The 57671-nt window shown below is 32.4% G+C and carries 57 protein-coding genes (1 of these 57 cut by a window edge); 37 read left to right on the top strand and 20 right to left on the bottom strand.

Annotation, left to right across the window (positions count from 1 at the left end; all coding sequences use genetic code 11):
- Positions 1-54 precede the first annotated feature (54 nt).
- The 14 genes from LL966_RS07260 to LL966_RS07195 all read left to right on the top strand — a co-directional run bounded on the left by LL966_RS07260 (position 55) and on the right by LL966_RS07195 (position 14329).
- Positions 55-849 (top strand): outer membrane protein assembly factor BamD, encoded by a 795-nt coding sequence (locus LL966_RS07260; RefSeq protein WP_229351748.1) that lies wholly within the window; start codon positions 55-57, stop codon positions 847-849.
- A 9-nt stretch (positions 850-858) separates the two neighbouring features.
- Positions 859-1176, top strand: a complete 318-nt coding sequence (locus LL966_RS07255; protein ID WP_209562297.1) for a DNA-directed RNA polymerase subunit omega — start codon at positions 859-861, stop codon at positions 1174-1176.
- 9 nt (positions 1177-1185) lie between these two features.
- Positions 1186-2400, top strand: coding sequence for a bifunctional phosphopantothenoylcysteine decarboxylase/phosphopantothenate--cysteine ligase CoaBC (gene coaBC / locus LL966_RS07250; protein WP_229351745.1), 1215 nt, complete (start codon positions 1186-1188; stop codon positions 2398-2400).
- A gap of 69 nt (positions 2401-2469) precedes the next feature.
- Positions 2470-3354 (top strand): type IX secretion system protein PorD, encoded by an 885-nt coding sequence (gene porD / locus LL966_RS07245; protein WP_229351742.1) that lies wholly within the window; start codon positions 2470-2472, stop codon positions 3352-3354.
- A 56-nt stretch (positions 3355-3410) separates the two neighbouring features.
- Positions 3411-5063 (top strand): DNA repair protein RecN, encoded by a 1653-nt coding sequence (gene recN, locus LL966_RS07240; RefSeq protein ID WP_229351740.1) that lies wholly within the window; start codon positions 3411-3413, stop codon positions 5061-5063.
- Positions 5064-5072: 9 nt separating this feature from the next.
- Positions 5073-5594, top strand: a complete 522-nt coding sequence (locus LL966_RS07235; protein WP_229351737.1) for a tetratricopeptide repeat protein — start codon at positions 5073-5075, stop codon at positions 5592-5594.
- 21 nt (positions 5595-5615) lie between these two features.
- Entirely contained in the window at positions 5616-6806 is a 1191-nt protein-coding gene (fabV, locus tag LL966_RS07230; RefSeq protein WP_229351735.1) for an enoyl-ACP reductase FabV, read from the top strand.
- A 126-nt stretch (positions 6807-6932) separates the two neighbouring features.
- The gene (locus LL966_RS07225) at positions 6933-7931 is read left to right on the top strand and encodes a glycosyltransferase (RefSeq protein ID WP_229351733.1); all 999 of its coding nucleotides are present in this window, start codon (positions 6933-6935) and stop codon (positions 7929-7931) included.
- Between the two features lie 2 nt (positions 7932-7933).
- Positions 7934-8530, top strand: a complete 597-nt coding sequence (gene coaE / locus LL966_RS07220; RefSeq protein WP_229351731.1) for a dephospho-CoA kinase — start codon at positions 7934-7936, stop codon at positions 8528-8530.
- Between the two features lie 59 nt (positions 8531-8589).
- Complete coding sequence (locus tag LL966_RS07215) at positions 8590-10176, top strand: sensor histidine kinase (RefSeq protein WP_229351729.1); 1587 nt, start codon at positions 8590-8592, stop codon at positions 10174-10176.
- A 3-nt stretch (positions 10177-10179) separates the two neighbouring features.
- Complete coding sequence (locus LL966_RS07210; protein ID WP_012025443.1) at positions 10180-10896, top strand: response regulator transcription factor; 717 nt, start codon at positions 10180-10182, stop codon at positions 10894-10896.
- A gap of 728 nt (positions 10897-11624) precedes the next feature.
- A complete protein-coding gene (locus LL966_RS07205) occupies positions 11625-13016 on the top strand; it encodes an RtcB family protein (RefSeq protein ID WP_229351727.1) in 1392 nt (463 codons plus the stop codon).
- A gap of 14 nt (positions 13017-13030) precedes the next feature.
- Entirely contained in the window at positions 13031-13720 is a 690-nt protein-coding gene (gene prfH / locus LL966_RS07200; protein WP_229351725.1) for a peptide chain release factor H, read from the top strand.
- Between the two features lie 75 nt (positions 13721-13795).
- Positions 13796-14329 carry a hypothetical protein gene (locus LL966_RS07195; protein WP_229351723.1) on the top strand — a complete coding sequence of 178 codons (534 nt, stop codon included), beginning with the start codon at positions 13796-13798 and terminating at the stop codon, positions 14327-14329.
- Positions 14330-14536: 207 nt separating this feature from the next.
- Here LL966_RS07195 and LL966_RS07190 read toward each other — a convergent pair whose 3' ends face one another.
- From LL966_RS07190 to LL966_RS07155, 8 genes are all read right to left on the bottom strand, one after another.
- On the bottom strand, positions 14537-15283 hold the full coding sequence (locus LL966_RS07190; RefSeq protein WP_229351720.1) for an acyl-[acyl-carrier-protein] thioesterase: 747 nt from the start codon (positions 15281-15283) through the stop codon (positions 14537-14539).
- A 281-nt stretch (positions 15284-15564) separates the two neighbouring features.
- Complete coding sequence (gene miaA / locus LL966_RS07185; protein ID WP_229351717.1) at positions 15565-16485, bottom strand: tRNA (adenosine(37)-N6)-dimethylallyltransferase MiaA; 921 nt, start codon at positions 16483-16485, stop codon at positions 15565-15567.
- A gap of 153 nt (positions 16486-16638) precedes the next feature.
- The gene (locus LL966_RS07180) at positions 16639-17478 is read right to left on the bottom strand and encodes an ion transporter (RefSeq protein WP_229351715.1); all 840 of its coding nucleotides are present in this window, start codon (positions 17476-17478) and stop codon (positions 16639-16641) included.
- 30 nt (positions 17479-17508) lie between these two features.
- Positions 17509-18870, bottom strand: a complete 1362-nt coding sequence (locus LL966_RS07175; protein WP_229351712.1) for an exonuclease domain-containing protein — start codon at positions 18868-18870, stop codon at positions 17509-17511.
- A gap of 88 nt (positions 18871-18958) precedes the next feature.
- Positions 18959-19618, bottom strand: a complete 660-nt coding sequence (locus tag LL966_RS07170; protein WP_229351709.1) for a YggS family pyridoxal phosphate-dependent enzyme — start codon at positions 19616-19618, stop codon at positions 18959-18961.
- A gap of 7 nt (positions 19619-19625) precedes the next feature.
- The gene (locus LL966_RS07165) at positions 19626-20120 is read right to left on the bottom strand and encodes a hypothetical protein (RefSeq protein ID WP_229351706.1); all 495 of its coding nucleotides are present in this window, start codon (positions 20118-20120) and stop codon (positions 19626-19628) included.
- A gap of 15 nt (positions 20121-20135) precedes the next feature.
- Positions 20136-21023 (bottom strand): 3-hydroxyacyl-CoA dehydrogenase family protein, encoded by an 888-nt coding sequence (locus tag LL966_RS07160; RefSeq protein WP_229351704.1) that lies wholly within the window; start codon positions 21021-21023, stop codon positions 20136-20138.
- An 86-nt stretch (positions 21024-21109) separates the two neighbouring features.
- The gene (locus LL966_RS07155; protein WP_229351701.1) at positions 21110-22078 is read right to left on the bottom strand and encodes a Gfo/Idh/MocA family protein; all 969 of its coding nucleotides are present in this window, start codon (positions 22076-22078) and stop codon (positions 21110-21112) included.
- A 190-nt stretch (positions 22079-22268) separates the two neighbouring features.
- Here LL966_RS07155 and LL966_RS07150 point away from each other — a divergent pair, with 190 nt between their 5' ends.
- Positions 22269-22910, top strand: a complete 642-nt coding sequence (locus LL966_RS07150) for a protein-L-isoaspartate(D-aspartate) O-methyltransferase (RefSeq protein ID WP_229351699.1) — start codon at positions 22269-22271, stop codon at positions 22908-22910.
- Positions 22911-22938: 28 nt separating this feature from the next.
- On the opposite strand, the gene LL966_RS07145 is transcribed toward LL966_RS07150, so the two are convergent.
- From LL966_RS07145 to smpB, 3 genes are all read right to left on the bottom strand, one after another.
- A complete protein-coding gene (locus LL966_RS07145; RefSeq protein WP_229351696.1) occupies positions 22939-23946 on the bottom strand; it encodes a helix-turn-helix domain-containing protein in 1008 nt (335 codons plus the stop codon).
- An 81-nt stretch (positions 23947-24027) separates the two neighbouring features.
- Positions 24028-24666, bottom strand: a complete 639-nt coding sequence (locus LL966_RS07140) for a hypothetical protein (protein ID WP_229351693.1) — start codon at positions 24664-24666, stop codon at positions 24028-24030.
- A gap of 85 nt (positions 24667-24751) precedes the next feature.
- Positions 24752-25207, bottom strand: a complete 456-nt coding sequence (gene smpB, locus LL966_RS07135; RefSeq protein ID WP_229351691.1) for an SsrA-binding protein SmpB — start codon at positions 25205-25207, stop codon at positions 24752-24754.
- A 139-nt stretch (positions 25208-25346) separates the two neighbouring features.
- Between smpB and LL966_RS07130 the strand changes: the two genes are divergently transcribed.
- Both LL966_RS07130 and LL966_RS07125 read left to right on the top strand, forming a co-directional pair.
- Positions 25347-26003: a porin family protein gene (locus LL966_RS07130; protein WP_229351689.1), complete on the top strand. Its 657-nt coding sequence runs from the start codon at positions 25347-25349 to the stop codon at positions 26001-26003.
- Between the two features lie 108 nt (positions 26004-26111).
- Positions 26112-26336, top strand: a complete 225-nt coding sequence (locus tag LL966_RS07125) for a VF530 family protein (protein WP_229351687.1) — start codon at positions 26112-26114, stop codon at positions 26334-26336.
- A 3-nt stretch (positions 26337-26339) separates the two neighbouring features.
- Here the strand turns inward: LL966_RS07125 and LL966_RS07120 are convergent, their stop codons facing one another.
- The 3 genes from LL966_RS07120 to LL966_RS07110 all read right to left on the bottom strand — a co-directional run bounded on the left by LL966_RS07120 (position 26340) and on the right by LL966_RS07110 (position 28420).
- Complete coding sequence (locus LL966_RS07120; protein ID WP_229351684.1) at positions 26340-26894, bottom strand: DUF3575 domain-containing protein; 555 nt, start codon at positions 26892-26894, stop codon at positions 26340-26342.
- Between the two features lie 115 nt (positions 26895-27009).
- The gene (locus tag LL966_RS07115; protein ID WP_229351682.1) at positions 27010-27558 is read right to left on the bottom strand and encodes a GNAT family N-acetyltransferase; all 549 of its coding nucleotides are present in this window, start codon (positions 27556-27558) and stop codon (positions 27010-27012) included.
- Positions 27559-27568: 10 nt separating this feature from the next.
- Positions 27569-28420 carry an aldose 1-epimerase family protein gene (locus LL966_RS07110; protein ID WP_229351679.1) on the bottom strand — a complete coding sequence of 284 codons (852 nt, stop codon included), beginning with the start codon at positions 28418-28420 and terminating at the stop codon, positions 27569-27571.
- A gap of 184 nt (positions 28421-28604) precedes the next feature.
- On the opposite strand from LL966_RS07110, the gene LL966_RS07105 reads away from it, so the two are divergent.
- Positions 28605-30869 (top strand): M1 family metallopeptidase, encoded by a 2265-nt coding sequence (locus LL966_RS07105; RefSeq protein ID WP_229351675.1) that lies wholly within the window; start codon positions 28605-28607, stop codon positions 30867-30869.
- Positions 30870-30968: 99 nt separating this feature from the next.
- Here LL966_RS07105 and LL966_RS07100 read toward each other — a convergent pair whose 3' ends face one another.
- Positions 30969-31136 (bottom strand): hypothetical protein, encoded by a 168-nt coding sequence (locus LL966_RS07100; protein WP_229351674.1) that lies wholly within the window; start codon positions 31134-31136, stop codon positions 30969-30971.
- A gap of 202 nt (positions 31137-31338) precedes the next feature.
- Between LL966_RS07100 and LL966_RS07095 the strand changes: the two genes are divergently transcribed.
- From LL966_RS07095 to argH, 10 genes are all read left to right on the top strand, one after another.
- The gene (locus LL966_RS07095) at positions 31339-31986 is read left to right on the top strand and encodes a GNAT family N-acetyltransferase (RefSeq protein WP_229351672.1); all 648 of its coding nucleotides are present in this window, start codon (positions 31339-31341) and stop codon (positions 31984-31986) included.
- Positions 31987-32040: 54 nt separating this feature from the next.
- Positions 32041-33234 (top strand): argininosuccinate synthase, encoded by a 1194-nt coding sequence (locus LL966_RS07090; protein WP_229351670.1) that lies wholly within the window; start codon positions 32041-32043, stop codon positions 33232-33234.
- Entirely contained in the window at positions 33227-34204 is a 978-nt protein-coding gene (gene argC, locus LL966_RS07085; RefSeq protein ID WP_229351668.1) for an N-acetyl-gamma-glutamyl-phosphate reductase, read from the top strand. Before LL966_RS07090 ends, argC begins: the two co-directional genes overlap by 8 nt.
- 160 nt (positions 34205-34364) lie before the next feature.
- The gene (locus tag LL966_RS07080) at positions 34365-35504 is read left to right on the top strand and encodes an aspartate aminotransferase family protein (RefSeq protein WP_229351666.1); all 1140 of its coding nucleotides are present in this window, start codon (positions 34365-34367) and stop codon (positions 35502-35504) included.
- Between the two features lie 85 nt (positions 35505-35589).
- Complete coding sequence (locus LL966_RS07075) at positions 35590-36783, top strand: glutamate-5-semialdehyde dehydrogenase (RefSeq protein ID WP_229351664.1); 1194 nt, start codon at positions 35590-35592, stop codon at positions 36781-36783.
- 98 nt (positions 36784-36881) lie between these two features.
- Positions 36882-37643 (top strand): glutamate 5-kinase, encoded by a 762-nt coding sequence (gene proB / locus LL966_RS07070; protein ID WP_229351661.1) that lies wholly within the window; start codon positions 36882-36884, stop codon positions 37641-37643.
- An 88-nt stretch (positions 37644-37731) separates the two neighbouring features.
- Positions 37732-38679 (top strand): N-acetylornithine carbamoyltransferase, encoded by a 948-nt coding sequence (locus tag LL966_RS07065; protein ID WP_229351659.1) that lies wholly within the window; start codon positions 37732-37734, stop codon positions 38677-38679.
- A gap of 100 nt (positions 38680-38779) precedes the next feature.
- On the top strand, positions 38780-39553 hold the full coding sequence (argB, locus tag LL966_RS07060) for an acetylglutamate kinase (RefSeq protein ID WP_229351656.1): 774 nt from the start codon (positions 38780-38782) through the stop codon (positions 39551-39553).
- A 281-nt stretch (positions 39554-39834) separates the two neighbouring features.
- On the top strand, positions 39835-40905 hold the full coding sequence (locus tag LL966_RS07055) for a M20 family metallo-hydrolase (RefSeq protein ID WP_229351654.1): 1071 nt from the start codon (positions 39835-39837) through the stop codon (positions 40903-40905).
- Positions 40906-41169: 264 nt separating this feature from the next.
- Entirely contained in the window at positions 41170-42450 is a 1281-nt protein-coding gene (argH, locus tag LL966_RS07050; RefSeq protein WP_229351652.1) for an argininosuccinate lyase, read from the top strand.
- 83 nt (positions 42451-42533) lie between these two features.
- On the opposite strand, the gene LL966_RS22755 is transcribed toward argH, so the two are convergent.
- A complete protein-coding gene (locus LL966_RS22755) occupies positions 42534-42647 on the bottom strand; it encodes a T9SS type A sorting domain-containing protein (protein WP_317207131.1) in 114 nt (37 codons plus the stop codon).
- A 24-nt stretch (positions 42648-42671) separates the two neighbouring features.
- Positions 42672-43850 (bottom strand): pectate lyase family protein, encoded by a 1179-nt coding sequence (locus LL966_RS07040; RefSeq protein ID WP_229351650.1) that lies wholly within the window; start codon positions 43848-43850, stop codon positions 42672-42674.
- A 257-nt stretch (positions 43851-44107) separates the two neighbouring features.
- Here LL966_RS07040 and LL966_RS07035 point away from each other — a divergent pair, with 257 nt between their 5' ends.
- Positions 44108-45109 carry a DUF2157 domain-containing protein gene (locus LL966_RS07035; protein ID WP_229351648.1) on the top strand — a complete coding sequence of 334 codons (1002 nt, stop codon included), beginning with the start codon at positions 44108-44110 and terminating at the stop codon, positions 45107-45109.
- Positions 45106-46269, top strand: a complete 1164-nt coding sequence (locus LL966_RS07030) for a hypothetical protein (RefSeq protein ID WP_229351646.1) — start codon at positions 45106-45108, stop codon at positions 46267-46269. The genes LL966_RS07035 and LL966_RS07030 overlap by 4 nt, the downstream gene beginning before the upstream one ends.
- 160 nt (positions 46270-46429) lie before the next feature.
- On the opposite strand, the gene ytxJ is transcribed toward LL966_RS07030, so the two are convergent.
- Positions 46430-46819: a bacillithiol system redox-active protein YtxJ gene (gene ytxJ, locus LL966_RS07025; RefSeq protein ID WP_229351644.1), complete on the bottom strand. Its 390-nt coding sequence runs from the start codon at positions 46817-46819 to the stop codon at positions 46430-46432.
- 206 nt (positions 46820-47025) lie between these two features.
- Here ytxJ and clpB point away from each other — a divergent pair, with 206 nt between their 5' ends.
- The 7 genes from clpB (at position 47026) to LL966_RS06990 (ending at position 55071) form a co-directional block, all read left to right on the top strand.
- Entirely contained in the window at positions 47026-49623 is a 2598-nt protein-coding gene (gene clpB / locus LL966_RS07020) for an ATP-dependent chaperone ClpB (RefSeq protein WP_229351641.1), read from the top strand.
- 141 nt (positions 49624-49764) lie between these two features.
- Entirely contained in the window at positions 49765-50256 is a 492-nt protein-coding gene (locus LL966_RS07015; protein ID WP_229351638.1) for a T9SS type A sorting domain-containing protein, read from the top strand.
- Positions 50257-50279: 23 nt separating this feature from the next.
- A complete protein-coding gene (locus LL966_RS07010) occupies positions 50280-51311 on the top strand; it encodes a hypothetical protein (protein ID WP_229351637.1) in 1032 nt (343 codons plus the stop codon).
- A gap of 396 nt (positions 51312-51707) precedes the next feature.
- The gene (locus LL966_RS07005) at positions 51708-52592 is read left to right on the top strand and encodes a DUF808 domain-containing protein (protein ID WP_229351635.1); all 885 of its coding nucleotides are present in this window, start codon (positions 51708-51710) and stop codon (positions 52590-52592) included.
- A 299-nt stretch (positions 52593-52891) separates the two neighbouring features.
- On the top strand, positions 52892-53305 hold the full coding sequence (locus tag LL966_RS07000; RefSeq protein WP_229351633.1) for a hypothetical protein: 414 nt from the start codon (positions 52892-52894) through the stop codon (positions 53303-53305).
- A gap of 320 nt (positions 53306-53625) precedes the next feature.
- Positions 53626-54099 carry a DUF6169 family protein gene (locus LL966_RS06995; protein WP_229351631.1) on the top strand — a complete coding sequence of 158 codons (474 nt, stop codon included), beginning with the start codon at positions 53626-53628 and terminating at the stop codon, positions 54097-54099.
- An 81-nt stretch (positions 54100-54180) separates the two neighbouring features.
- Complete coding sequence (locus LL966_RS06990) at positions 54181-55071, top strand: carbon-nitrogen hydrolase (protein WP_229351629.1); 891 nt, start codon at positions 54181-54183, stop codon at positions 55069-55071.
- 322 nt (positions 55072-55393) lie between these two features.
- On the opposite strand, the gene LL966_RS06985 is transcribed toward LL966_RS06990, so the two are convergent.
- Together LL966_RS06985 and LL966_RS06980 are read right to left on the bottom strand one after the other, a co-directional pair.
- A complete protein-coding gene (locus tag LL966_RS06985) occupies positions 55394-56653 on the bottom strand; it encodes an OmpA family protein (RefSeq protein ID WP_229351625.1) in 1260 nt (419 codons plus the stop codon).
- 204 nt (positions 56654-56857) lie between these two features.
- On the bottom strand, positions 56858-57671 hold the 3' portion of the coding sequence (locus tag LL966_RS06980) for a choice-of-anchor I family protein (RefSeq protein WP_229351622.1). Its footprint extends 701 nt past the window's final position; only the last 814 of its 1515 coding nucleotides appear in the window; its start codon lies beyond the right edge, outside the window; it ends in the stop codon at positions 56858-56860.

The following is a 57671-nucleotide window of genomic DNA, read 5'->3' as shown; positions in this document are numbered from 1 at the left end:
TCGGTGTTATTTTGCTTTGGCATAATTGTCTGAAATCGTAATAATAATTAGAAAATGAAAAAAATAGTATCGCTATTAATTGTTGTAACTCTTTTTTGTTCTTGTGGAGAATATCAAAAAGCGTTGAAAAATGAAGATGTTGCAGCAAAGTTTGAAATGGCAACAAAAATGTATGATGCCGGAAAATATTCAAAAGCGATTCGTCTTTTCGAGCAATTAGCTACATCCTACAGAGGAAAACCTCAAGCAGAAAAGCTATTTTACATGTTTTCTCAGTCTTATTACAAGACAAAACAATATTATCTTGCTGGTTATCAGTTTGAAGCTTTTGTTTCTGGTTATCCAAGAAGTGAAAAAGTACAGGAAGCAGCTTTCTTAGGGGCTTACAGTTATTCAAAACTAGCGCCAGTTTATAGTTTAGATCAGTCAGATACAGTAAAAGCTTTAGATAAATTACAAGCTTTTATCGATAATTATCCTAATTCAGAATACATTGCTCAAGCAAATGAGGCTGTGCAAAGACTGAATGGGAAAATAGAGAAAAAAGCATACGAAAATGCTAAAGGTTACAATACAATTTCAGATTATAAATCGGCTTTGATTGCTTTTGATAACTTTATAGCTGATTTTCCTGGAACACCTTTTAAAGAAGATGCCCTGTTCTACAAATATGATTCGGCATATCAATTGGCAATTAACAGTGTACCTTCTAAAATGCAAGAACGTTTAAATGTTGCCAAAGTAGCTTACAGTAACTTAATTAAGTTTAAAAGCGATACCAAATACAAAGTTAAAGCGGACGAAATGAACGCTAGAGTTGAAACAGATTTACAAAAATTTACTAAATAAAATAAAGTCATGGATTTAAAAAAGACGAATGCTCCTGTTAATACAGTAACTTACAACAAAACAGTTATTGAAGAGCCAACAGGAAATGTGTATGAGGCAATTACCATTATGGCTAAAAGAGCAAATCAAATTAATTCTGAGATTAAGAAAGAATTGACTGAAAAATTAGAAGAGTTTGCTACTTATAATGATAGTCTAGAGGAAGTTTTTGAAAATAAAGAGCAAATCGAAGTTTCTAAATTTTACGAAAAATTACCAAAACCACACGCTTTAGCTGTTCAAGAATGGTTAGACGGAAAAACTTACCACAGAGGTTCAAACAAATAATATAGTACAATGTCAGTTTTTAAAGGGAAGAATATTTTGCTGGGTGTTTCCGGTGGAATTGCAGCCTATAAAACAGCCACTTTAGTACGACTTTTTATAAAAGCAGGTGCACATGTCCAAGTGATAATGACACCTGCTTCTAAGGATTTTGTAACACCACTTACATTATCTACGTTATCTAAAAATCCTGTACATTCAAGTTTCTTCAGCCAAGATGATGAAGGTGAAGTTTGGAACAATCATGTTGAATTAGGTCTTTGGGCTGATTTAATGCTGATTGCGCCTGCGACTGCCAATACTTTATCTAAAATGGCCACGGGAAATTGTGATAATCTATTAATTGCGGCTTATTTATCTGCTAAATGTCCGGTCTATTTTGCACCAGCAATGGATTTGGATATGTATAAACATCCATCTACTTTATCTAGTTTTGCTGCTCTGAAACAATTTGGAAACGTAATGATTCCAGCTGAAAATGGAGAATTGGCTAGCGGTCTCTCAGGTGAAGGAAGAATGGCTGAACCAGAAAATATAGTTGCTTTTTTAGAAGCAGATCTAGAAAGTAAATTGCCTTTAAAAGGAAAAAAAATATTGGTTACGGCTGGCCCTACATACGAAGCGATAGATCCTGTACGTTTTATAGGAAATCATTCTTCTGGTAAAATGGGATTTGATATTGCAAATGAAGCTGCCAGTTTAGGAGCAGAAGTTTTTTTAATTGCGGGTCCAACACATTATAAGGCAAAAAATAATTTGGTAAAAGTGACAGATGTAGTTTCGGCACAAGAGATGTACGATGCTTGTCATTTGTATTTTGATGAAGTTGATGTAGCAATTGCTGCCGCAGCGGTAGCAGACTACAGACCTAAATTTGTTGCAGACCAGAAGATTAAGAAAAATGAAGCCGAATTTTCGATTGAACTTGAAAAGACAAAAGATATATTGTCTTCATTGGGTGCAATTAAGAAAAAACAGTTTTTAATCGGATTTGCGTTAGAAACTGAAAATGAAATTGAAAATGCTAAGTTGAAAATTCAGAAAAAAAACTTAGATTTGATTGTTTTAAATTCCTTACAAGATAAAGGTGCTGGTTTTAAAAAAGAAACGAATAAAGTAACTTTTATCGATAAAAATTTTGAAATTGAACCGATGGAATTAAAATCAAAAGAATCTGTTGCGGTGGATATTTTGAATAAAGTTGTAGAGCATTTTTCAAAATCATAAATTTAAAATATACGCCGAGAACATAAAATTGAAATATTTTGTGTTTATAAAATTAAATTTTAGATGATTATGAATAAGATAGTTACGCTATTGGTTTTTTTAAGCTTTGGTTTTGTGCAAGCGCAACAGCTAAACTGTACAGTAACTATTAATACGGAGCGACTTACAAATCCGAATAATCAGGTTTTTAAGACGCTTCAAACTTCTCTGTCGGAGTTTGTAAATAAAACAGACTGGACAGGTTCGGCGTTAAAACAAAACGAAAGAATAAACTGTTCGATGTATATAACGCTTTCATCTAATAGTTCAGATCAATTTACTGGCACTATTCAGGTGCAATCTTCAAGATTGATTTACAATTCTACTTATTCTTCTCCGATTTTAAATTACAACGACAAAGATTTTAATTTTAGATATACAGAATACGAACCATTGCTGTTCAATCCGACAACTTATGATTCGAATTTGGTTTCTGTGATTTCTTTCTATTGTTATATGATTCTAGGTATGGATGCTGATAGTTTTCAAATGGGAGCAGGAAATCCATATTTTCAAACGGCACAAAACATTGCCAATGTAGCACAGCAAGGCGGATTTAAAGGCTGGAGTCAGGCTGATGGACTACAAAATCGTTATTTTTTAATTAATGATATGATTGCGCCGACTTACAGTGATTTACGCCAGACGATGTATGCGTATCATGCTGGTTTAGATGCTATGACTTTAGATTTAAAAGCTTCAAAAGAAAAAATTAAATCTTCTTTGTTGCTAATTGGTAAATTAAATTCGGTTAAACCAAACGCTTTTATAACTCGAGTTTTCTTTGATGCCAAATCGGATGAAATAGTTTCTATTTTCTCGGGAGGACCAAATATAACAGTTTCTGATTTAACAGACGTTCTGAATAAAGTTTCGCCGTTAAATTCTACTAAATGGTCACAGATTAAATATTAATTTCTGTTTTCGTTTTATAAATCTTCTTTTAACTTTTATTATTACAAAATTGCCCTATGATTACTTCACTGTCAATTAAAAATTATGCACTTATTGAAAAACTAGCTATAGATTTTTCTAAAGGTTTTTCTATAATTACAGGTGAGACAGGAGCAGGTAAGTCAATTATTTTAGGTGCCATTGGTCTTGTTTTAGGAAAAAGAGCAGATTTAAGTTCTTTAAAAAATAAAGAAGAAAAATGTGTCATTGAAGCTCAATTTGAAATTTCAAAATATAATTTGAAAGAATTCTTTGAAGCTAATGATTTGGATTATGAAGATGAGACCATTATTAGACGTGAAATTCTTCCTTCAGGTAAATCTCGTGCATTTATAAATGATAGTCCAGTAAATCTTCAAGAACTGCAAGATTTGAGTTTGTATTTAATTGATATTCATTCACAACAGCAAACTCAAGAATTATCAGATGAAAGTGTGCAATTCAAAATTATTGACGCCATTGCAAATAATGGAGGTAGTATTGAACAGTATCAGAAATTGCTAAAATCTTATAAAACAGACAAATCAAAATTGAATGCTTTGCTTAAAAAACAAAGTGATTCAGGAAAAGAGCAGGAATACAATACGTTTTTATTGAATGAATTGGTTTCGGCTCAATTAAAATCTGGTGAGCAGGAAGAATTAGAAGCAGATTATGAGAAACTGAATAATGTTGAGATTATCAAAGAATCTTTAGATAAATCGCTGTCAATTGCAAATGAAGAACAATTTGGAGTTTTTCATAATTTAAATGAAATAAAAAATGCGTTGCAAAAAGTAGCGGCATTTTCGCCAGAATATCAAAATCTATTTGAAAGAATAACGAGTTTAGCAATTGAATTTGATGATATTTCTAAAGAATTAGAAAATTGTTCAGAGAAATTGTTAAATGATCCAGCCCAGTTAGAATTAATAAATCAGAAATTACAATTGATTTATAATCTTCAGAAAAAACATGCGGTAAGTTCTGTTGATGATTTATTGCAAATTCAGGCAGATTTAGGTAATACTTTGTTGGAACTTGATAATATGGACGAAGAAATTGCTTCTTTATCTAAAATTATCGAACAAAAAACAATCGAATTGGATAAATATGCTGATGAGATTCATCAAAATAGAGTAAATGCTATTCCGAAATTATCAGAGCAATTAATTTCGATTTTACAGACCTTAGGAATGCCAAATACTCGTTTCAAAATGGACCTTATTCCATCTGAAAATTATCTTCAGAACGGAAAAGAAGAATTGCAATTCCTGTTTTCTGCCAACAAAGGAACTGATTTTGGTTTGCTGAAAAAAGTTGCTTCAGGTGGAGAAATGTCTCGTATTATGCTTGCTGTAAAAGCAATTTTAGCAAAATATTCGAAACTGCCAACCTTGATTTTTGATGAAATTGATACGGGAGTTTCTGGAGAAATAGCGATTAGGATGGGAGAGATTATGAAAGAAATGAGTGCTACAATGCAGATATTTGCTATTACGCATTTACCGCAGATTGCTTCTAAAGGCGATTCTCATTTTAAGGTTTCAAAATCTACGGTGGGAGATGATACACAATCAGAATTGAAGCTTTTATCGCAAGAAGACCGAATTTTAGAAATTGCTCAAATGTTGTCTGGGGCAAATGTTTCTGATTCGGCATTAAACCATGCAAAACAATTATTGAACTAAAATATAGAAATGGAAAGTTTGAGTTTTTACGAAAATCAATTTATTAAAGCAGATGCATTAATTTCTGAAGGAAATTCTGCAGATGCGAAAGAATTACTAGAAGATATTTTGTCTCAATATCCTGATTTTGGAAAAGCCCATAATCATTTGGGATGGATTTACTATAATAAATTAAGTGACTACGAAAAAGGAGTGTATCATTATAAATTAGCAATGAAATTCGATTCAAAATATCCTGCTCCTTATCTTAATTATACTTACTTATTAATAGATCTTGGTCGATACGCTGAAGCAAAAGAGCATATAAATTTTACTTTAGCAAATTTAGAAAATGCAGATAACTCTACTTATAACAGTGAATTAGGTAGAATGGCAGAATATGAAGGTGAGTTTGCGGCAGCTTATGCTTATTATAAAGAAGCTACTAAAAATGCTTTAAACCCAAATTTTATTGACAATATGAACGCCAATATGAAAAGGGTTAAGGATAAAATGTCTATTTTTGAAAAATTAAAACTGAAATTCAAATAATACAAAAAAAATAATTACAAGATGATTATAGAACCTAGAATGAGAGGATTTATTTGTTTGACTGCCCACCCAACGGGAGCTGAGCAAAACGTAAAAAATCAAATTGAATATATTAAATCAAAAGGAGAAATTGCTGGAGCTAAAAAAGTTTTAGTAATCGGTGCTTCTACAGGTTTTGGGTTAGCTTCAAGAATTACTAGTGCTTTTGGTTCTGGTGCAGCAACTATTGGAGTGTTTTTTGAAAAACCGCCAGTTGAAGGAAAAACGGCTTCTCCAGGATGGTATAATTCTGCAGCATTTGAAAAAGAAGCTCATAAAGCAGGATTGTATGCAAAAAGTATTAATGGAGATGCTTTTTCAAATGAAATAAAAAGAGAAACTCTTGATTTGATTAAAGCTGATTTAGGAAAAGTTGATCTTGTGATTTATAGTTTAGCTTCGCCTGTGCGTACAAATCCTAATACAGGTGTTACGCATCGTTCAGTTTTAAAACCAATTGGACAAACTTTTACAAACAAAACAGTTGATTTTCATACAGGAAAAGTATCTGAAGTTTCTATCGCTCCAGCAAATGAAGAAGATATTGAAAATACAGTAGCTGTTATGGGAGGTGAAGACTGGGCAATGTGGATTGATGCTTTGAAAAATGAAGATTTATTGGCAGAAGGGGCTACAACAGTTGCTTATTCTTATATCGGACCATCTTTAACTGAAGCAGTTTATCGTAAAGGGACAATTGGTCGTGCAAAAGATCATTTAGAAGCTACAGCATTTACCATTAGTGATTCTTTAGAATCAATAGGAGGAAAAGCGTATGTTTCTGTAAATAAGGCTTTAGTAACTCAAGCAAGTTCTGCAATTCCTGTAATTCCATTATATATCTCTCTTTTGTATAAAATTATGAAAGAAGAAGGAATTCATGAAGGTTGTATCGAGCAGATTCAGCGTTTATTCCAAGATAGACTATACAATGGTTCTGAAGTTCCTGTTGATGAAAAAGGAAGAATCAGAATTGACGATTGGGAAATGCGTGAAGATGTTCAAGAAAAAGTGGCTAAACTTTGGTTAGAGGCAACTACAGAAACGTTACCAGAAATTGGAGATCTTGCAGGATACAGAAATGATTTCTTAAATTTATTCGGATTTGAATTTGCTGGTATTGATTACACTGCAGATACAAATGAAGTTGTTGAAATTGAAAGTATAAAATAATATCTTTTACTTAGTGTAAAACAAAAACCATCAATCAAAAGTTGATGGTTTTTTTGTTAATATACGTTATCTTTGTTAAAATTTTTAAACTAAAAAATATACTCTTTTAATACCGCACAGTCTGCTATGATTTTTTCTTTAATTATACCCGTGTATAATCGTCCTGATGAAGTTGATGAGCTTTTAGAAAGTCTCTCAAAATCAGATTATAATGAAGCTTTTGAAATTGTTCTCGTAGAAGATGGATCTACATTGCCATGTCGAGATGTGGTAATGAATTATCAAGGAAAATTAAATATATCCTATTATTTTAAAGAAAATTCAGGACCTGGAGATTCTAGAAATTATGGAATGCAGCGCGCTAGAGGAGATTATTTTATCATTTTTGACTCTGATTGTATTATTCCTTCACAATATTTGACAGAAGTTCGTAAAGAATTAGATGAAAAATATGTGGATTGTTTTGGAGGACCTGATAAGGCACTTGACAGTTTTTCTGATATTCAGAAAGCGATCAATTTTGCAATGACATCATTTTTGACTACAGGAGGAATTAGAGGCGGGTCTGAAAAGATAAATAAGTTCCAGCCGCGTAGCTTTAATATGGGAATTTCTAAAAAAGCTTTTGAAGCTTCAAATGGCTTTGGAAACATACATCCTGGAGAAGATCCTGATCTATCCATTCGTTTATGGAACTTAGGATTCGAAACAAGGCTTTTTAAAGAGGCTTATGTATACCATAAAAGAAGAATTGACTGGGAAAAATTCTCTATTCAAGTTAATAAATTTGGTGTTGCGAGACCTATTTTAAATAGCTGGTATCCAGAACATAATAAGCTAACATTCTTCTTTCCGACCCTATTTCTATTGGGTTTATTATTAGCTTTTTTATTGTTAATTTTCAATATTGATATTTTATTACAATTATATTTCGTATATTTCGTTATAATTTTTCTTACAGCAAGTATTCAAAATAAAAGTATCAAAATTGGATATTTATCTGTAATAGCAGTTTGGAAACAATTTTTTGGTTACGGAACAGGATTTTTAAAATCTTATATAAAAGTAATTTTATTGAAGAAGAAACCGCAAGAAGCATTTCCACGTATGTTTTTTAAATTATAATAATGACAAAAGTTATTGGCCTTACAGGAGGAATTGGCAGTGGTAAAACGACTATTGCAAATTATTTTAATGAATTGGGTGTTCCTGTTTATATTGCCGATGACGGTGCCAAAAGAGTAATGCAGTCTCAGGATATTCTTGAGGAAGTTAAGACTGTTTTTGGTCAAGACGTTTTTGATGATAGAGTTTTAAATAGAGCAAAATTAGCTCAGATAGTTTTTAATGATAAAGAACAATTAGCAAAATTAAATGCAATTGTACATCCAGGAGTAAAAAGAGATTTTGAAAAATGGATGCAAGATTATAAGAATTATGATTATGTAATTTATGAAGCTGCAATATTATTTGAAAGCGGCCGATATAAAGAATGTGATGTAATTATAACAGTTACAGCTCTTAAAGAAAAAAGGATTGAGCGAGTTATTGAACGAGATAAAACAACGAGAGAACAAGTTTTGAGCAGAATGAAAATGCAGTGGAATGATGAAAAACGAATTTCTAAGAGTAATTTCGTGATTAATAACGATAATCTTAAAATTGCTAAAGAAGAAGTTGTTAAAATTCTTAAAATTTTAAATATAAAACAAAATCAGTCTTAAATGTTAATATTTGGTTAATGTATTATTTAGTATATTGTTAAAATATTAATTTTGTTTCGATGAATAAATTATTTTTTAGAATACTTGTTTTATTAATGAGTTTGTCCTTAATCGGGATAATTCTGGTTCAAGTATTTTGGTTCAATTCTTCGTTCAAAAATAATGAAGAACAGTTTAAATACCACGTTACTCAAGTAATTGGAAATGTTGCAGACAAACTCGAGCAGCAAGAAGAGTACAGTTTCTACGACAAATACAACCGTATTAAAGACAGTACGGGGAAAATTCCAAAAAAAGAAGATCTGCTGGAAGTACTTTATGTACAAAGAAACCCGAAGACAAATAAAACAATTGTTTATTCGAGCACTTTGACATCAGAAGATTATGATATAAATGGATCAGTTTTTGATAAAAAATTCAGTAGTGAACGTTTTAAAAATTTCAGTTCAAAAAGAGTCACTGAAGTTTACAACAATAACAAGGGTATTGATAATAACAGTTTAGGACAAAGTATTTTTCCAGATGATAGAATAGAAAAATCTGGAAGTTTAGATATTTTAAATAAAGTTCAGCAGCAAATTCAATATAAAGACATTGCTTCTTTAACTCCAATTGAAGGAAGAGTAACAAAAGATAGGCTTTTCAAGTTATTAAAGAAAGAATTGGGAGAATATGAAGTTAAAACAAAATTTGAATTTGGAATTTACAGCAGTGGCGTTCCAACCAAAATAAAATCCGATGGATTTCATTATGATAAAGATGCTACTTATAATATTCCGATTTTTACTGATAATGAAGGGAATAGTAAATATGAGTTATCTGTTACTTTTCCGCATAAAAAGAAATTCTTGTTATCAGAATTATTAAGTATTACTATTTTATCAATAGTGTTTACATTGATTATTATAGTTGCTTATACAAGTGCTTTAAATCAATTACTGCGTCAGAAGCATATTTCTGAAATCAAGACCGATTTTATAAATAACATGACGCATGAGTTTAAAACTCCAATTGCGACTATAAATTTAGCTTTAGATGCTATTAAAAGCCCTAAAGTTATTGAAGATAAAGAAAAGGTTTATCGTTATCTCCAAATGATTAGGGATGAAAATAAGAGAATGCATGCTCAGGTTGAAAATGTATTACGAATTTCTAAACTTGAAAAAAGAGAACTTGATATTACAAAAGAACCTACTGTAGTTACCGATATAATTGACGATGCCATTGAACATGTAAATCTGATATTAGAAGACAGACAGGGGACGGTTGAAAGACATTATAATGCAGCGAGAACAACAGTTTTAATTAACGAAGTTCATTTCACAAACGTATTGGTTAATATTTTAGAAAATGCTATAAAATATTCTCCAGACATTCCGAAGATTGAAATTTTTACAGAAAATGTAAAAGACGTTATTTTAATTAAGGTGAAAGATCACGGGTTGGGAATGAGTAAGATAGCTCAAAAGCGAGTTTTTGAGAAATTTTACAGAGAACATACGGGAGATCTCCATAATGTAAAAGGTCATGGTTTAGGTCTGGCTTATGTAAAAAGAATTGTAGAAGACCATAACGGTCAAGTATATGTAGAAAGCGAAAAAGGAAAAGGTAGCACCTTTATAATAAAAATACCATTAATAAATTAAAATATGGAAAATACTAACAAAAGAATACTTTTAGTAGAAGATGACCTAAATTTTGGGGCGGTTCTTAAAGATTATCTAATGTTAAATGACTTTGAAGTTACTTTAGCTAAAAACGGTATGGAAGGTTTCGAAAAATTCAAGAAAGATGTATATGATTTATGTATTCTTGACGTAATGATGCCTTATAAAGATGGCTATACTTTGGCTAAAGAAATTAGAGAAAAGAACAGTGAAGTGCCAATTATCTTTTTAACTGCAAAATCAATGAAAGAGGATGTGTTAAAAGGTTACAAAGCTGGTGCTGACGATTATTTAAATAAACCTTTTGATTCAGAAGTGCTTTTAATGAAAATTAAAGCAATTATTCAAAGAAAATCTGCAGATACAAAAGCAGAACAAGTACAATTTGAATTTAATATTGGTAAATTCCACTTAAATTCAAAACTTAGATTTTTGACTTTCCAGGATGAAGAGCCAATTAAATTGTCTCCAAAAGAAAATGAATTGCTTAAAATGCTTATTCTTCATGAAAATGATTTAATGCCAAGAGAATTAGCATTGACAAAAATCTGGAGAGATGACAACTATTTTACTTCAAGAAGTATGGACGTTTATATCGCTAAATTGAGAAAATACCTGAAATCTGATGAAGATGTTGAAATTTTAAACATTCATGGAGAAGGTTTTAGACTTGTTGTAAAAAGCAAAGTTTCTGAATAATAAATTATTTACCTAAAAACAATATAAAAGCTCTGAGAAATCAGGGCTTTTTTTGTGTTTAAGAGAATTAAATGTCGCCAATCTTTGGTTAGATGCACTGCAGTGCATCTCTACATTAAAATTGTAATTGATTTATTGATAGCGTATATCGTAGAGATGCACAGCAGTGCGTCTACGCAAAGAGAATTACCAATCTTTGTAGATATACGTGTGTGATTTCTCTTTTAAGTCGAAATGACAAAAATTACATTAAATACTAGAATTTTTAATTTTATTTCTATTGATGTATTGTTCTCATTTTCAAAATAATAACTTCTTATTTATTGAGTAATTTGAGGGTAAAAATATTTTTTACACGACTTTTCTGAAAAATAAATTTGGAAAATCAAAAAACAATTCTGAATATTTGCAGACGAAAAAAATAATAACCCTTTAAAACGAAGAAAAATGTTTGTACTTACATTGACATCACAAAGCTTCACACCAAACGAATTTGGTGCAGCGCTTCTTCGTGGCTTATTTCAATCTTAGAAATACATTTTTAGATATATAAAAAAGCCCGAAGACATTTAGTTTCGGGCTTTTTTTATTCTAGACACTTCAAATTTTCCCGAAATACAACAATTTATTATTTATCCAAAAAGGATAAGATTTCGCATGTTTATTTCATTTTTAATCTATTGATTTAAAGTTGATTTGAACCTGCATAAAGTTTAATTAAATAATTTATGGGAAATAAATTAAGCGGAAAAGACCTGATTAAATTAGGTTTTCCAAAGAACAATTCAATAAACATTGCCTTAGGGCAGATAAACAGATATAGAAAAAGAGAAAAAAAAGAATCTATTCTAACAGAAGCAAAAGACGTTTTACTAAATCCTGAAAAGTATGAAGGAAACGGAACTTGGGGAAAAGTAGCTGAAGGTTTGATAAAACCAGTTCAGGTAAGAATGCATCAGTTGAAAATGACAAGAGTACCTTTCACTATTTTTGGTGAAAACGAAATCGATCAACAAGCAAAATTTCAATTGTACGATTCGTTGAAACTGCCAATTTCAGTGGCTGGAGCTTTAATGCCAGATGCACATTCAGGATATGGATTGCCAATTGGCGGAGTTTTAGCAACTGACAATGCTGTAATTCCATATGGAGTTGGGGTTGACATTGGATGCCGTATGAGTCTTTCTATTTTTGATTTACCCGAATCTCATTTTAAAGGAAGAGAACATCAGTTAGAAGCAATTTTAAAAGATAATACAAAGTTTGGAATGTATGAAACACACGCTTCAAGAGTAGATCATGAAGTTTTTTATAAAAGTGAATTTCAGGATATTCCATTGTTGAAGAATCTTTTACCAAAAGCGTACAAGCAATTAGGAAGTTCGGGCGGAGGAAACCATTTCGTAGAATTTGGAATTGCTAAAATCGAAAATCCAGAGAACGAATGGAAATTGGAAAAAGGCGAATATTTTGCAGTTCTTTCACATAGTGGTTCGCGTGGTTTAGGTGCAAACATTGCAAAGCATTATACTTATTTAGCAACAAAACAATGTCCGTTACCTAAAAATGTACAGCATTTGGCTTGGTTAGATCTAAACACTCATGATGGTCAAGAATATTGGCTGGCAATGAATTTAGCTGGAGAATATGCAAAAGCCTGTCATGATGATATTCACAGACGAATTGCCAAAGCGATAGGGAAAAGAGTAGTGGTTACAATTGAGAATCATCACAATTTTGCATGGAAAGAAATGGTAAACGGTCAAGAATGTATTGTGCATAGAAAAGGCGCAACTCCTGCAGCTAAAGGACAGTTGGGAATAATTCCAGGTTCGATGACGGCACCTGGTTACATAGTGAAAGGTAAAGGAAATACTGAGAGTTTAAATTCGGCATCGCATGGCGCAGGACGTTTGTTTTCAAGAGCGAAATGTAAAAGTACTTTTACGCAAAGCGAAATCAAAAAGGTTTTGAAAGCTAATGACGTAACCTTGATTGGAGGCAATATTGACGAGGCTCCTATGGCGTACAAAGACATTACCAAAGTGATGGCAAACCAAACTGATTTGGTTGAAGTTCTCGGAACTTTTATACCTAAAATTGTTAGAATGGATCGCTAAAAAGAGACATTAAAATGGAAAAAATAATTCAAATAACAGCAGGTCGCGGACCTGCGGAATGCACTTGGGTTGCTGCTCAAGTGCTTAAAAAAGTTTTGGAAGAAGCACAGAATCAAAATTTAGAAACTGTTTTACTTCAGCGTGAAGCAGGTCAGGAAAACGGAACGGTTGAAACTGCTTCTATTGCTGTAAAAGGAACAGATGCAGAGCAGTTTGTGAAATCTTGGGTTGGAACCATTCAATGGATTGGTCAAAATCAGTTTCGGAAAATGCACAAACGCAAAAATTGGTTCATTGGAATTTTTGAGATCGAACCGCAGAAAAATGCGTCAGTTTCAGAAAATGATATTCAATATCAGGCAATGAGAAGTTCAGGTGCAGGTGGCCAACACGTGAACAAAGTAAGTTCGGCGATTCGCGCAACGCATATTCCAACAGGAATTACAGTGGTTTCTATGGACAGCCGTTCGCAACACCAAAACAAAAAACTGGCAAAAGAAAGATTATTAAAAAAGATAGAAGACGAAAAACTTATCCAGCTTAAAAACCATATAGGAAAACAATGGGAAAATCAGCTTAACATTGAGCGTGGAAATCCTGTTAGGACTTTTACTGGAAGTGATTTTAAAAAGAACAAAGTGGAGAAAAGCTACAAAGGAACTCGTCAGAAATTAAAAACAGATTTAAGAAATGAGCATAATTAAAAACTTGGTCGCAAAACACAATGATGATATGCGAATTATATGTGACCAAAAAAACAATAAATATCAACACATAAAATGAAAACAACAGATAAATACCTTTTTCAGGCTTTGGATAATTATCCTTTTTGGCTCGAAGGAACAATAGAATCTTTGGATTATGCCTTTTCTTATGATGATAAAAACACGATGGTTTTGTGTTTGTACGGAAGAATTCAGGCAGAACAATTATTGAATTATGAAGAAGCAAAATCCTATTTTCAGCAAGCTTTGTCGATTAATATTGATGCTCTTGAAGTATATCCATACTATTTAAAAACATTGATTTTAAACGAAGATTATGAAGAAGCACAAAAGTTAATCGATTTTGCCTTAACAGTTAAAGGAATCAACAAATCAGAGATTTACATCAAGAAAGCAATTCTTTTGGAAGCGCAAAATGAGTTTAAAAAAGCATTAAAAGAGATTAAAAATGCGAAACTTCATTTATTGCAATTTAATTATGAATCTGATATTACAGATGTTGAGAAAAGAATTGAAAATAAAATTGATTTGCTTAAAAAGAAGAAAGAGAAAAGAACAAAGAAAAGTTCTAAAAAGAAATCTAAATGATTTTGAAAAAAAACGATGCAATTTGCATCGTTTTTTGTTTTTATCATGAGTTTATTCGCAAAGTTTGTCATTTCGACGTAAGGAGAAATCGCACTAGTATTTACACAAAGAGATTCGCCAATCTTTGTAGAGTTTCGAATGTGATTTCTCCTTACGTCGAAATGACAAGATTGTGGTAATTTTGTAGATTAAACAAAAATATTTCTTTTACTTCCAATGCAATTCTAACGCAAAACACGTCTTTTCGCCTTTTGTAATGCTGAATGTTGCTGTTGTATGATCATCGTCTTCACTTTCGTGGATTACAACATTATCTTTTAATGAAAGCTCTTTCATGAAATTCATTTCGAAGCTTTTTACTTCTTGTTTCATGATTCTTTTTGGATCAACGTGATCTAGACACCATTCCAGATATTTTACGTTATTTACGTGATTTACAATATCTAAATCAGATAAATAAACGGTTTTTTCAAAAACAGCTTCTTTTTCGTGATTGATGTTTATTTTAGAAAAGCCTTCTTCTGTGGCTCTGTTTTCTGGGAATAATTCGAAATGTTCATAAGGAAGTGCCAAAGCTTCCGGACGACGCGCTTGCGTATTAAAAACAGCCCAATACGTTTCGCAACCAACGATTTTTTCACCGTTTACATACATTTCCAGTGCACGAACTGAACGTGAATTTTCTAGACTATTAATCCATGTTTTTACGGTAACAACATCTTGCCATTTTGGTAAAGCGTGAACTTCTACTCGCATACGGCTTAAAACCCATGCTTGGTGAAATTCCTGCATGTCATAAAAACTAATTCCTCCAATTTCTGAATGTGCTGCCGCAGTTAATTGCAAAATATTACACAAATCGGTATATTTTAAGTAACCTGTTGGTGTGCATTGTGTGAAATTGATTTCCCAGTCTTTGCTTAAAACTGATGTGAAATTAGGAGATATTGGCATTTTATAATTTTAGATTTTAGATTGTTGATTTTAGATTTTTTCTGCGGGAAATAGAATAAAGAAAAAAGATTAACTATTAGATTTTTTGAAATACGATGAGACTATTTTAAAACTTATGAAAATAAGAGAAAATAATATTATTCCAAAAATTATAAATTCAGTTGTATTTAAATTTTTAAAATGTGGTTTTTTAATTTTTTCATTTAATGCTATAGAAAATGCTATTGTTAAAACTATAGTGCAAAAAATAAAAGAAATATTTCCTATCAGTTTTAAAAACTTCATTTTACTAGATTTTCTATGTACTTTATGATTTCTTTTCTATCTAAAGCATAATCAAACCACTTGGTATTTTCGTTTCGTTTGAACCACGTTAATTGTCTTTTAGAAAATCTTCGCGTGTTTTTTTTGATTTCTTCGACTGCAAAAGGTAAAGTGAATTCTCCGTCAAAATAACTAAATAATTCTCTATAACCGACCGTTTGAAGCGCATTTAACGCTTTATTAGGATATAAGGCTTTTGCTTCTTCGAGTAAACCTTCATTCATCATGATGTCAACACGCTGGTTGATTCGACTGTAAATAATTTCTCTATCAGCATCTAATCCGATTAATATAGGAGTGAAGTCTCTATTGTTTTTCTTTTGATTTAGAAATGAGGAATAGGGTTGTTGCGCTCCAATGCAAACTTCTACAAAACGCATCATTCGTTGTGGATTTTGTAAAGTCTGAGGATTTTCTAAAGTTATTTTTTGGTAATAATCTGGATCTAAATTTTTTAGCTGTTCCTGAAGATATTCAATTCCGAGTTTTTCGTAGTTTGAATTTACTCCTAAACGAACTTTTGGATCGATTTCTGGAAATTCGTCGAAACCTTTTAAAATAGCATCAACGTATAATCCTGAACCGCCAATGAAAATTGCAAAATCATTGGTTTTAAATAATTCTCCGATTTTTTCTAATGCTTCTTTTTCGTAATCGCCAACGGTATAATTCTCAAAAATAGATTTATTTTGAATGAAATGATGTTTGGCAGAGTTTAATTCTTGTTGATTAGGAACTGCAGTTCCAATTGTCATTTCTTTAAAAAACTGACGGCTGTCGCAAGAAACAATTTCGCATTTAAAATGTTGTGCCAAAGCAATACTCAAGGCTGTTTTGCCTATAGCTGTTGGTCCGACAATGGTAATTAGGTATTTCATATTTTTTAGCCCAGATGGAAATGGAAACCCCGGACTTATATTTGTTGAATTTTTTTGGTGTAAAAGAGCGACCAGCGGAAGCTCCTTTTAGGCCTTAAAAAATTACAAATATAAGGAGGAGTTGCAATGTACAGCTGGATTAGCTTCTAAAAATTAATTATTTGGCAGTTCAGTTCCGCATTCATAACAATATTTTGCATTGTCGAAATGAACCTGTGACTGACATTTTCTGCATGTTTTTTTTCCGCTCACAGAATTGTTTCTTAGACTGCTTTTGGCAAACTCAGCAGTTACAATTCCAGTTGGAACGGCAATGATTCCGTAACCTAAAATCATTACAAAAGCGGCTATAAATTGCCCAAGAGGCGTTTGTGGCGAAATGTCTCCGTAACCTACTGTTGTTAAAGTTACAATTGTCCAATAAATTCCCATTGGAATACTTGTAAAACCTGATTCTCGTCCTTCGACCAAATACATTATTGTACCAATTATTACGGTGCTGATTAGGACAAAATAGATGAAAACCAGAATTTTTTCTTTACTGGCTTCTATGGCTTCTTTTAATTGTAATGATTGATGGTTGATTTGCGGAATATGCAAAATTTTAAATAATCTAAGAAAACGCAATGCTCTTACGATTGATAAAATGCTTGCGCCAGGAAAAAAAATCGACAAATACATTGGTAAAACGGCAAGTAAATCGATGATTCCGTAAAAGCTGAAAATGTATTTTACGGGTTTTTGTATGGATATTATCCTTAAAATATATTCAATGGTAAAAAAGACCGTAATTATCCATTCGCAGACAAGCAATTGTTCGTGATATTTTGAGCTGATTCCTTGAACGGTATCTAGCATTATCAAAAGTACACTCAGTAAAATCAAACCTAACAATACTAAATCGAACATTCTGCCTAATATGGTGTTTGTGCCATATAGAATGATTTTGACTTTTTCTCTAAAGATTTCGTATTGTGATTTTTTGTGCTTCATATCTTTAAAGATAATGAAAGTTTTGATTGATTAAAAATGCATGATTTTAAGTGATTTGCTTTTTCGGATGTAGTTTTGAATAATATTCTTTACATCGCGATTATGCTGCATTGGAATTAGAATGTTTTTTAGGATTTCAATATTCGTAATTTGATAATTTAAATCGTAATAAGCGTAACCTTTGAATGTTCCGTTTTCTATTAAAATAGCGCTTCTTTCATTTACATTTCTGCCTCTGTCGATTAAGATCATGCTTTTATTTTCGAAACTGTTTTCTGAAATAAACTGCTGTACTCGCAAATTGTATGTTTCAGCAGGAAATTCGCCAATGCAAGCGCCGTCACATTCTTTTATTTTATATTGAAAACATTCTTTTTTACTTTGATATAATCCTGTCAGTTTTTGACACAAAAAATATTTTGCAGTAAATTTGAAAAGCGCATTTTTTCCTTCTTGCAATGAAGCAAATGATGTGATTTCTTTTTTACGACCATCTGCTTTTTCGAGTTTCAGATTGATGTAACCGTTAGCATCTTTTTCTGCATATAAAGCAAAAGGGAAAACTGATTTTTTCTGAGAACGATTGTATCTCGGACGATTTACTTTTACTTCCTGACTTTCCTTTAATAGTGCAATTAATTCGCTGCCAGTTTCTTCATAAGTAATCCTGAAAACTTGTGCTTGAATTCTTTTACTTTTAGTTGTAATTCCGGTAAAATGCTGGTTCATTCTTTTCTTGATATTTTGGCTTTTACCAATATAGATTAAAGTGCCAGCTTCATTATAAATATAATAAACACCCGTTTTAGCAGGCATTTGATTTATGAGATCTAAGAATTTTGGTGCAATTCCTTTTTCTAATTCTAATTTTATAAAATCTTTTACAATTGTTTTTTCGACATCTTTCTCTAAAAGCATTTTAAACAGTTTTGTAGTTGCCATCGCATCGCCGCTGGCACGATGTCTGTCTGCCATTGGGATTCCTAGTGCACGAACTAATTTTCCTAAACTGTAAGATGGCTGTTCTGGAATTAATTTTTTTGCTAATTCTACAGTACAAAGTGTTTTGGCTTCAAAATCGTAGCCCAAACGTCTAAATTCTGTTCGTAAAATTCTATAGTCAAAAGATGCATTGTGAGCAACAATAACACAGTCTGAAGTAATTTCGATAATACGTTTTGCTATTTCGTAAAATTTTGGTGCAGACTGTAACATAGCATTATTTATCCCAGTCAGTTTTACTACAAACGGCTGAATAGGAATTTCGGGATTAACGAGGCTTATGAACTGGTCAATTACTTCATGTCCATCAAATTTATAGATGGCGATTTCGGTAATTCCCTCTTCATTAAATTGTCCTCCAGTGGTTTCTATGTCAAGTATTGCGTACAAATTCAGTGTTCAGTCTCAGTTTTTAGTATTCAGTTTTTTTTCTGTAAAAGCCTATTATTTGTTCGCTTTACAGGATTTGGTGTCGAAATTATCTTCCTCCAAAAATGCTACTTCCAATGCGCACCATTGTACTTCCGCATTCTATTGCTAATTGATAATCTCCGGACATTCCCATTGATATAGTATTCAGTGTGCAGTTATCAGCTTTCTGTTCTTCTATCGAATCAAAAATCGATTTTAAATGGGTGAATTCTTTTTTTATCTGGTTATGGTCTTCGGTAAAAGTTGCCATTCCCATTAAACCCAAGATACGAATATTTTTCAACTCTTTGAACTCCACAGAAGTTAAAAGTTCAGTTAATTCATTTTCATCCAAACCAAATTTAGATTCTTCTTCAGCGATATAGATTTGAAGAAGACAATCTATTGTTCTGTTGTTTTTTAAAGCTTGTTTGTTGATTTCCTGCAATAATTTCAAACTGTCAACGCCATGAATCAAAGTAACGTAAGGCGCCATAAATTTGACTTTATTGGACTGGACATGACCAATCATATGCCATTGAATGTCTTTTGGCATTTCTTCCCATTTTTCAGTCATTTCCTGAATTTTGTTTTCTCCAAAAATACGCTGCCCAGCTTCATAAGCCTGCATCAAGTCTGAAACAGGTTTTGTTTTTGAAACGGCAACTAGAGTTACGTGCTCAGGTAAAGTTGCTTTAATCGTATTTAAATTTGATGCTATTGACATTTGTGATTTATTTTTTTGAAAGCTGAATATGTAGTCTTTCATTTCTTTCTGAAGGAATGTAAAAATCTATCTTTTTGCCTTCTAATTTTAATTTAGTATCAAATCCTGGACCTTTTGCATTATCTTCTAAAGGTATATAAAATGATCCCATATCACTCTGAAAAAGATAGCCAAATACTTTATCATAGCAGTTAACAGAACCACAAAAATAACCGACTACTTTTTCATCAAGATTTACAACTATTATTTCAAATTTAGATTTTAGGTTTAAATCTCTTAAATATAGAATTAAAAAATTGTGTTTTCGTTTTTTGTCAAAACTTTCAGTGCTTTTAAATACACAATTTTTATATTTTTTATTGTTGACTTCTAATTCGTAGTTGTTTTCTTGATTTAAAATTCGAGTTATTCCAAAGAAATAATCAATAGTTACTGGTTTGTACCAATAAAGAGCGATTAAACTAAAAATAATTATAATGAATAAAAAGATTACTTTTTTCATACAACTATTTTAAGTCTATACAAACTGCTTCGAGATTTTTTCTGCTTTCTTACTTTCGCTATAATCGTAAAAACCTTCGCCAGATTTAACTCCTAATTTTCCAGCTCTAACCATATTTACTAATAATGGGCAAGGAGCATATTTAGGATTTTTGAATCCGTCGTACATTACGTTAAGAATTGCAAGGCAAACATCAAGACCAATGAAATCGGCCAATTGCAACGGTCCCATCGGGTGTCCCATTCCTAATTTCATAACCGTATCGATTTCATAAACTCCAGCAACTTTATTGTATAACGTTTCGATTGCTTCATTTAGCATCGGCATTAAAATTCTGTTTGCTACAAATCCTGGATAGTCGTTTACTTCGACAGGAACTTTACCTAATTTTTCAGATAAAGTCATGATGATTTTGGTTACTTCATCGCTTGTATTATACCCGCGAATGATTTCAACCAATTTCATAATTGGCACCGGATTCATAAAATGCATTCCAATAACTCGTTCAGGATGCGCTACAACTGCTCCAATTTGTGTAATTGAAATAGAAGAAGTATTAGTTGCTAAAATGGTATTATGTGAACAATATTCGTTTAATTGTTTAAAGATGTTCAGTTTTAATTCAACGTTTTCAGTTGCGGCTTCAACAACAAGATCAGCACCTACAACACCATCTTTAATATCAGTATAAGTAATAATATTAGTTATAGTTTTTGCAACGTCTTCCTGCGTAATGGTTCCCTTTGAAAGCATACGATCCAAATTGGCAGCGATCGTTGCCATTCCTTTGTCTAATGATTTTTCAGAAACATCAATTAATTTTACGGTAAATCCGCTTTGCGCAAAAGTATGAGCAATTCCGTTACCCATTGTTCCTGCACCAATTACAGCTATTGTTTTCATTTTAGGCTAGATATTTTTTTATGATTTAGCCACGAATTCACCAAATAAATCGTGAATTCGTGGCTAACTTATTTTTTTGATAGTACTTATTTTTTATCGAAGCAATCAATAATTTGATATGCTACACGCAAAGCATCTGTAGCTTGTTCAAGAGTTACAACTGGAGTTGTATCTGTATTTACGGCATTGGCAAAAGATTCTAATTCGTCCAAGATAGCATTGTTTTGCTCTACATCTGGATTAGTAAAATAGATCTGTTTTTTTACGCCTTCTGCGTTTTGTAAAATCATATCAAAATCTCCAGGAACTTCTGGCGCATCTTTCATACGAACTACTTCGCATTTTTTTTCTAAAAAGTCAACTGAAATGTAAGCGTCTTTTTGAAAGAAACGTGATTTACGCATGTTTTTTAAAGAAATTCTGCTTGCCGTTAAATTGGCAACACAGCCATTTTCAAATTCGATTCTGGCATTGGCAATATCCGGAGTATCACTAATTACTGAAACACCACTCGCGTGAATATCTTTTACTTTTGAATTAACAACACTTAAAATAGCATCAATATCATGAATCATTAAATCTAAAACCACAGGAACGTCTGTACCACGCGGATTAAATTCGGCTAAACGATGTGTTTCGATAAACATCGGATTTTCGATCATGTTTTTTGTAGCAATAAAAGCAGGATTAAAACGCTCTACGTGTCCAACTTGCCCTTTCACATTATATTCTTTTGCCAAAGCAATAATTTCTTCGGCTTCTTCGACAGTGTTGGCAATTGGTTTTTCTATAAAGATATGTTTTCCTGATTTGATCGCTACTTTTGCACATTTGTAGTGCGAAAGTGTCGGAGTAACAATGTCAATCACGTCTACTGCGTGAATGAGTTTTGCAATTGTGCTGAAGTTTTTATAGCCAAATTCTTTTGAGATTCTTTCGGCATTTTCTTGATTTTCGTCGTAAAATCCAACTAGTTCATATTTGTCAGATTGTTGTAATAAGCGTAAATGTATTTTACCAAGATGACCAGCACCTAAAACTCCTACTTTTAACATGAGAATGTATTTTAAACAAAAATATAATTTATTTGTTTAACGTGAAAATGAATTTAGGTAATTGTGAGTTGTGAATTATAAATTGTTAATTAAACACGATGACTTTTGACTTTAATATTTTATTATTTAAAAATCAATATTTGAAATCCTGTTTTGTTTCTTATTTTTGCGAAAATAAAACCAACCTATTTTGAAAGATACTGCCAAACATCAAGGACTTCGTAATCAATTAGTAACGACTTTATCGCAAAAAGGAATTACTGATAAAGCAGTTCTAGATGCGATAAAAAAAATCCCGAGACACCTTTTTTTAAACTCAAGTTTTGAAGATTATGCTTATCAAGATAAGGCTTTTCCTATAGGAGCAGGACAAACAATCTCTCAGCCTTACACTGTTGCTTTTCAATCGCAGTTATTAGAAGTAAAAAAAGATCATAAAGTTTTAGAAATTGGAACAGGTTCTGGTTATCAGACTGCAGTTTTATTTGCTTTAGGTGCGAAAGTATATACAGTTGAAAGACAAAATGAATTGTTTAAAACAACATCAAATCTTTTTCCTAAATTAAATATTCGTCCTAAACATGTTACTTTTGGAGATGGTTACAAAGGATTACCAAATTTTGCACCTTTTGACAGTATTATAGTTACAGCAGGTGCTCCGTTTATTCCACAGCCATTAATGGCGCAATTGAAAATCGGAGGAAGATTGGTAATTCCGCTTGGAGAGGATGTTCAGATTATGACTTTATTGATTAGAAAGAATGAAACGCAATTTGAGAAACATGAGTTTGGAGAATTTCGATTTGTTCCTTTGTTAGAAGATAAAAATTAATGAGAAAGCCCAGTTTTAAGCTGGGCTTTTATTTTGTAATTAATTGAATAGCTCGATTTAGATTTTCTTTTTCAATTTTTAAGATATAATTTATAAAAATCGATTTGTCATTCTTGACTTGACTTTTTTCTAAAACAGATAAATATTCTTCTTTGCTGTTTTGATTAGCTTCAATTGTGGCATAAACATAATTATGTTGAAGTAAAATCCAATTTAACAGCAAATTTGCCATTTGATGATTTCCATTTTCAAACGGATTAATCTCAAGTATTTTTAAATAAGCTTCAGAGGCAAGAATTATGGGGTTAATATTATTTTTGTGCAGTTCGCACCAATTGAAAAGTAAATTCATTTCACGCAAAATCAATGAATCACTTTTGTATTTTCCTAAATTCTCAGATTCAATTCCTCTAAACATTAAATTATGAATAATTAGAAAGTCTTTTTCGTTTAAGAAAGTTTTCTTTTGAATTAAATCTTTAATGTACACTAGTATTTCATGAAAGTTTATTGCCTCAAGATGATTTTGCATACTTTTTCCAGAAATAGTCAATCCGTCATTTATTACAGATTTTATTTCATTTTGTGTTAATAAATTTCCGTTTGAGTGAATACTGCTGAAAATAAATTGTAGCTCTAAAGTTTTTGAAATTTGACGTAATTCAAAATGGTTAAAAGATTGAATTTTAGTTTTTAATATTTCAATTTCATCTAAAATGATTTGATAAGAAGAAAGTAATTCAGAATTCAACTCTTTTTTATTTTTCTGAATTTCTTGTTCGACTAAAAGCAAGGCTTTCAAAGCAAATTCTTCATCCCCAATTTCATAAAGAATTTTTTCTTTAAGCCAAGCAACCATTAAAATTTCGTAATCAATTTCTAAAAGTTGAGCCAATTTAGTTACTTGATCTTTGGTTGGTTTTCTTGTTCCAGATTCAAATTTACTAATCAAAGCCTGATCAATTCCTGAAAGTTGCGCCAATTCGCGGGTTTTTAAACCTTTTTGCTCTCTAGCATTTTTTAGAAGTGATTTCATTATGAATAATTTAGTCTTGACAAATTTAGTCAATTTTATTTATGTAAAAAAAGCAACTTTTATTTAGTTGCTTTTGATTTCTTATTTTGAAGGAAGAGATCCGTCTTTTTTCATTTCTTTAACTACAGATAGCATTATAGCGTCAACAGTTTGTCCTAAATCGGTCACATTTTGCGATTCAGTTGTGCCTGTCCATATTAATTTATTTTGTTTTAGAGAAAAAACATTGGTTTCAACCATATACAAAGTGGATTCTTGATAATAACCTGGATCATAAAAATTAGGAGAGTACATTCCGTACCAATTACCAAAACCATATCCGTACATTCCGGTATATATTCCGTCAAATCCGCCGTAATACATTCCGGTGTAAGTGCCAGGAACATAGGTAGTTTCTTTTTCTTTACTGACTAAACGCATACTTACAACTCCATCAAAGTTTTCATCTTGCAGAATTTTTAGCTTTTGTTCCTTTGTCAATTGGCTTGAGGCATCTAAATATTGATATGAAGTTTTAAATACCGGATTATTAGCTGCAATTCTGTTTTCAATAATTCGCCTCGAGGCTTCGTCTTTTACCAAAGCGACAACCAAAACTTTTTTAAATTCTTCTTGCGCAATAGTGACATCTGGATCTCTCCAACTGTTTACAATTGAAGTATTACTGCCGCATCCTAAAAATGCAAAACTTGCCATCAGCAAAACAAAGTACTTTTTCATATTTTACAGTTAAATTGGTTATAAGTAAAAATAACTATAAAATGCTAATAAATAAGTCTTTGTGCTGAAAATAAAAAAAAGCTTACTAATTGTAAGCTTTTTTAATGCGGTCTAAATCGCGTTTTGTGTCCTGTTCTTTTAGAGATTCGCGTTTATCGTAGTTTTTCTTTCCTTTACAAAGTCCGATCTGAAGTTTGGCTAAACCTTTCTCGTTTGTAAATAGTTTTAGCGGAATAATGGTCAATCCTTTTGCCTGAACACTTTTATGAAGTGTTTTTAATTCTTTTTTATTAAGAAGCAGTTTTCTTTCGCTTCTAGATTTATGATTGAACTGATTTCCAAAAGAATATTCTTCTATATAAGTATTGATTGCAAAAAGTTCCATCCCGCTAAATTCGCAGAAGCTCTCCGTAATATTTGCTTTTCCTAAACGTATAGATTTGATTTCGGTACCTGTCAAAACGATTCCAGCTGTATAGGTATCGATTACTTCATAATCAAATCGGGCTCTTTTATTTAATATATTGACTGATTTTAACATAATGCAAATGTAAGACAAAATTGAAAACTTTATAACTGCACAAGATAATTAAAGTTTTTTTTTAATCTATGATTTTAATCATTTCCGAGAGAAAAGCTTACGGCTAAGTTTGTTTCATAATTTAAAATAAACTTTAAAAATGAAAAAAATTGTAACATTAGTGAGTATTGTGTTATTTGGTTTAACTGCTAAAGCTCAAGACGCATCTCAAGGCTTAAAAGGAGCTTGGTTTGCAACTTCCCAATTTGGTTATCAGCAAACTAAAACTGGAGACGTAAAAGGAACTAATTTATCCGTTCTTCCAATTGTGGGAACATTTATTACGCCATCTGTAGCAGTAGGTGCGGGAATAGGTTATATTAATATCAAATCGGAAGGTTTTGATGGAGTTAGTCCAGATCTGAAAACACTAGGAAATACAGATTTAATTGTTATTCAGCCATTGGCTAGAAAATATTGGAATGTGGCAGGATCTTTATATTTCTTCGGACAAGCAGCAATACCAGTAATTACTGGAAAAGAAAAAGAAAGTAACTTAAAAGTAAATCAAGTTGGTGTGTCTGTATCGGGTGGTTTTGATTATTTTGTAACTAAGAATTTCTCAGTTGAATTTTCTTATGATTTAGTAAATTTCACTTCTACAACTTTAAAACCAGAAAATGGAGAGAAAACAACTGTCACAAATTTTGGATTGGCTCACGTAGCTAATGTTGATTCTTATTACAATACTGCTTTAGGAGGAAGTGCTCCAAATTTGACTTCTCCAATTTCAGTTGGATTTAAATTCTTATTCTAATTATTCTTTATTTGATTGATGTAAAATTCTATTTAGTAATTTTGCATAAAAAGAAAGACCGTACTTTTTTACAGTACGGTCTTTTTGATAGTATTTAAAAAGTATAAAATGGAAAATAAATCAAAAGATCCTTTACACGGAATTACACTTCAAAAAATTGTTGAAACATTAGTCGATTTTTATGGTTTTGATACTTTAGGAGAATTGATTCCTATTAAGTGTTTTACTTCTAATCCAACTGTAAAATCGAGTCTTACTTTTTTAAGAAAAACAGAATGGGCTCGTAAAAAAGTTGAAAGTCTTTATTTAAAAACACTTCCTAAATTAGGTTGATTTTTACAGTTTGTAAGAAATCATAACTCCTCCACGATATGGAAGCCATTCGCCACTTTTATTCCAGTTAACAGTCTTTTCATATCTTCCAGGAGTTCCATCATTGTATTTACCATGATAAAACCCTTGGTGCCAGCCTCCGCCAACAAAAAAATCAAGTAAAAATTTATCGTTTAATTTAAGATTGTAACCAATTGTTGCTCCAAGTCTGTATCCAAAACCATCTTCATATTTATTGCTATCCCAGTAATTCCATTTTTGCAGTTCGTATTTATCTGCGCCTATATGAGCTCCAGCATAAAAGCCATTGTATTTTTCTTTGAAATGATAACGAATCTCTGGAGTTACAGTAATAAATTTCATCGGGTGATGGCCATCAAAAGACTCCCAAAAAGAAGCCATTACATCGGCACTAAATGTTGTTTTTTCTCCAATACTTGTTTCAATTCCAATATTTGGTATTGCAAGTAAAGCAGTTGCTCCATTGAATTTTATAAAAGTCTGACTTTGTAATTGAATTGATAAAAGAAGAACAGTAAATGCAAAAAATTTTTTCATGGTATTTTTTTGAGGGGAATAATTTTCGCCACAAATATAACGGAACTAGAGTCTTGGTATTGCTGGTTAACCAATATTTAACAAGATTATTTTTTATCAGAATTAAGGTTTAAATCTATTTATTTAATAATGAATAAATTACCTTGTCTAGAAATTTACCGCCATAAAATTCAGACTCTTTAAAATGAGCTTCTTTAGTAAAGCCGCATTTTTGAAGCACTTTTTCTGAAGCATAATTTTCAGGGGCAATTACTGCTTCAATAGAATGTAGTTTTAGCTCTTCAAACGCGTATTGTATCAACCTATTTACAGCTTCGGGCACAAATCCTTTTCCGTGAAATTGAGGTAGAATCATATAGCCAATTTCAGCTCTATAATTCTCAGGCTGTAATCTGTAAAAACCTATAAAGCCTATTAGTTTAGGGTTGTCTTTAATTCTAATTCCCCAATTAATTCCTTCGTTGGTCTCAATTTTATCTCGAATCATCTTAATATGTTCCAAAGCTTCTTCATTATTTTGAACTAATGGTCTTGGAATATATTTCATTATCTCAGCATTTGAACGTAATTCAAAAATTTCATTTACGTCTTCATCCGTAATTCTGTCTAAAAGAAGACGCTCTGTTTCGATAATTGGGAAAGGAGAAAAGTTGAATTCTAACATCTTAGTTATATTAAAGTATAGTAATGCTAAATTTTGCTTTAAAGTTTTTGTTTGCTTCTAAAGTTAAAATTCCTTCTTTCTCGTATAAATTTCCAGAATTTTCATCGGTATCAGAATAGCCGAGCCAAGGTTCAATACAAACAAAGGGAGCATTTTCTTTAGTCCATAAACCTAAACTTGGAAAATCTTTAAAATCAACTTTTATGTAAGGTTTTGAATTTTCAAGAATAGTCAAAGATTTTGACTCTAATGTCTTAAAAATTAAAGCATCATTTTTGAAAAGCTCGTAATTTAAAGGAACAATTCTGTTTTCTGTTTCTAAAATTTCAGTTTTTGATGAAATTAAATCATTTTCAAGAAGATAGTATTTTAGATTTTCTTCTTTTTCAAATTCAAAAGCATAATCCTCAAAACTAGCAGGTAACGCAATGGCTGGATGTGCTCCAATTGAAAAAGGTAGTTTTTCTGTTCCTTTATTAATAACGTTGTATTCTATCTCTAAAGAATTTTCATTTAAAGTATAAATAAGTTGCAATTCAAAATCAAATGGGTATTTCTTTAAAGTTTCTTCAGAAGATTGTAAAGAAAATACCGCTTTGTTATCGCTTTTTTCAATCAATTCAAATTCCATCTCGCGAGCAAAACCATGGCGAGGTAAATTGTACTCTTTATTATCGATTTTATAAGTATTGTTTTTTAAAGTTCCAACGATTGGGAAAAGAACAGGAGAGTGCTTACCCCAGAAATCAGGATTTCCTTCCCATATATATTCGTTGTTTTGATTGTCTTTTATAGAAACTAATTCAGCTCCAAGATGTTTTATAGAAGCTGTTATCGTTGAATTTGAAATTGTTGTAGTCAAAATAGTTGATCTAAAGTGAATGATTTTTACAGTGATGTAAATATATTTTATAAAAATTACTTTTTTAAGAAATCAGCTAAATTATTTTATTGATAAAATTTTGCTAAAATTCAATTTAAGTTTTGAAATTTCTCTGTGAATAGCTTTTTTTTTCATTAATTTGCTACATAAACAGCTAAAAAATATGAAAAAGCAATGTGCAAAAGCCATTTTAACCGCGGCTTTATTTTTTGGGATTTCTTCGGTTTGGGCGCAGCAAACTCCGTCAGCGACAACAACAAATCCAGTAAATAATTATAATTATCATGATGCCTTTGGTCCTCATTTTTACACAAAAAACGGGACTTCAACTCGTACAGCGAGCGGTCAGCCTGGTATTGAGTATTGGCAGAATAGAGCCGATTATCAAATCACAGCAAAATTAAACGGTACAACAAATGAAATTGTAGGTACAGATGAGATAACCTACACCAATAATAGTCCAGACAAATTAGGGTTTCTTTGGTTGAATTTAGATCAAAATTTATTTAAAGAAGATTCACGCGGAAATGCTGTGGTACCTTTAACAGGAAGCCGTAATGGAGCTCAAGGTCAGGTTTTTGAAGGCGGTAACAAAATTAAATCGGTAAAAGTAATTTCTGGCGGGAAAACGAAAACAGAAGTTGAGGCAAAATATATTGTTACAGATACCAGAATGCAGATTTTTCTTCCACAAGAATTGGCTGCAAAGGGAGGTTCTGTAAAAATTAAAATAGAATTCTCGTTCATCGCACCATTTGAAGGATCGGACAGAATGGGAGTTTTAGAAACTAAAAACGGAAAAATCTTTACAATTGCGCAATGGTATCCGCGTATGTGCGTGTATGATGATGTAAGAGGTTGGAATACTCCTCCGTATTTAGGTGCGTCTGAGTTTTATTTAGAATACGGTGATTTTGATGTAAAGTTGACTGTTCCAGGCAATCATTTTGTAGTGGCTTCTGGTGAATTGGTAAATGGTCAAGAAGTGTTCTCTGCAGATCATTTTAAAAAATACAAAGAGGCATCAAATAGTGACAAAGCGGTAACAATTCGTTCTGAGCAAGAAGCAAATACAGCTCTAAGCGCAGGTACAGATAAAACATGGCATTATAAAATTAAAAATGCACGTGATTTTTCTTGGGCGTCATCTTCAGCTTTTATTTTAGATGGAGCTAAAATTAATCTTCCAAGTGGTAAAAAAGCACTAGCATTATCTGCTTATCCTGTTGAAAGTGCAGGTCAGGCTGCTTACGGACGTTCTACTGAATATGTAAAAGCATCTATTGAACATTATTCTAAGCAATGGTTTGAGTATCCTTATCCAGTGGCTACAAACGTTGCAGGAAATGAAGGCGGAATGGAATATCCTGGAATTGTATTTTGCGGATGGAAATCTAAAGGAGCAGATTTATGGGGAGTTACAGATCACGAATTTGGGCATATCTGGTTTCCAATGATTGTGGGTTCAAACGAAAGATTATTCGGATGGATGGACGAAGGATTTAATACCTTTATTAATTCATTAAGTACTGCTGCATTTAATAATGGTGAATATAAAGAGCCAGCAACAGATTTACATGAACAAGCAGAGCCTTTTACAAGACCTGATTTGGAAACTATCATGAGCTCTCCTGACAATATGAAAGAACAAAATATTGGAATGTTGTGTTATTTTAAACCAAGTGCAGGTTTAGTAATTTTGAGAGAACAGATTTTAGGAAAAGAGCGTTTTGATACTGCATTTAGAACTTACATTCAGCGTTGGGCTTACAAACATCCACAGCCAGATGATTTCTTTAGATCTATGGAAAATGTAGCTGGAGAGGATTTAAGCTGGTTCTGGAGAAGCTGGTTTGTAAATAACTGGAGATTTGATCAAGGAATTAATTCTATCAAATACGTAAAAAATGATCCTGCAAAAGGAGTGATTATTACAGTTGAAAACTTGGATAAAATGCCAATGCCGATTGTTTTAGATGTTAAAACAAAAAGTGGTAAAGTAACCAGAGTTAATCTTCCTGTAGAAATCTGGCAACGTAATAATGACTGGTCTTTCAAACATAATTCTACTGAAGAGATAGAAAGTATCACTTTAGATCCTGATCACGCATTTCCAGATAATAATGCATCAAACAATGTTTGGACAGCAGGAAAAAGCAAGGTTGAAAAAGACGTAATTTTAGATCCTTATGTTGGAATGTTTTCAACTTCAAGAGCGCCTCTTAAAATTGAGGTTTCTGAGAAAAACAGTACACTTTATGTAGAAATTACAGATTTCCCTAAGTTCTCAGTTAAACCAGTAGAAAACGAAAAAGACACCTTTGAGTCTAAAGGAGCTGGTTTGAAATTCAAATATAATGAAGCAAAAACAGGTTTTGATATGATTGTTTTAGGTAACGGGCAAGTAATTCCTTTTACAAAGAACTAAAATTAAAACATTAAATAGTTTAAAACCCGATAGTTAGGAATAGCTATCGGGTTTTGTTTTTTGTGTTTGTTCACAAAATGTAAAAAAAATGTTAGAATTTTAATTTTTTGTTTTGTAAATAAAAAAATAATGTAATTTTGCACCGATGAATAAAACAAGTTTACATATAACTTCTTTGTCACGGACAAACTCACCGATTACTTCTCCCGAAGTACGGACACTATCTCTATAGTGTTCACTGAGTTTTATAGCCGTATATTTATTCATATCCATTTTTCATTTTGAAATCACATAATTTGTCCATTGGACAAACATATCCTAAAAGTATTTATTATTTTGTAAATTTTCTTGATCAAGTTTTTGATTTTGAGAATGTTACTTCTATTTTGTTTATTTTTATTGGATTCAATTCTGGATTTCAAACGAATCAATATTCTTTAATTTTTAACGCTAAACTTCAATTATTGAAATGAAGATCTCTATTGTTGTTACCCAGGAAGAACACTTCAAATTCGCACAAGAAATCTGCGATACGATAGAATCATCTGCCTTATTAAGAGGCACGGGGATTGCTAAAAGAACTCCTGAGTACATTCAGAAAAAAATGGCAAACGGTGATGCAATGATTGCTTTGGCTGATGGAAAATTTGCAGGTTTTTGTTATATCGAAAGCTGGCAGCATGGAAAGTTTGTTGCTCATTCTGGATTAATTGTACATCCAGATTATAGAAGCCATGGTTTGGCAAAAAAAATAAAATCAAAAGTCTTTGATTATTCTTTGAAAAGATTTCCAGATGCTAAAATATTCGGAATCACAACTGGTTTGGCGGTTATGAAAATTAACTCTGAACTAGGTTATAAACCAGTTCCTTTCTCTGAATTGACTACCGATCCAAGTTTTTGGGCAGGCTGTAAAACCTGTACTAACTTCCCGATTTTACAAAGCAAAGAAAACAAAATGTGCCTTTGTACCGGAATGTTATATGACCCAAAAGAAAAACAAAAAACACCGCCGAGACATCCTTTTAACGAGGCTGTTTTAAGCAGACTTAAAAAAATTAAACAGGCATTATTCTTAAACAAATTATTGTCATTTGTTTTTTTATTTAAAATTTAATCAAAAGAAATCTCAAACTGCTAAACACGAAAGTATTAGCCTAAATTATAAAAAATGAAAAAAGTAGTATTAGCTTATAGCGGAGGATTAGATACCTCGTATTGTTTGAAATATTTAAAAAATGAAAAAGGATACGAAGTTCATACTGTTCTTGTAGACACAGGAGGATTTTCTGCTGAAGAATTATCAGCAATCGAAAAAAGAGCTTACGAGTTAGGAAGTGCACAACACGCCAACTTAACCATTTTAGATAAATATTACGATAAAGCTATAAAATACTTGATTTTCGGAAATGTATTAAAAAACAATACATACCCATTATCAGTAAGTGCTGAACGTGTTTTTCAGGCAATTGAGGCTATAAAATATGCTAAAAAAGTAGGAGCTACCGCAATCGCTCATGGAAGTACTGGTGCAGGAAACGACCAAATTCGTTTTGATTTGATTTTCCAAACCATTGCTCCGGAAATTGAAATCATTACACCAATTAGAGATTTAAAATTATCAAGACAAGAAGAAGTTGATTATTTGGCTCAAAACGGAGTTCATTATTCTTGGGAAAAAGCACAATATTCTATCAATAAAGGACTTTGGGGAACAAGTGTTGGAGGGAAAGAAACTTTAACTTCAAGCCAACCGTTGCCAAGTGAAGCTTATCCTTCTCAATTGCAAAAAGAAGGAGAAGAAAAGGTTACACTTCATTTTGAACAAGGAGAATTAGTTGGTTTAAACGGAAAAACAGATAAACCTTCAAACAATATTGTAGCTCTTGAAAAACTGGCAAGTGCTTATGCAATTGGTAGAGATATTCACGTTGGAGATACGATTATTGGAATTAAAGGAAGAGTTGGTTTTGAAGCTGCAGCTCCGTTAATTATCATCAAAGCGCACCATTTATTAGAGAAACATACTCTTGGAAAATGGCAGCAATACTGGAAAGAACAATTAGGAAACTGGTACGGAATGTTATTTCACGAAGGTCAGTTCTTAGATCCAGTGATGAGAAACATTGAAACTTTCTTGCAAGACACGCAAAAAACAGTAAATGGAACGGTAACAGTTTCTTTAAAACCATATCATTTCTCACTTGACGGAATCGAATCTAAAAACGATTTGATGAACACAGGTTTTGGTCAATATGGAGAAATGAACAATGCATGGACATCTGATGATGCAAAAGGATTTATCAAGATTCTTGGAAATGCACAAAATATATTTTCATCTGTAAATCAATTAGATCATGATTAATGTCGGAATTATTGGTGGTTCGGGCTACACGGCCGGAGAACTCATCAGAATTTTAATGTATCACCCAAACGTAAACATTGATTTTGTTTACAGTACAACAAACGCTGGAAAACCACTTTCTGTGGCGCACCACGATTTGATGGGAGATATTGAAATGAATTTTACAGCTGAAATTAATCCAAATGTGAATGTAGTTTTCTTGTGTTTAGGTCATGGAAAATCAATTTCATTTTTGAAAGAAAATCAATTTGCGAGTCATACCAAAATCATCGATTTAGGAAACGATTTCAGATTGAATAAAGATGCTCATTTCGAAGGAAAGGATTTTATTTACGGTTTGCCTGAAATCAATAAAGCCGAAATTAAAAAAGCAAATTATATTGCAAATCCTGGTTGTTTTGCTACAGCTATTCAATTGGGTTTATTGCCTTTAGCAGAACATAATTTATTGAATAATGATGTTCATATTAACGCTACAACTGGAAGTACAGGTGCAGGGGTAGGTCTTTCAGAAACTTCTCATTTCAGTTGGAGAAACAACAATATGTCGCATTATAAAGCATTTGAACACCAGCATTTGGGAGAAATCGGAGAAAGTTTAGTTCAATTGCAAGACGATTTTGACAGCGAATTGCTTTTCATTCCGAACAGAGGAGATTTTCCAAGAGGAATTTTTGCAACGCTTTATACATTATGTGATGATAGTTTGGAACAATTAGTTGCGAAATATGAAGAGTTTTATAAAAATGAACCTTTTGTAACCATTACCACAACAAACATCAATATGAAACAAGTGGTGCAAACGAATAAATGTATCATCAGTTTATTGAAAAAAGGAAACCGGGTTCTCATAACATCAATTATTGATAACTTAACCAAAGGTGCTTCGGGACAAGCAATTCAAAACATGAATTTAATGTTCGGATTAGAAGAAACCACAGGTTTACATTTGAAACCAAGCGGATTTTAATTTTTTAGTTTCAAGTTTAAAGTTTCAGGTTTCACGTTCTGTGCGTGACTCGAAATGGATACGAAGAAACATAACTAGTTTTAAGGTTTGAAGTTTTAGTTTTCACGTTCAGTGAGTAACTTGAAACATGAAACCTGAAACAAAATAAACAAAATAAAAAATGAACTTATTCAACGTTTACCCATTATACGACATAACTCCTGTAAAAGCTGTAGATTGTACAATTATTGATGACAAAGGAGTAGAATATTTAGATTTATACAGCGGACATGGTGTGATTTCGATCGGACACACACAGCCGGATTATGTAGCTAAATTGAAGAATCAGATAGATAACTTAGGTTTTTATTCGAATGCGATTCAGAATCCTTTGCAGGTTGAATTGGCACAGAAATTAGGAAAACTTTCTGGTTTAGAAGATTACGAATTGTTTTTATGCAGTTCTGGAGCTGAAGCAAATGAAAACGCTTTAAAATTAGCTTCTTTCCACAACGGAAAATCAAGAGTTGTAGCTTTTGATAATTCTTTCCACGGAAGAACTTCTGCGGCTGTTGCTGTTACAGATAACAAAAAAATTGTTGCGCCATTAAACGCACAGCAGAAAGTTACTTTTTTGCCCTTAAACCAAATTGAATTAGTTGAAGCTGAATTGGCTAAAGGCGATGTTACAGCAGTAATTATAGAAGGAATTCAAGGAGTTGGAGGTCTAGATCAAGGAACAACCGAATTTTTTCAGGCTTTAGAAAAAACATGTAAAAAACACGATGTTGTCTTGATTTTAGACGAAGTACAATCAGGATACGGAAGAAGCGGGAAATTTTTCGCGTTTCAACATCACGGAATCAACGCTGATATTATTTCAGTTGCAAAAGGAATGGGGAATGGTTTCCCTGTTGGAGCGATTTTAATTTCTCCAAAATTTGAAGCAAGTTTCGGATTATTAGGCACAACTTTCGGCGGAAGCCACTTGTCGTGTGCAGCTGGAATTGCAGTTCTTGATGTAATTGAAAAACTTGATTTACAGAAGAATGTAAATGAAATTTATGAATACTTCTTAGAAAAAATCAAAGAAGTAGACGGAATCAAACAAGTAAAAGGAAAAGGATTAATGCTTGGAGTGGAGTTTGATTTTGATGTAGCAGCTTTAAGAAAGAAATTAATTATCGAAAAGCACATTTTTACAGGAAGCGCAAACAATAAGAATCTATTAAGGATTTTACCGCCTTTGACTGTGAAAAAAGCTGATATCGATACGTTTGTAAAAGCTTTAAAAGAAAGTTTAGAAGAACTTAAAAAATAAGTTTGCCTATAACTGTTAATTCGTTTAATCGTTTAACTGGTTAATCGATTAAACGAATTAACGATTAACCAATTAAACCAAAAAAATGAAACCATTATCAATTGAAACACGCAATGCAGTTTTGCGCTCTATGGCAAAGCTGGTCGAGCAGGAGCGGAATGAGATAATCTTGACCAATCAGGAAGATCTTGCAGATTATGACGGTTCAGATTTAGCGATGGAAGAACGCCTAAAAGTAGATGATAAAAAAGTTGACGAAATGATTTTATCATTAAACCAATTAGCTTCTCAAGAAGATCCCGTTGGTGTTGAGCGTTTTCATTTTACTCATGATAATGGAATAAAAGTCATTAATAAAACCGCTGCTTTCGGAACGATTTTAATTATTTACGAATCTCGTCCAGATGTTACAATAGAAGCAGGTGGAATTGCTTTTAAATCCGGAAATAAGATTTTATTAAAAGGAGGAAAAGAGTCTTTAAAATCAAATTTGAAAATCGTAAGTCTTTGGCACAAAGCTTTAGAAGAAAACGGAGTTTCGAAAGACTGGGTAGAATATCTGAATTACAACAGAACAGAAACTCAGGCGTTTTTAGAAAAACCAACTCAAAAAGTGGATTTAATTGTTCCAAGAGGAGGAGAAAAACTAATTGAGTTTGTAAAAGCGCATGCAACTTGTCCCGTAATCGTAAGCGGCCGAGGAAATAATTTTGTTTACGTTCATGAAAAAGCAGATACTGATTTGGCTTTAAAAGTGATTTTGAATGCCAAAACAGCTAAAATTTCAGCTTGTAATGCTTTGGATAAAGTTTTGATTGATTCGAAACTTCCTAATTTTGAAGGCTTCACAGCAATGCTGATTGAGGCTTTAATAGAAGCAAAAGTAGAAGTTATTGTAGATAAATCATTAGAGAATTTCGAAAACACGAAAACACTTCAAAACGAAGATATTTGGTACGAAGAGTTTTTAGATTATAAAATTGTAATTGGAACCATCGATTCTCAGGATCATGCAATCGATATGATTAATAAATACTGTGGAGGACATTCTGCAGCAATTATAACAAGAGACGACGAAACGGCACAACAATTTATGGAAGCAATAGATGCTGCAGCAGTATACCAAAATGCTTCAACCCGTTTTACAGACGGAGGACAATTCGGACTTGGTGGCGAATTAGCAATAAGTACCGATAAACTTCACCAAAGAGGTCCAATTGGTCTTCAACATCTCGTAACAAACAAATGGTACGTGTATGGAGAAGGACAAATTAGGTAATTGAGATAATATGAAAATTGAGGCAATTAGATAATTAGATAATTCTAAAAAAAAACTTAGAATTTCAGCATCTTAGAACCTTAGTATCTTTAAATAAAATGACAAAAAAACGGATTTTATTAAAAATAGGAAGTAATACTTTAACCAAAGAAACCAATCATATTTCGCGGGGAAAGATTGAAGACCTCGGAATACAGATTGCGGCTTTAAACGACGAATATGAATTTATCATCGTAAGTTCTGGAGCAATTGCGGCGGCAAAGCAATTTGTAAAGCTGGATAATCAGGATAAAGATGTTTTTGTAAAGCAAGCTTTGGCCTCAATTGGACAGCCTCATTTAATGCGGATTTACAATGAAAATTTCAAAGATTTAGGATTAAATACCTCGCAGTGTTTACTTTCTTATTCTGATTTCGAAAAAGACCAGACCAAAAAAAACATTGTAAATACCATTAATGTATTGGTGAAAAACAATTACATTCCGATTATCAATGAAAATGATACCGTTGCCACAGATGAGATTCGATTTGGAGATAACGACAAATTAGCAGCTTTGACAGCTGTTCTTTTAAATGTTGATATTTTGATAATTGCCACTAATACAAATGGAATTTATACCAAGAATTCAATTCACGATGAAAATCCGGAAACAATTAAATTGGTAAATGATTTGAAGTCGCTTGAAAAAGAAATCGGCGAATCAAAATCATCACACGGAACAGGAGGAATGCAATCTAAAATAGAAGCAGCCGGAATCGCAAAAGCAGCCAATATTGAAACCTGGATTGTCAATGGATTGAATGATAATTTTATTTTAAAGGCATTAAAAAACGAAATTCCGTTTACTAAAATAATCTAATGAGTCAATTAGAAAATTATTGAATTAGATAATAAGCAATTATCAAATTTTCTAATTATCACATTATCTAAAATAATTAAAAAAACAAATGAACTATATTTCAATAAAAGACATCAACTCATTATCTAAATGGGTAAAACAAGCGATTAAAATCAAAAAGAACCCGCTTAAAAATCAAAGTTTAGGAAAGAATAAAACTCTTGGGATGTTATTTTTCAACCCAAGTTTAAGAACGCGTTTGAGTACTCAAAAAGCGGCTTTAAATTTAGGAATGAATGTTATGGTAATGAATTTTACCAACGAAGGCTGGACATTAGAATTCGAAGATGGAGCAGTAATGAATTCTGGTGCTTCAGAACATATTAAAGAAGCGGCAGAAGTAGTTTCTCAATATTGTGATATTATCGCAATCCGTGCTTTTGCAGGTTTGGTTGACAAAGAAAAAGATTATCAAGAAACTGTAATTTCAGGATTTTTGAAATACGCTACAGTGCCAATTGTAAACATGGAAAGCGCTGTTCGTCACCCATTGCAATCTTTAGCAGATGCGATTACAATGGAAGAGCATAAAACGAAACACAAACCAAAAGTAGTGCTTTCTTGGGCGCCACATCCAAAAGCGTTGCCTCAGGCGGTTGCGAATTCATTTGTAGAAATGATGCAGATGCAAAAAGATATGGATTTTGTAATCACGCATCCAGAAGGTTATGAATTAAGTCCAGAAATCACAAAAGACTGTAAAATCGAATATAATCAGGACAAGGCTTTTGAAAATGCCGATTTCGTTTACGTTAAAAACTGGAGTAATTTCAACGATTACGGAAAAGTAACCAACAGCGATCCAAATTGGACGGTTACAGCTGAAAAAATGGCTTTAACCAACAACGGAAAATTCATGCACTGTCTTCCTGTTCGTCGTAACGTAATCGTAAGCGATGAAGTTTTAGATGGAGAAAATTCAATAGTAATCGAACAAGCGAATAATAGAACTTATTCAGCACAATTAGTTTTACAAAAGATTCTTAAGAAATTGTAAATTAATGTGACAAAGAATCAAAGTTACAAAGTGACAGAGGCTTAAACCTTCTAAAAGACTTTGCAACTTTGTTACTCTGTCTCTTTGAACCTTATAAGTAATGAACGTATCAGTAATAAAAATAGGTGGAAACATCATCGACAATCCAGCAGAATTAGAACAATTCTTAACTGATTTTTCTAAAATTGAAGGCTACAAAGTTTTAGTTCATGGCGGTGGAAAATCGGCTACAAAAATGGCTCAGAGTATTGGTTTGGTTCCGCAAATGATTGACGGACGTCGAATTACAGATGCTCCAATGCTTGATGTTGTGGTCATGATTTACGCTGGACAAATCAATAAACATATTGTGGCGCAATTGCAGGCGAAAGACAATAACGCAATTGGCTTTTCTGGTGCGGATGGAAATTTAATTCAATCCACAAAAAGAAATCACCCAACGATCGATTACGGATTTGTAGGTGATGTAAAGCAAGTCAACACTAAATTATTAGCCACTTTATTAGAAGCTGGAGTTGTTCCTGTTTTCTGCGCGATTACACACGACAAAAACGGACAGTTATTAAACACAAATGCTGATACAATCGCAAGCGAATTATCAATTGCATTATCTGAAGTTTTTGATGTTACGCTAACGTATTGTTTTGAAAAACAAGGTGTTTTGCAGGATTCAGAAGACGATTCATCTGTTATAACAGAAATCAATGAAGCATTATACAAAAAGCTAAAAGAAGAAAAAGTAATCCATTCCGGAATGATTCCGAAATTGGATAACTGTTTCAATAGTTTATCAAGAGGTGTGCAGAAAATCAAAATTGGACATCACAGAATGCTTCAAAATCCTGATATTCCGCATACAACTATTACATTATAAAAGATGTCGCCACGAATTACACAAATTGACACTAATTTTTGCTATTAATTGAGAAAATAATTTTAGAATTATATTAGAAAGCTTATTTTGATTTTAAATCTATCACAAAAAAGTAATTTGTGAAAATTCGTGCAATTAGTGGCAAAAAAACAGCACCGCGCAGTACTTTTAGAATTTAATTTTAGAAATTTGCGCAGATAAATTTTCTGGCTAAGATTGTTTAAAAAACTTAGAATCTCAGTCCCGATAGCTATCGGGATAGCCTCAGAACCTAATAAAAAATGAAAAATATAAATACGCTTACTCAGGAAGCAATTAGTTTATTAAAAAGCTTAATCGAAACACCTTCATTTTCAAGTGAAGAAGATAAAACGGCTCTTTTAATCGAAAATTGGTTCAATCAAAACGAGATTCCTTTTAAAAGAGAAAACAATAATGTGTGGGCTTTCAACAAATATTTCGACGAAAATAAACCAACACTTTTACTAAACTCACATCACGATACTGTACGACCAAATCAAGCGTACACCAACGATCCGTTTAAAGCTATTGAAAAAGACGGTAAATTATTTGGTTTAGGAAGTAATGATGCAGGAGGATGCTTGGTTTCATTATTGGCAACATTTGTACATTTTTACGAAAATCAAAACTTATCACATAATATTGTTATTGTGGCTTCTGCCGAAGAAGAAAGCAGCGGAAAAAATGGATTAAACAGCGTTTTAAAGCATTTGCCAGAATTAGATTGTGCGATTGTAGGCGAACCAACATTAATGCAATTAGCAGTTGCTGAAAAAGGTTTATTGGTTCTTGACGTAAAAGTAAAAGGAACCGCAAGTCACGCAGCACATCAAAACGACGATAATGCATTATACAAATCAATTCCAGTAATGGAATGGTTTAAAAACTATAAATTCGACAAAATCTCAGATGTTTTAGGTCCCGTAAAAATGACCGTAACGCAGATTAATGCTGGAAAACAGCATAATGTAGTGCCTTCAGAATGTGATTTGGTTGTAGACATTCGTGTAACAGATCGTTATACAAATGCTGAAATTTTGGAAGTGGTGAAAGCAAACGTAAATGCCGAAGTAACACCAAGATCTATGCATTTAAACGCATCATCAATTCCAGTTGCGCACGGTTTAGTTCAAGCAGGAATTGCTTTAGGAAGAACAACGTATGGTTCGCCAACACTTTCAGATCAATCCGTTTTAAGCTGTCAGTCTTTAAAACTAGGACCTGGAGAAACGTTACGTTCGCATTCAGCAGACGAATTTATTTTTGTAAATGAAATTGAAGAAGGAGTCGACTTGTATATTAAAATACTAACCGATTTCTTTAAATTATAATTGTTATCCTGGGCGTAGTCGAAGGATTTAGGAGCTAATCCCGCTATCCGTTCCAAACGAAGTTCACTGAACTCCGATTGAAATAAAAATTAAGTGAAGTAATCTTTTCCTGGCTAAAGAAGCCAGAAAAAGGATTTCTCCCGAAACTTCGGGACTATCGGGGCTATAACTCTCAGGAATTGAGAAACATTACGTAAAAAAAGAAACTTTGTGAATCTCTGAGCTTACTTTGAGTATCTCTGTGAAACAAAAAACATACATCTTATGAAACTTTGGGAAAAAGGAATACCAACAGATAAACAAATCGAACAATTCACAGTAGGAAACGACCGCGAACTGGATTTGGTTTTAGCAAAATACGATGCTTTAGGTTCAATCGCTCATGCCAAAATGTTGGGACAGATTGGTTTATTAACAGCTGAAGAAACCACTTCTTTAGTTGATGCTTTAAACGAAATTATTGCCGATATCGTAGTTGGAAATTTTGAAATCGAAGACAGTTTCGAAGACGTGCATTCTAAAATAGAATATCTGTTAACGGTAAAACTAGGCGATGCAGGAAAGAAAATCCACACCGCGCGTTCTCGTAACGATCAGGTTTTAGTAGATGTTCATTTGTATTTAAAAGACGAATTAAAAGCGATTAAAGAACAAGTAAAAACACTTTTTGATCTGTTGATGGAATCGGCAGAAAAACATCAAAACGTGTTATTGCCAGGTTATACGCATTTACAAATCGCCATGCCATCGTCTTTCGGAATGTGGTTTTCAGCTTATGCAGAAAGTTTAATTGATGATGTAACGATGTTGAACGCCGCTTCAAAAATTGTAGATCAGAATCCGTTAGGATCTGCTGCTGGTTACGGTAGTTCATTCCCAATCAACAGGACATTTACGACAAAAGAATTAGGTTTTGAAACTTTAAAATACAATGCCGTTGCGGCACAAATGAGTCGTGGAAAAGCAGAGAAAACTGTTGCTTTTGCTATGACAAGTGTTGCAGGAACGTTGTCAAAATTTGCGATGGACGTTTGTTTGTATATGAGTCAGAACTTTGATTTTATTGGTCTTCCGGCGCATCTTACAACAGGTTCTAGTATTATGCCTCATAAAAAGAATCCGGATGTTTTCGAATTAATCAGAGGAAAATGCAATAAGGTTCAGGCGCTTCCATACGAAATCACTTTAATTACAAATAACCTTCCAAGCGGTTACCACAGAGATTTACAGCTTCTAAAAGAAGGTTTATTTCCAGCAATTCAAACTTTAAAATCTTGTTTGGATATCGCCATATTTTCAATAAAAGATATTACAGTAAAAGATCATATTTTAGAAGATAAAAAATACGATTACTTGTTCACGGTAGATACTTTAAATGAAATGGTGATAGAAGGAATGCCGTTTAGAGATGCTTACAAAGCCGTTGCAGAACAATTGGAAGCAGGAACGTATAAATCTCCAAAACAAACTAAACATACGCACGAAGGCAGTATCAACAATTTATGTTTAGATGCAATTAAAGATAAAATGAAAGCTGCTTTTTAGTTTTTGTTACATGTAAAAAGTGAGCTGTAAAAAGTAAAAAAGGTCATTGATTTGTTTCAATGACCTTTTTTTATGAGAACTCTTTAGTTTTTTACAAGTTTAAAAGTTTTGCTTCGGTTGTCTATTTGAACTTTGCATACATAAATACCTTTTGCAAGATTTCCGACGCTTAATTCTAATTTTTCATCTGGAGTAATATTTTTTGAATGCGAATATACTTTTTATCCATTAGAAGAAAATAAATCTACTTTAGCAATCCCGTTGTCAGAATTTGAAAAATCAATATTCAAAAGACGATTTATAACAGAAGGATAATATTTTAAATCCAGATTGTTTGCATTATCATTTAAGCCCAAATTGTTGCAGCTCGTAGATAAGGCGCCTTGAGTAGTAACTTGAAGTGTTGCTCCAGCACCGCAAGAAGCATTTGAAATATATCCAGCTACATTTGCAATTGGCAAAACACTGTAGGCATAAGAAGGTTTTGATATCGTAGTTCCTGAATTTGCAGGCGCATTTAGACAATCTGTAAAAGCAACACCAATTGTACCGCCATCTGTGCTTATATAACTTTTAAAAGCAGTTCCGATTTTGGCAAAATCTGTTCCTTCAACGTAACAAGTTGTATTGTTGCTTCCTCCGCCTAAACCAATAGCAAGTGATCCCGAAACAGATGTGTTGTAATAACAGTTTAAAATATGAAGTTCGGCATTTCTGGCTCTTGGCATTCTTTCTTTGCATCCTTCTGCCCAGTAACAGTTTTTAAAAGTGATGCTATAATGTCCGTCAGATGGAGCATCAGTTTTAGAAGAACCAACTAAATCAGAAAAGCGGTGATCATCGGCTCCGCCAGAACCTCCAGCTTTTGGAGTTTTCAAATAAGTAAATTTGCACCAAGAAACAGTTACGTTATCTGCAGCACCTTTATTGTCAAAATTACCATCCATTCCATCTTGAAATTCACAATGATCTACCCAAATATTTGTAGCTTCAGAAGTAAGGTTATCACGTCCGTCTACATCGTAGGCGCCTGGACCTTCAAAAATTAAATTTCTAATAATAACATTGTTTGATCCTGGTTTTAAACTTAAAATTCCTGAGCCAGCCGCAGTTTGATCTAAATTGACTAAGCGTGCTCCAGGTAGTCCAATGATTGTTTTATCGTTTACCTGCAAACTAGTGTAAGTACAGCTAATAGTGCCTGAAACCAAAATGACTTGTGGAGTAGTCAATTTTAATTTTGCAGTTAAATCAGCTAATGTAGAGACGGTGACTGGAGTGGCGCTTCCTCCGCCAGTTGCAGAACCTCCAAATCCTTCTGGGGCACTCATAAAATAGTTTTGTGCGAAAAGAAAGGAGCAAGGCAGAAGTAATGCCAATAGTATAAGTTTTGTTTTCATTTAAGTGTGGTTTTTTGTGGTTTAATAGTTTAATGTAATCGATTGCACAAATGTATAAGAATAAAAATAATTTCAAATAAAATTATCAAATATTTATATTTAAGGGTTTGATTTTAAGAATAATAAGTGTTGTTTTTACACTATATAAAATTTTAGATTTTATTCAATAATTTACTGTTGCAGAAAAGCTTTTGCTCAAAAAGGAGAAAATTCATGCTAAATACATATATTTGATATTACAAGTTTAAATAATATCCATGGAAAAATTTAAAGAGCAAGCCACTGCACAGCTTTTTGAGAAAGGTTTAATTACTGAAAATCAGTTTGAAGAAATAAAAACATATCGGAATTTAAATCTCTTTTCATTGAATGCAGAATTAAAATTATTTCTCTATTTGTCTGTTATATTATTTACTTCAGGAATCGGTATTTTGATTTATGAAAACATCGATTCAATAGGGCATATCGCAATTCTTTCTTTGCTCTTAGTTGTCATCGTGGTTTGTTTTTACTATTGTTTTAAAAATTCGAAAGGATTTCAGAAACAAGAAACTACTTTTGATCATCCTGTTGTAGAATATTTGGTTTTGGCAGGCAATATTTTGACTTGTATTTTTATAGGTTATCTGCAATTTCAATACAAACCATTTGGAGAACATTACGGATTAGCAACTTTAGTCCCAACTATTGTAAGTTTCTTTTGTGCTTACTATTTTGATAATAGAAGTGTTCTAACAATTGCGATTACAGGTTTGGCAGCTTATGTTGGACTTTCTGTTACGCCACAAGATATTTTTAACGACAGTAATAATTTTTATGCAAGCCAAAACTTGAGTTATTCGGCAGTAATGCTTGGTATTTTATTGATTTTATGGACAATTTACAGCCGACGAATTTCTCTAAAAACACATTTTGGTTTGGTTTTTCTAACTTTTGCTTTGCATATTATTAGTATTGCGTCAATTAGTAATTTATTAAGTTATGACACTTTGACCTGGATGATATTTGCCCTTATTTTGGCAGTTTCTACCTATTATTTTTATAAAGCCAGTTACGATTATAAAGCAATGTCTTTATACGTATTTATGATTGTCTACGCTTACATCGGTGGTAATATTTTTGTGTTCAGAATTTTTGAGAATGTAGATTTTAGTGATATGTGGACACTTTTTATTTTACTTCTTCCAGCATATTTCGTGGGCTCGATTATAATGTTTATTAAATTGATTAAAAACTTCCATAAAGAAATTGAAGCATGATAGCACACGATAAAAAAAAGTTAGATAATGAATTTTTGATTGATGAAGCTGATACTTTGTACAAAGGAGGTTTTATTAATAAAGAACAGAAAAAATTTATAGAAAAAGAGTTGCCTGTTTTAAAAGGGCAAAATAATATTTTGGTTCGAATAGGTTTCTTTTTATTGGGAAGTTTCCTGTATAGTTCTATTTGCGGAATGATTTCTTTGCTTGGATTAAATTCGGAAGATATTTACCTGCAAATTTGTTTTTACATTTTTGCTGCCATTGGTTTTGCAGGATCAGAATTGCTTGCTAATCAAGAGTATCATAATCACGGTTTAGATGACGCTTTTATTTTAGGCGCTATTTCACAGGTTGGAATTGCTATAGCCATAACAACTGAAGATTATGAAACTGTAATCGCTTTTTTTGTGGCTGTTGCTGCTCTTTTTATGTTTCTGCGTTATTTGCATGTACTGTCAATGTTGATTTTTTGCATAGCGGTAACTGCATTTTTGTTTTTTGAAATGTTTGAATTTGGAGATGTCGGAAAAGCTATTTTACCTTTTGTTGCAATGGTTTTTGCAGGAGCGTTTTATTTTATAACAAAAAAAATAATCAAGAATCTAACAAAAAGTTACCATTACAATGGACTTTTACTGGCAAATAGTTTTTGTTTGGTTCTGTTTTATTTTTCTTGTAATTATTTAGTTGTTAGAGAACTATCTGGGGAGCTTTTAGGAACTGAAGTAAAACCAGGAACCGATATTCCGTTTGCGTTTTTCTTTTATGCATTTACATTTATAGTTCCAATTATTTATTTGGTTCAGGCATTAAGAACAAAGGACAGAATAATGCTATGGCTAAGTTTTCTAGCGATTGGATTTTCATTTTATACAATTCGATTTTACTACGCAGTTTTGCCAATCGAAGTTGCGCTTACATTAGGCGGATTAGCTTTGTTTGCCATAGCTTATTTTTCAATAAAAAAATTGAAAGAAAAAGAAAATGGATTAACATTTAAACCAGATAGAATTAATCATTCAGATAATTTTTTAAATGCCGAAGCACTAGTGATAGCATCTACGTTCGGAATGAAACCAGAAATAAAAACAGTTTCACCAATGGAGTTTGGAGATGGCGGTTTTAGTGGAGGAGGATCTGGAGGAAGTTTTTAAATTAAGTTTTCCACAGATTAAAAGCATTAAAATGATTTCTTTTGTCTTGCCACGAATTACACGAATTTACCCAAATTAATTAGTGAGAATTCGTGTAATTCGTGGCGATATGACAAAGATCAGAAAATCATTTGAATCCTTTTAATCTGTGGCAAAAAAACTATACTTTGCTTTTCAATGCTTCAGCATTAATATCGCTATGTGAAACATCATAAACCGCTTTTCCGTCTTTAATTAAAATCAATTGTGGAGATTCATGATACACTCCAAATCTACTTGCAATTTCATTAGAAACATCGCGGTGTGCAATTAAATCAAGAAAATAAGTATCAACAACTTCTTCAAGATCAAACTCTCTTTCAAATTGTTTTAAAGCCATACGGCTGATACTGCATCTTGTACTGTGTTTAAAAATAACAACTGGTTTTTCTTTAGATATTGCTTCAATTTCCATCAATTGAATAATGTCAGTTAATTCTGTCCAGTTAACTTTACTTTTTGGAGCTTCTGAGTTCTCTGAACTTCCGAAGATTGAATTAAAAAAACTCATATTTGGCTTGTTTTATGACTTTTTGACATTAAAAACTGATTAAAACCGTCTTTTTTTACGTCATTTTGTCTTTGTTTTTACTGTGGAATATAATTTGAATATCCGAAAGCAAAGTTAAATCTTTTGGGTTAAAAAAATATCTCAATAAGTCTTAACTTTAATGTAATCGAATATTTAAAATAAAAAATCAATCAAATCATAAAAATATGAACATAAATAAATTTACTATTAAATCGCAGGAAGCCATTCAGTTGTCGCAGCAATTAGCACAGCGAAATGGCCAGCAGCAAATTGAAAATGAACACATTTTCAAAGCTATTTTTGAAGTAGATGAGAACGTAGCGCCATTTATTCTGAAAAAATTAAATGTAAATGTTCCATTATTTCTTCAAATTTTGGACAGTACAATTCAAAGTTTTCCAAAAGTTTCTGGAGGAGATGTTATGCTTTCTAGAGACGCAAACAAAGCTTTGAATGAAGCTGAAATTATAGCACAAAAGATGAACGATGAATACGTTTCGATCGAACACTTAATCTTGGCTATTTTTGACTCAAAAAGTAAAGTTTCTCAAATTTTAAAAGATCAGGGAGTTACTGGTAAAGGTCTTAAAGCAGCAATCGAAGAATTACGTAAAGGTGAAAGAGTAACATCGGCTTCAGCTGAAGAAACTTATAATTCATTAAACAAATTCGCTAAAAATTTAAACGAATTAGCTCGTACAGGAAAACTAGATCCTGTAATTGGCCGTGATGAAGAAATTCGACGCGTACTGCAGATTTTAACTCGTAGAACAAAAAATAATCCAATGCTTATTGGAGAACCTGGAGTTGGTAAAACAGCAATTGCAGAAGGTTTAGCACACAGAATTGTTGACGGTGATGTTCCGGAAAACTTAAAAGATAAAATCGTTTTCTCACTTGACATGGGAGCTTTGATTGCCGGAGCGAAATATAAAGGAGAATTTGAAGAACGTTTGAAATCGGTTGTAAAAGAAGTTACAGCTGCAGATGGAGATATTGTTTTGTTTATCGATGAGATTCACACCCTTGTAGGTGCGGGTGGAGGAGAAGGCGCTATGGACGCAGCGAACATCTTGAAACCAGCTTTGGCGCGTGGAGAATTGAGAGCTATTGGTGCAACGACTTTAGATGAGTATCAAAAATATTTTGAAAAAGATAAAGCGCTTGAAAGACGTTTTCAAAAAGTACTAATCGACGAACCCGATACAGAAAGCGCAATTTCGATTTTACGTGGAATTAAAGAGAAATACGAAACGCATCATAAAGTGCAGATCAAAGACGAAGCAATTATTGCCGCAGTAGAACTTTCTCAGCGTTATATTACAAATCGTTTTTTACCAGATAAAGCAATCGACTTGATGGACGAGGCGGCTTCTAAACTTCGTATGGAAATCAATTCAAAACCAGAAGAATTAGATGTTTTGGATCGTAAAATTATGCAGCTGGAAATCGAAATCGAAGCTATTAAACGTGAAAAAGAAGAAAGCAAACTGAAAATTTTAGGTATGGAATTGGCCAACCTAAAAGAAGAGCGAAACGAAATCTATGCAAAATGGAAACAGGAAAAAGATATCGTTGATGGAATTCAGGCTGTAAAACACGAAATTGAAGACTTTAAATACGAAGCAGAACGTGCAGAACGTGATGGTGATTACGGAAAAGTAGCTGAAATTCGTTACGGAAAAATAAAAGAAGCGCAAGAACGTCAGGAAACTTTGCAAAAACAATTGTTAGAATTTCAATCTGGAAATTCTTTAATAAAAGAAGAAGTAACCAGAGAAGATATTGCTGAAGTTGTAGCAAAATGGACAGGAATTCCGGTTACAAAAATGCTTCAGACCGAAAGAGAAAAACTATTGCATCTTGAAGACGAATTACACAAACGTGTTGTAGGTCAAGAAGAAGCGATTGAAGCAGTAAGTGATGCGGTTAGAAGAAGCCGAGCAGGTTTACAAGATATGAAAAAACCTGTTGGATCATTCTTGCTTTTAGGAACAACTGGAGTTGGTAAAACAGAGTTAGCGAAAGCTTTGGCGGAGTATCTTTTTGATGACGAAAATGCCATGACTCGTATCGATATGAGTGAATACCAAGAACGTCACAGTGTGAGCCGTTTAGTTGGTGCGCCTCCAGGATATGTTGGTTACGATGAAGGAGGTCAGTTAACAGAAGCGGTTCGCAGAAAACCTTATTCGGTTGTGCTTTTAGACGAGATTGAAAAAGCGCATCCTGATACGTTCAATATTTTGTTGCAGGTTCTAGACGAAGGACGTTTAACAGATAATAAAGGCCGTTTGGCTGATTTCAGAAATACGATTATTATTATGACCTCAAATATGGGAAGTAATATTATTCAGGAGAAATTTGAAAATCTAAAAGGAAGCGTTGAAGCAGCTACAGAAGCAGCTAAAAATGAAGTTTTAGGATTATTAAAACAAACTGTTCGTCCTGAGTTTATCAACCGTATCGACGAAATTGTAATGTTTACACCACTTACCGTTGAAAACATTTCAAGAATTGTTAGCCTGCAGTTAAAAAGCGTTACTAAAATGTTGGCGCTTCAAGGTATTACAATGGATGCAACTCCAGAAGCCATTGCTTATTTGGCAGATAAAGGTTACGATCCTCATTTTGGAGCAAGACCTGTTAAACGTGTGGTTCAGAGAGAAGTTTTAAATCAGTTGTCAAAAGAAATTTTGGCCGGAAATATTACAACAGATAGCATTATTTTGTTAGATGCTTTTGATGGTCAATTGGTTTTTAGAAACCAGACAGCTAAATAATTTTTTTTATGTTAATCTTAGAAAAGCATCAGTAAAATACTGATGCTTTTTTTTTAATATTAAAGTTGTTTTTTACTGTTTTTTAATCTTTATATCTGTAAGAAATAGTATATATTTGATTCGAACTATTAAATCATTTATATGAAAAGAAACCAAAGAACATTTCTAATTTTATTGCTATCTATCTTCTTCTTTGTGGGAAAAGCCTATTCGCAGGAAAATATTGTTGCCACTGGCGGAAAAGGTACTGGCACAGGTGGAACATCAAGTTATTCTATTGGTCAAATTGCAGATTTGAGATTGCAAGGAAGTGGAGGTTCTGGCCAAGAAGGAATTCAGCAACCTTATGAAATTGCGACATTAGGTATTGATGAATTTAAAGAAATCAATCTAACTGTGACTGCCTATCCAAATCCTACGGTTGATGTTTTAAACTTGAATATTACTAATGATAAACTAGATAATTTAGCGTACGATTTATTTGATATTAATGGAAAAATAGTATCCAAGACTTCAAAGATAATAGCTTCGGAAACAACGCTTAACATGCATGGATTATCACAAGGAGTTTATTTTCTTAGAATAAACAGCAATTCAAAAACTATAAAAACTTTTAAAATCATTAAAAAATAAAATTCTAAACTGCAGACAGATATATGAAAAAAATTACTCTCGCATTACTATTATTAAGTTCTACAATCTTATTCGCCCAAGCTCCTCAAAAAATGAATTATCAATCAGTAATTCGTAAAACAGATGGTGCCTTACTTGTAAATACGTCAATTGGTATAAAAACAAGTATTTTATTAGGTTCTTCAACAGGAACGGCTTCTTATGTAGAAACTCAGACTACAACAACAAACGTTAACGGATTGGCAACAATAGAAATAGGGGGTGGAACTCCAGTTACTGGTACATTTTCGGGGATTGACTGGGGTGCAGGATCACATTTTATAAAAACAGAAATAGATCCAGCGGGAGGAACTAATTATACGATTAGCGGTACTAGTCAGCTTTTAAGCGTTCCGTATGCTTTATATGCTGGAAGTAGTGCAAGTAAAGGAAAAACGACTATAATGTTAACTGGTGACATTACAGATGTGCAGGCGGCGACACAGATACAAGCCGAATACGGTCCTTACACAGAGAATATTTATATTATGGGTACAACAAATCTGACTACTGTTGATTTGAGCATGGTAAAAAAAATTATAGACCTCAATGTAAGTGATAATTTAAATTTGACGACTGTAAATTTTAGTAATCTCAGCGAAATTTATAAGGATTTAAAAATAATGGGAAATGAAAAATTAGGTTCAGTTTCATTTCCTGCTTTGAAAATAAGCTATTCAGGTGATACAAATATTTCAAGAAATTCTTCTTTAACATCGATTTCTTTTCCTTTGCTAACAAAATCAATAGAACTTTATTTTACAAACAATCCTGTTCTTACTTCTATAGATGTACCTTTATTGACTTTTGTTAATAATAATGAGGGAGTTACTTTTAGAAATAATGCTCTTTCCAGTACTCAAATTAATTTAATTTTAAGCAGATTAAAAAAATTAACTTCTAAAGGAAATTACATCCAATTAGACGGGCAAACTCCGGCAGCTCCTCCTACAGGCCAAGGAATCGCAGATAAAGCATTTTTGGTAAACAGGGGAGATATTTTAACAACAGATTAATTTGTAGAAAATATTTTTAGATGCATTGAAACATCGGTCAAAAGACTGGTGTTTTTTTTACCGTAAATTCTGAAACTTTTCACTCAATTCATATAACAAATTATTCTAAAAAATAGTTCAATTTTAAATAAATAAAAATCAGCAAATTATTAATTAAAATTTAAAATCATGAACAATATTTTTAGAGGGTTGTTGGCAGGATATGGTGCTAAAAAGTTAGGCGGAGGTTGTTTCGGAACTATTATAGTTTTCATCATTCTATGGGTTTTGCTTGGGCAATGTAGCTAGAAGCATATTACAGAAAATTACGAATAAAAGGACGAATTTTGATGCAATATTATTGGGAAGATTAAGGCAAAATGTCTAGATTCGCATCACTAAAAATAAATTTAAAAAATGGCTTCAGGTTTTTTTGTTCTATTAGATGATATCGCAGCAATCATGGATGATGTTGCAGTAATGAGTAAAGTTGCTGCAAAAAAAACAGCTGGAATTCTTGGCGACGACTTAGCGGTCAACGCAGAAAAAGCTTCTGGATTTGCTTCTTCGAGAGAATTACCGGTTTTATGGGCAATCAGTAAAGGTTCCTTATTGAATAAAATTATTATTCTTCCCATTGCATTTTTATTAAGTGCATTTCTTCCAATTGCTATTATAATAATTTTGGTTCTGGGTGGACTTTTTCTAGCTTATGAAGGAGCCGAAAAAATATATGAATATTTTTTTCCGCACAAACACGATGAATCAGAGGGAATTACCAATGAGGATTTAACAGAAGAACAAATTCTAGTCATTGAAAAAGGAAAAATAAAATCTGCTATCGTAACCGATTTTATATTATCTGTTGAAATCGTAATTATTGCATTAGGAACTGTTATAGAGGAACCTTTGACACAGCAAATAATTGTAACATCGATAATCGCATTAATTGCAACAATAGGAGTTTACGGAATTGTAGCGCTTATTGTTCGTATGGACGAAGCTGGTTATAAGTTATTAAAATATAGTAAAAGCGAAAAAAGTCCATCAAGATTTATTGGAAATTTATTGGTAAAAGCGCTTCCGTTAGTTATAAAAGGTTTAACTGTTATAGGTACAATTGCTTTGCTTTTGGTTGCTGGAGGAATATTTGTACATCAAATTCCATTTTTTCACCATTTGTCAGAAGAAATTAAAATCCCTTTAATTATCAAAGAATTTACAGTTGGATTAACTCTAGGACTTTTAGTTTTAGTAGTTGTAAACATCTTCAAAAAGATTTTTAAAAAGAAAACAGCTTAAGACAAATTAAAAGTATACTTAAATAAACATCAGTTAGCGCTGATGTTTTTTTTTTTTTTGTTTTAAGAGCAGATAGAATCGTTTTCTGAGGAAAGTTCTGTTCTTCATAGAGCTATCGTTGTTGAGTCAGAAATTTATTTTTATAAGAAATAACGTTATTTTATAAATATTTTTTTATTGAATAAGTTGTTGATTTGTAGTTGTTTAATGTTTTGTTGAAATTTTTTAACATTTTATGTAAGCAACCATTGCAACCAAGCTCCGTCTTCATAGTAATTAACAATTAATTATTATTTTATATGAAAAGTTTTAGATTAAAATTAGTTTTGGTAGTATTATTTTTATCAATTGCATTTGTTTCATGCAGTAATGACGATGATGAAAAAGTTCCAGCTTCAACTTCAAAAGCAGCTTTAGCAACAGAAATCAAAGGACCAGCGACAGGAAAAGTAAATGATGAATTAAGCTATGATGTAACATATGTTGTAGATAATGCTTGCGGAGAATTTGATAAGATCTCAGAAGTAACAATTGGAGCAGTAAAAGGTTTGCAGGTAGTTGCAAAATATCCAGCAGAAGGAGTTTGTACGCAACAAGTACCAGAACCAAAAAAGACAGTTTACAAATTCAAATCTACAACAAAAGGAACTTTCGAAATTAAATTCAAAAAATCAGAAACAGAATTCCTTACTCAAAAAGTAGTGATCGAGTAACAGCTAATTTAGTTGATATTTTTTTAGGTTGATAAGCCATTTTACAGAAGTTTGATTTTAAACTGATGTGAAATGGTTTTTTAATTCAGATCAAATTGTAAGATTAGTAAGCTTTGACTGCAAAGTTAATTCTGTTATTTTTAAATAGATGATATTTTTTTTTCTTACATTTGTTTTATAATTCAAAAACAATTATGGAAAAAACAATAATCATAAAGCCAAATGCTAAGACTGTTTCTGTTCTTAAAAAAATGGTCGATTTAAAAGAAGAACATCGAAAAGAAGTTATAGCAAGATTAAAGAAAAAATAATATTTCTTTATGTATCAATATATTTCAGAAGAGGGTTTATACCCTCTTTTTTATTTTACTACAAAACACGGATTAGAATATTTTGTCAGTTTTCATAAAATGAATCTTGATAATACTTTTTTTGAAAAACTATATTCAATAGATTTTTATGAAGCAAATAATCAAAAGTTTCTTAGTGACCCTTTCATTGAAACTACAATAACTAGTATTATAAATGACTTCTTTGAAAACAATCCTGATATTGTATTAAATTATGTTTGTGATAGTGTAGATTTTAAACAAGATTTTAGGCAAAAACTATTTGATAAATGGTATAGAAATACTTCTAATAATGAATTTTCTAAAATCAATTTTAAATATGAAGTAGAGCATGAAAATATAATTTATCATTTGAGTTTTATTTTCAAAACAAGGTTTTATAATACTAATGAAATTATTGAAGAAGTTAATTTACAATTAGAAGAATTTACTGTTTTTAAATAAATTTATTGCACTGTTATATAAAAGTTATAGACTTTGCCATTCCTTTAAAAAGTATTATTTTTGCACTCTAAATTTTATGTCATGCCGAAAAGAAAATATAAAATATCAGTAATTCAGTTAAACCTGAATGATGTTGCTGAAAATAATCTTAAAAAATGTATCAGTTGGGTAAGAGATGCTGCAAGCCAAGGAGCAGAGGTAATCTTACTTCCTGAATTATATAGCAGTCATTATTTCTGCCAAAGCGAAGATGTTGATAATTTTGCATTAGCAGAACCATTGTACAGTACTTCATTTGTTGCTTTCAGCGAATTGGCAAAAGAATTAGGAGTAGTAATTATTGTTCCTTTCTTCGAGAAAAGAATGGCTGGAATTTATCATAACAGTGCTTACATCATCGATACAGATGGTACAGAAGCAGGTTTATACCGTAAAATGCACATTCCAGACGATCCGCATTTCTATGAAAAATTCTATTTTACGCCAGGAGATTTAGGTTTCCAAGCAATCGAAACTAAAAAAGGAACTGTTGGAACATTAATATGCTGGGATCAATGGTATCCAGAAGCAGCACGTATTACAGCTTTGAAAGGGGCAGAGGTATTATTCTATCCAACAGCAATTGGATGGCATCCAAAAGAAAAAGAGCAATACGGAGAAAATCAGTACGGTGCTTGGATGAACGTAATGAAAGGGCACGCCGTTGCAAATGGTGTTTTCGTTGCAGCCGCAAACCGAATTGGACTTGAAAAATATATTGAAGGAACAGAAGGAATTCAATTTTGGGGAGCTTCATTTATCGCTGGACCACAAGGAGAAATTTTAGCTCAGGCTTCTCATGATAAAGAAGAAATCTTAATTGCAGAAGTGGATTTAGATTTACAAGAAAATGTTCGTCAGAACTGGCCATTCTTTAGAGATAGAAGAATTGATGCTTTTGGAGATATTGTAAAAAGAGCAATCGATAAATAATAGATTTATCTAAAATATAAAAAGGGCAAAATACTATTTTTTGCCCTTTTTTTGTAAGCTTCGGAGAAGCGAAATATTTATAGAATTTCAATATGACAAATGAAAAAGCTCCAGCGGAGCGACATATTTTTTTTCACAATCTATATATGTCGCTCCGCTGGAGCTTTATATTGTAAACATTTATTCTTTGCTATAAATATTTCGCTTCTCCGAAGCTTAATAAGTATTCAGAATCTAGTTTTTTCAAAGCTCTTTTTTTGATAACAAAAAAGAGCTATTCAATTGAATAGCTCCTTTTCTTGTTTTTAGCTTTATATAGATATTACTTCACTTGGAAAGTAACTCTTCTCACGATTTGACGTGCTTCTTTAGAATTTTTGTTAACTGAAGTATCTTCTCCGTTAGCGATTACATTCAATCTTGAAGCATCGATTCCTGCGTTTACTGCTACTTTTTTCACAGCTTCAGCTCTTTTTCTAGATAATTCAGTGTTGTAGCTTGTGTTACCAATTTCATCAGCATAACCAATAATATCAGCAGATTTTCCTGGATTGTTTTTCAAATATTTCACTAAGAAATCAACACCAGATAAAGAAGCGTTTGTTGGTTTAGATGAATTAAAGTCGAAATAAACATTTACATAACCTCCGTTAATTAATTCTTCAACAGTGTTGTTTGTATTTGTTCCAGCGCCTTTTTTCTCGTAAGTTTTATCTAAATAGCTTTCTAACTCATCTGGCACACCATTTTGGTTAGTATCAATAGATTGTCCTTTTGTATTTACTGCAACTCCTGCAATACTGTTTGGTTCTAAATCGTATAAGTCAGCAACTCCATCTTTATCTGAATCAATAAGACCAGTTTCGATTAAGTCCACTCTTTTTTCCAATTCTCCGATTCTGTCTTCCTCACCAACCCAGTCAGCATGTTTTGCTTGTTTTCCTAAGTAGAAAGTTAAACCAACAGAAGCATTTAATAAAACACCATCAAATGATCCAGTAGTGGTATTACCCATTCCGTCAAAATTCCAGTTTTGTCTTCCGTTAACAATTCCAGTTAAGTCTCCGGTCAAAGCTACTCTGTTGCTTAATCTAATTTGTCCTGTTAATCCAGCAATTCCGTGAGCCATGTAATCTTGACCTCCAAATCCTGTTTCAGTACTAATTTGTGAAACTCCAAAACCACCATGTGCCAAAAGACCGATTGTATTTGTCCAAGTTTCAAAGTTTAAAGCACGTCCAATATTTACAACTCCTTGTAAACTCGCTCTTACGTAACGGCTTTCAAAATCAGGAGTGTCTTTTTTCTCTTTAAATTGATCATATCCAACATCTAATTTCAAACCAAATTTTGGATTAAACATATATCTTACACCTAAATCTCCGTGAAAGAAGTTTGCTGATTCTGTTGTATAACCTGGCGTCATTGCTCTTGTTGGTTTGTTTACACCACCGTTAAGTTCAAGAGACCACTTGTTATATTCTAGCTCGGTACTTGGCTTAGTAGAAGTTGGAGCCATATTTTGTGCACCGGCGGCAAAGGATAGTAATAATAAAGATGCTGATACTAATTTCTTTTTCATGATATCAAAAATTAAATTGTTTTTTTATTTTAAACTCATGACAAAATTAGACCACACGTTTGAAGTAAGTGTTGTATACCCAATTACATAATTTCCATGTTTTGGCTTATAATTATGAAAATTAGTTAATTAACTACCAATAAAAAGCAAAAAAAAGAGCAAAATTTATATTTTGCTCTTTTAAAATTTTCTATAATTTTAAGATTATTTCAAATCTGGCTGATAAATTTTAACACTTCCATCACCTTCGCTGCTTACAACTAATAAACTTCTTTTAGTAGGACTTTTTGAAGCAGGAATAAAAAGAATTCCTTCTGGAGCATCTCCTGTTTTTACTGTTTGTAAGTATTGTGGAGCAGTTGGATTCGATGCATCATAAACCATAAAAGCATCAGATCTTTCTAAACCAACAAATAAAATGTTTTGATTTCCCATTTTTGCAGCAACAACTGCTTCTGGTTCAGAACCTTTATCATCACTTCTTTTATCATCGTAAGTTCCTAATTCGTTCGTTTTCTTGTCAACATCATTTTTACTGTCGTAAACAATTTTTCCAGTATTTCCATTCCAAATAGAGAAAGAACGAGCACCAAAACTTACCAATTCGTCTAAATCTCCGTCTCCATCAGTATCACCCATATCAGCAACAAGGTTTAATCTTCCTAAATTTGCATCAAGTTTTAAAGTAGCAGCATCAGGAAAAACAGTCGCGTCAAGCTTCATGCTTTTCATACGTTTAATATCTGTATTTGCTGTATATTCTCTAGCGTCACCTTCATTTGCTGTAACAAAATAAGGAACATTGTTAACAGAGAAATGACTAATAGCATCTGGCATATAAAGTCCTTTTACTTTCCAAGGATTGAAAGCAATTTTATCGTCAAGATCGCTTACGTCAATTGCATTTTCTGCAGTATTGTAGTTTTTTGAGCCTAAAGGATAAATTGCAGTGATTGTTTTAGTAGTCAAATCAACTTTTGCAACACCGTTGTTTTCTTGTAAAGTAACCCAAGCAGTT

Source organism: Flavobacterium chungbukense, assembly GCF_020805785.1.
GTDB lineage: Bacteria > Bacteroidota > Bacteroidia > Flavobacteriales > Flavobacteriaceae > Flavobacterium > Flavobacterium chungbukense.
This window is presented reverse-complemented; position numbering and strand designations above follow the sequence as displayed.

Excerpts from the sequence above, each read along its gene's own strand:
- LL966_RS07145 (WP_229351696.1), bottom strand. The coding sequence starts at position 23,946 with ATGAAATCACTTCTAAAAAATGCTAGAGAGCAAAAAGGTTTAAAAACC.
- LL966_RS07190 (WP_229351720.1), bottom strand. The coding sequence starts at position 15,283 with ATGCCAATATCTCCTAATTTCACATCAGTTTTAAGCAAAGACTGGGAA.
- smpB (WP_229351691.1), bottom strand. The coding sequence starts at position 25,207 with ATGTTAAAATCAGTCAATATATTAAATAAAAGAGCCCGATTTGATTAT.
- LL966_RS07030 (WP_229351646.1), top strand. The coding sequence starts at position 45,106 with ATGATAGCACACGATAAAAAAAAGTTAGATAATGAATTTTTGATTGAT.
- LL966_RS07105 (WP_229351675.1), top strand. The coding sequence starts at position 28,605 with ATGAAAAAGCAATGTGCAAAAGCCATTTTAACCGCGGCTTTATTTTTT.
- proB (WP_229351661.1), top strand. The coding sequence starts at position 36,882 with ATGACAAAAAAACGGATTTTATTAAAAATAGGAAGTAATACTTTAACC.
- prfH (WP_229351725.1), top strand. The coding sequence starts at position 13,031 with ATGGAAAAAATAATTCAAATAACAGCAGGTCGCGGACCTGCGGAATGC.
- LL966_RS07075 (WP_229351664.1), top strand. The coding sequence starts at position 35,590 with ATGAAACCATTATCAATTGAAACACGCAATGCAGTTTTGCGCTCTATG.
- LL966_RS07005 (WP_229351635.1), top strand. The coding sequence starts at position 51,708 with ATGGCTTCAGGTTTTTTTGTTCTATTAGATGATATCGCAGCAATCATG.
- LL966_RS07080 (WP_229351666.1), top strand. The coding sequence starts at position 34,365 with ATGAACTTATTCAACGTTTACCCATTATACGACATAACTCCTGTAAAA.
- argC (WP_229351668.1), top strand. The coding sequence starts at position 33,227 with ATGATTAATGTCGGAATTATTGGTGGTTCGGGCTACACGGCCGGAGAA.
- LL966_RS07180 (WP_229351715.1), bottom strand. The coding sequence starts at position 17,478 with ATGAAGCACAAAAAATCACAATACGAAATCTTTAGAGAAAAAGTCAAA.
- miaA (WP_229351717.1), bottom strand. The coding sequence starts at position 16,485 with ATGAAATACCTAATTACCATTGTCGGACCAACAGCTATAGGCAAAACA.
- LL966_RS07120 (WP_229351684.1), bottom strand. The coding sequence starts at position 26,894 with ATGAAAAAATTTTTTGCATTTACTGTTCTTCTTTTATCAATTCAATTA.
- LL966_RS07090 (WP_229351670.1), top strand. The coding sequence starts at position 32,041 with ATGAAAAAAGTAGTATTAGCTTATAGCGGAGGATTAGATACCTCGTAT.
- LL966_RS07255 (WP_209562297.1), top strand. The coding sequence starts at position 859 with ATGGATTTAAAAAAGACGAATGCTCCTGTTAATACAGTAACTTACAAC.
- LL966_RS07195 (WP_229351723.1), top strand. The coding sequence starts at position 13,796 with ATGAAAACAACAGATAAATACCTTTTTCAGGCTTTGGATAATTATCCT.
- recN (WP_229351740.1), top strand. The coding sequence starts at position 3,411 with ATGATTACTTCACTGTCAATTAAAAATTATGCACTTATTGAAAAACTA.
- LL966_RS07115 (WP_229351682.1), bottom strand. The coding sequence starts at position 27,558 with ATGTTAGAATTCAACTTTTCTCCTTTCCCAATTATCGAAACAGAGCGT.
- LL966_RS07100 (WP_229351674.1), bottom strand. The coding sequence starts at position 31,136 with ATGAATAAATATACGGCTATAAAACTCAGTGAACACTATAGAGATAGT.
- LL966_RS07015 (WP_229351638.1), top strand. The coding sequence starts at position 49,765 with ATGAAAAGAAACCAAAGAACATTTCTAATTTTATTGCTATCTATCTTC.
- LL966_RS07040 (WP_229351650.1), bottom strand. The coding sequence starts at position 43,850 with ATGAAAACAAAACTTATACTATTGGCATTACTTCTGCCTTGCTCCTTT.
- porD (WP_229351742.1), top strand. The coding sequence starts at position 2,470 with ATGAATAAGATAGTTACGCTATTGGTTTTTTTAAGCTTTGGTTTTGTG.
- LL966_RS07160 (WP_229351704.1), bottom strand. The coding sequence starts at position 21,023 with ATGAAAACAATAGCTGTAATTGGTGCAGGAACAATGGGTAACGGAATT.
- ytxJ (WP_229351644.1), bottom strand. The coding sequence starts at position 46,819 with ATGAGTTTTTTTAATTCAATCTTCGGAAGTTCAGAGAACTCAGAAGCT.
- LL966_RS06995 (WP_229351631.1), top strand. The coding sequence starts at position 53,626 with ATGTATCAATATATTTCAGAAGAGGGTTTATACCCTCTTTTTTATTTT.
- LL966_RS07170 (WP_229351709.1), bottom strand. The coding sequence starts at position 19,618 with ATGTCAATAGCATCAAATTTAAATACGATTAAAGCAACTTTACCTGAG.
- LL966_RS07205 (WP_229351727.1), top strand. The coding sequence starts at position 11,625 with ATGGGAAATAAATTAAGCGGAAAAGACCTGATTAAATTAGGTTTTCCA.
- LL966_RS07155 (WP_229351701.1), bottom strand. The coding sequence starts at position 22,078 with ATGTTAAAAGTAGGAGTTTTAGGTGCTGGTCATCTTGGTAAAATACAT.
- LL966_RS07055 (WP_229351654.1), top strand. The coding sequence starts at position 39,835 with ATGAAAAATATAAATACGCTTACTCAGGAAGCAATTAGTTTATTAAAA.
- clpB (WP_229351641.1), top strand. The coding sequence starts at position 47,026 with ATGAACATAAATAAATTTACTATTAAATCGCAGGAAGCCATTCAGTTG.
- LL966_RS07010 (WP_229351637.1), top strand. The coding sequence starts at position 50,280 with ATGAAAAAAATTACTCTCGCATTACTATTATTAAGTTCTACAATCTTA.
- LL966_RS07235 (WP_229351737.1), top strand. The coding sequence starts at position 5,073 with ATGGAAAGTTTGAGTTTTTACGAAAATCAATTTATTAAAGCAGATGCA.
- argB (WP_229351656.1), top strand. The coding sequence starts at position 38,780 with ATGAACGTATCAGTAATAAAAATAGGTGGAAACATCATCGACAATCCA.
- LL966_RS07210 (WP_012025443.1), top strand. The coding sequence starts at position 10,180 with ATGGAAAATACTAACAAAAGAATACTTTTAGTAGAAGATGACCTAAAT.
- LL966_RS07225 (WP_229351733.1), top strand. The coding sequence starts at position 6,933 with ATGATTTTTTCTTTAATTATACCCGTGTATAATCGTCCTGATGAAGTT.
- LL966_RS07000 (WP_229351633.1), top strand. The coding sequence starts at position 52,892 with ATGAAAAGTTTTAGATTAAAATTAGTTTTGGTAGTATTATTTTTATCA.
- LL966_RS07215 (WP_229351729.1), top strand. The coding sequence starts at position 8,590 with ATGAATAAATTATTTTTTAGAATACTTGTTTTATTAATGAGTTTGTCC.
- LL966_RS07260 (WP_229351748.1), top strand. The coding sequence starts at position 55 with ATGAAAAAAATAGTATCGCTATTAATTGTTGTAACTCTTTTTTGTTCT.
- LL966_RS07035 (WP_229351648.1), top strand. The coding sequence starts at position 44,108 with ATGGAAAAATTTAAAGAGCAAGCCACTGCACAGCTTTTTGAGAAAGGT.
- LL966_RS07095 (WP_229351672.1), top strand. The coding sequence starts at position 31,339 with ATGAAGATCTCTATTGTTGTTACCCAGGAAGAACACTTCAAATTCGCA.
- LL966_RS07130 (WP_229351689.1), top strand. The coding sequence starts at position 25,347 with ATGAAAAAAATTGTAACATTAGTGAGTATTGTGTTATTTGGTTTAACT.
- LL966_RS06990 (WP_229351629.1), top strand. The coding sequence starts at position 54,181 with ATGCCGAAAAGAAAATATAAAATATCAGTAATTCAGTTAAACCTGAAT.
- argH (WP_229351652.1), top strand. The coding sequence starts at position 41,170 with ATGAAACTTTGGGAAAAAGGAATACCAACAGATAAACAAATCGAACAA.
- LL966_RS06985 (WP_229351625.1), bottom strand. The coding sequence starts at position 56,653 with ATGAAAAAGAAATTAGTATCAGCATCTTTATTATTACTATCCTTTGCC.
- coaE (WP_229351731.1), top strand. The coding sequence starts at position 7,934 with ATGACAAAAGTTATTGGCCTTACAGGAGGAATTGGCAGTGGTAAAACG.
- fabV (WP_229351735.1), top strand. The coding sequence starts at position 5,616 with ATGATTATAGAACCTAGAATGAGAGGATTTATTTGTTTGACTGCCCAC.
- LL966_RS07065 (WP_229351659.1), top strand. The coding sequence starts at position 37,732 with ATGAACTATATTTCAATAAAAGACATCAACTCATTATCTAAATGGGTA.
- LL966_RS07140 (WP_229351693.1), bottom strand. The coding sequence starts at position 24,666 with ATGAAAAAGTACTTTGTTTTGCTGATGGCAAGTTTTGCATTTTTAGGA.
- LL966_RS07165 (WP_229351706.1), bottom strand. The coding sequence starts at position 20,120 with ATGAAAAAAGTAATCTTTTTATTCATTATAATTATTTTTAGTTTAATC.
- coaBC (WP_229351745.1), top strand. The coding sequence starts at position 1,186 with ATGTCAGTTTTTAAAGGGAAGAATATTTTGCTGGGTGTTTCCGGTGGA.
- LL966_RS07125 (WP_229351687.1), top strand. The coding sequence starts at position 26,112 with ATGGAAAATAAATCAAAAGATCCTTTACACGGAATTACACTTCAAAAA.